Annotated in this window: 55 protein-coding genes and 1 tRNA gene (2 of these 56 only partly in view); 19 read left to right on the top strand and 37 right to left on the bottom strand. The window is 64.5% G+C overall.

Annotated elements, in window-relative coordinates:
* The 4 genes from DXY33_RS00890 to gcvT all read right to left on the bottom strand — a co-directional run.
* A protein-coding gene (locus tag DXY33_RS00890) for a CTP synthase (protein WP_115131355.1) crosses the window boundary here: on the bottom strand, positions 1–1,363 show its 5' portion. Its footprint begins 287 nt before the window's first position; 1,363 of the gene's 1,650 nt are visible here — the first part of the coding sequence; it begins with the start codon at positions 1,361–1,363; its stop codon lies beyond the left edge, outside the window.
* A 64-nt stretch (positions 1,364–1,427) separates the two neighbouring features.
* The gene (locus DXY33_RS00885; RefSeq protein WP_115131354.1) at positions 1,428–2,561 is read right to left on the bottom strand and encodes an RpoD/SigA family RNA polymerase sigma factor; all 1,134 of its coding nucleotides are present in this window, start codon (positions 2,559–2,561) and stop codon (positions 1,428–1,430) included.
* A 102-nt stretch (positions 2,562–2,663) separates the two neighbouring features.
* Entirely contained in the window at positions 2,664–4,493 is a 1,830-nt protein-coding gene (gene aspS / locus DXY33_RS00880; RefSeq protein WP_115131353.1) for an aspartate--tRNA ligase, read from the bottom strand.
* Between the two features lie 49 nt (positions 4,494–4,542).
* The gene (gene gcvT, locus DXY33_RS00875) at positions 4,543–5,646 is read right to left on the bottom strand and encodes a glycine cleavage system aminomethyltransferase GcvT (RefSeq protein ID WP_115131352.1); all 1,104 of its coding nucleotides are present in this window, start codon (positions 5,644–5,646) and stop codon (positions 4,543–4,545) included.
* A gap of 130 nt (positions 5,647–5,776) precedes the next feature.
* Here gcvT and DXY33_RS00870 point away from each other — a divergent pair, with 130 nt between their 5' ends.
* Positions 5,777–5,989, top strand: coding sequence for a hypothetical protein (locus DXY33_RS00870; protein WP_114988730.1), 213 nt, complete (start codon positions 5,777–5,779; stop codon positions 5,987–5,989).
* Between the two features lie 84 nt (positions 5,990–6,073).
* The gene (locus DXY33_RS00865) at positions 6,074–6,469 is read left to right on the top strand and encodes a cyclic nucleotide-binding domain-containing protein (protein WP_115131351.1); all 396 of its coding nucleotides are present in this window, start codon (positions 6,074–6,076) and stop codon (positions 6,467–6,469) included.
* On the opposite strand, the gene speB is transcribed toward DXY33_RS00865, so the two are convergent.
* Together speB and speE are read right to left on the bottom strand one after the other, a co-directional pair.
* Positions 6,463–7,353, bottom strand: coding sequence for an agmatinase (gene speB, locus DXY33_RS00860; protein WP_115131350.1), 891 nt, complete (start codon positions 7,351–7,353; stop codon positions 6,463–6,465). The two genes, DXY33_RS00865 and speB, sit on opposite strands and share 7 nt — an antisense overlap.
* Positions 7,350–8,192, bottom strand: coding sequence for a polyamine aminopropyltransferase (speE, locus tag DXY33_RS00855; RefSeq protein WP_115131349.1), 843 nt, complete (start codon positions 8,190–8,192; stop codon positions 7,350–7,352). Before speE ends, speB begins: the two co-directional genes overlap by 4 nt.
* Before the next feature lie 269 nt (positions 8,193–8,461).
* Here speE and arfB point away from each other — a divergent pair, with 269 nt between their 5' ends.
* A complete protein-coding gene (arfB, locus tag DXY33_RS00850) occupies positions 8,462–8,893 on the top strand; it encodes an alternative ribosome rescue aminoacyl-tRNA hydrolase ArfB (RefSeq protein WP_115131348.1) in 432 nt (143 codons plus the stop codon).
* Between the two features lie 14 nt (positions 8,894–8,907).
* Here the strand turns inward: arfB and mazG are convergent, their stop codons facing one another.
* Complete coding sequence (mazG, locus tag DXY33_RS00845; protein ID WP_115131347.1) at positions 8,908–9,723, bottom strand: nucleoside triphosphate pyrophosphohydrolase; 816 nt, start codon at positions 9,721–9,723, stop codon at positions 8,908–8,910.
* Positions 9,724–9,756: 33 nt separating this feature from the next.
* Complete coding sequence (locus DXY33_RS00840; RefSeq protein ID WP_115131346.1) at positions 9,757–10,239, bottom strand: metal-binding protein; 483 nt, start codon at positions 10,237–10,239, stop codon at positions 9,757–9,759.
* Positions 10,240–10,297: 58 nt separating this feature from the next.
* Here DXY33_RS00840 and DXY33_RS00835 point away from each other — a divergent pair.
* A tRNA-Val gene (locus DXY33_RS00835) sits at positions 10,298–10,369 on the top strand.
* Positions 10,370–11,377: 1,008 nt separating this feature from the next.
* Here DXY33_RS00835 and DXY33_RS00825 read toward each other — a convergent pair.
* The 6 genes from DXY33_RS00825 to DXY33_RS00800 are packed head-to-tail and all read right to left on the bottom strand — an operon-like array spanning position 11,378 to position 14,399.
* Positions 11,378–11,683: a TIGR03894 family protein gene (locus DXY33_RS00825; RefSeq protein ID WP_115131344.1), complete on the bottom strand. Its 306-nt coding sequence runs from the start codon at positions 11,681–11,683 to the stop codon at positions 11,378–11,380.
* Positions 11,684–11,742: 59 nt separating this feature from the next.
* The gene (locus tag DXY33_RS00820; RefSeq protein WP_115131343.1) at positions 11,743–11,979 is read right to left on the bottom strand and encodes a high light inducible protein; all 237 of its coding nucleotides are present in this window, start codon (positions 11,977–11,979) and stop codon (positions 11,743–11,745) included.
* A 38-nt stretch (positions 11,980–12,017) separates the two neighbouring features.
* The gene (locus tag DXY33_RS00815) at positions 12,018–12,755 is read right to left on the bottom strand and encodes an MBL fold metallo-hydrolase (RefSeq protein WP_115131342.1); all 738 of its coding nucleotides are present in this window, start codon (positions 12,753–12,755) and stop codon (positions 12,018–12,020) included.
* Positions 12,752–13,162 (bottom strand): transcriptional repressor, encoded by a 411-nt coding sequence (locus DXY33_RS00810; protein ID WP_115131341.1) that lies wholly within the window; start codon positions 13,160–13,162, stop codon positions 12,752–12,754. The genes DXY33_RS00815 and DXY33_RS00810 overlap by 4 nt, the downstream gene beginning before the upstream one ends.
* A 50-nt stretch (positions 13,163–13,212) precedes the next feature.
* Positions 13,213–14,121, bottom strand: coding sequence for an oxidoreductase (locus DXY33_RS00805; protein ID WP_115131340.1), 909 nt, complete (start codon positions 14,119–14,121; stop codon positions 13,213–13,215).
* A gap of 20 nt (positions 14,122–14,141) precedes the next feature.
* Complete coding sequence (locus DXY33_RS00800; protein ID WP_115131339.1) at positions 14,142–14,399, bottom strand: hypothetical protein; 258 nt, start codon at positions 14,397–14,399, stop codon at positions 14,142–14,144.
* A 54-nt stretch (positions 14,400–14,453) separates the two neighbouring features.
* Between DXY33_RS00800 and DXY33_RS00795 the strand changes: the two genes are divergently transcribed.
* Positions 14,454–14,903 carry a protein phosphatase gene (locus DXY33_RS00795; protein ID WP_115131640.1) on the top strand — a complete coding sequence of 150 codons (450 nt, stop codon included), beginning with the start codon at positions 14,454–14,456 and terminating at the stop codon, positions 14,901–14,903.
* Entirely contained in the window at positions 14,900–15,523 is a 624-nt protein-coding gene (locus DXY33_RS00790; RefSeq protein ID WP_115131338.1) for a 2OG-Fe(II) oxygenase, read from the top strand. Before DXY33_RS00795 ends, DXY33_RS00790 begins: the two co-directional genes overlap by 4 nt.
* Here the strand turns inward: DXY33_RS00790 and DXY33_RS12625 are convergent.
* Complete coding sequence (locus DXY33_RS12625; RefSeq protein ID WP_244275795.1) at positions 15,499–15,966, bottom strand: hypothetical protein; 468 nt, start codon at positions 15,964–15,966, stop codon at positions 15,499–15,501. The genes DXY33_RS00790 and DXY33_RS12625 overlap by 25 nt on opposite strands.
* Positions 15,967–15,991: 25 nt before the next feature.
* On the opposite strand from DXY33_RS12625, the gene DXY33_RS00775 reads away from it, so the two are divergent.
* From DXY33_RS00775 to DXY33_RS00755, 5 genes are read left to right on the top strand one after another with little or no spacing between them, the layout of a single operon-like run.
* The gene (locus tag DXY33_RS00775; protein ID WP_115131337.1) at positions 15,992–18,736 is read left to right on the top strand and encodes a valine--tRNA ligase; all 2,745 of its coding nucleotides are present in this window, start codon (positions 15,992–15,994) and stop codon (positions 18,734–18,736) included.
* A gap of 4 nt (positions 18,737–18,740) precedes the next feature.
* Positions 18,741–19,715 (top strand): ATP-binding cassette domain-containing protein, encoded by a 975-nt coding sequence (locus DXY33_RS00770; RefSeq protein WP_115131336.1) that lies wholly within the window; start codon positions 18,741–18,743, stop codon positions 19,713–19,715.
* Entirely contained in the window at positions 19,715–20,512 is a 798-nt protein-coding gene (locus DXY33_RS00765) for an ABC-2 family transporter protein (RefSeq protein WP_115131335.1), read from the top strand. Before DXY33_RS00770 ends, DXY33_RS00765 begins: the two co-directional genes overlap by 1 nt.
* Positions 20,512–21,300, top strand: coding sequence for an ABC transporter permease (locus tag DXY33_RS00760; protein WP_115131334.1), 789 nt, complete (start codon positions 20,512–20,514; stop codon positions 21,298–21,300). The genes DXY33_RS00765 and DXY33_RS00760 overlap by 1 nt, the downstream gene beginning before the upstream one ends.
* Positions 21,301–21,334: 34 nt before the next feature.
* Positions 21,335–21,958: a TVP38/TMEM64 family protein gene (locus tag DXY33_RS00755; RefSeq protein ID WP_115131333.1), complete on the top strand. Its 624-nt coding sequence runs from the start codon at positions 21,335–21,337 to the stop codon at positions 21,956–21,958.
* Here the strand turns inward: DXY33_RS00755 and DXY33_RS00750 are convergent.
* Genes DXY33_RS00750 through DXY33_RS00740 form a run of 3 tightly spaced genes read right to left on the bottom strand, consistent with a single transcriptional unit; the run spans position 21,934 to position 24,570 of the window.
* Positions 21,934–22,119: a hypothetical protein gene (locus DXY33_RS00750; protein ID WP_115131332.1), complete on the bottom strand. Its 186-nt coding sequence runs from the start codon at positions 22,117–22,119 to the stop codon at positions 21,934–21,936. The genes DXY33_RS00755 and DXY33_RS00750 overlap by 25 nt on opposite strands.
* Positions 22,116–24,158: an NAD-dependent DNA ligase LigA gene (ligA, locus tag DXY33_RS00745; RefSeq protein WP_115131331.1), complete on the bottom strand. Its 2,043-nt coding sequence runs from the start codon at positions 24,156–24,158 to the stop codon at positions 22,116–22,118. The genes DXY33_RS00750 and ligA overlap by 4 nt, the downstream gene beginning before the upstream one ends.
* Positions 24,151–24,570, bottom strand: coding sequence for a hypothetical protein (locus DXY33_RS00740; protein ID WP_114987734.1), 420 nt, complete (start codon positions 24,568–24,570; stop codon positions 24,151–24,153). Before DXY33_RS00740 ends, ligA begins: the two co-directional genes overlap by 8 nt.
* 79 nt (positions 24,571–24,649) lie before the next feature.
* Between DXY33_RS00740 and DXY33_RS00735 the strand changes: the two genes are divergently transcribed.
* A complete protein-coding gene (locus DXY33_RS00735; RefSeq protein ID WP_114987733.1) occupies positions 24,650–25,192 on the top strand; it encodes a SprT family zinc-dependent metalloprotease in 543 nt (180 codons plus the stop codon).
* A gap of 105 nt (positions 25,193–25,297) precedes the next feature.
* Entirely contained in the window at positions 25,298–25,834 is a 537-nt protein-coding gene (locus tag DXY33_RS00730) for a hypothetical protein (RefSeq protein ID WP_115131330.1), read from the top strand.
* Here DXY33_RS00730 and DXY33_RS00725 read toward each other — a convergent pair.
* The 7 genes from DXY33_RS00725 to DXY33_RS00695 all read right to left on the bottom strand — a co-directional run bounded on the left by DXY33_RS00725 (position 25,831) and on the right by DXY33_RS00695 (position 32,494).
* Entirely contained in the window at positions 25,831–26,268 is a 438-nt protein-coding gene (locus DXY33_RS00725; protein ID WP_115131639.1) for a hypothetical protein, read from the bottom strand. The genes DXY33_RS00730 and DXY33_RS00725 overlap by 4 nt on opposite strands.
* Positions 26,269–26,358: 90 nt before the next feature.
* Positions 26,359–26,958: a chorismate lyase gene (locus DXY33_RS00720; protein WP_170950910.1), complete on the bottom strand. Its 600-nt coding sequence runs from the start codon at positions 26,956–26,958 to the stop codon at positions 26,359–26,361.
* Positions 26,955–27,647, bottom strand: a complete 693-nt coding sequence (locus tag DXY33_RS00715; RefSeq protein ID WP_244275793.1) for a pilus assembly protein PilZ — start codon at positions 27,645–27,647, stop codon at positions 26,955–26,957. Before DXY33_RS00715 ends, DXY33_RS00720 begins: the two co-directional genes overlap by 4 nt.
* Before the next feature lie 24 nt (positions 27,648–27,671).
* Positions 27,672–29,603 (bottom strand): tRNA uridine-5-carboxymethylaminomethyl(34) synthesis enzyme MnmG, encoded by a 1,932-nt coding sequence (mnmG, locus tag DXY33_RS00710; RefSeq protein WP_115131328.1) that lies wholly within the window; start codon positions 29,601–29,603, stop codon positions 27,672–27,674.
* A 21-nt stretch (positions 29,604–29,624) separates the two neighbouring features.
* A complete protein-coding gene (dnaB, locus tag DXY33_RS00705; protein ID WP_115081281.1) occupies positions 29,625–31,028 on the bottom strand; it encodes a replicative DNA helicase in 1,404 nt (467 codons plus the stop codon).
* Between the two features lie 71 nt (positions 31,029–31,099).
* Positions 31,100–31,558, bottom strand: coding sequence for a 50S ribosomal protein L9 (gene rplI, locus DXY33_RS00700; RefSeq protein ID WP_115131327.1), 459 nt, complete (start codon positions 31,556–31,558; stop codon positions 31,100–31,102).
* 78 nt (positions 31,559–31,636) lie between these two features.
* Positions 31,637–32,494: a fatty acid desaturase gene (locus tag DXY33_RS00695; protein WP_244275790.1), complete on the bottom strand. Its 858-nt coding sequence runs from the start codon at positions 32,492–32,494 to the stop codon at positions 31,637–31,639.
* 222 nt (positions 32,495–32,716) lie between these two features.
* Here DXY33_RS00695 and DXY33_RS00690 point away from each other — a divergent pair, with 222 nt between their 5' ends.
* From DXY33_RS00690 to DXY33_RS00675, 4 genes are all read left to right on the top strand, one after another.
* Positions 32,717–33,988, top strand: a complete 1,272-nt coding sequence (locus DXY33_RS00690; protein ID WP_244275830.1) for a methionine gamma-lyase family protein — start codon at positions 32,717–32,719, stop codon at positions 33,986–33,988.
* Between the two features lie 10 nt (positions 33,989–33,998).
* Positions 33,999–34,388: a glycine cleavage system protein GcvH gene (gene gcvH, locus DXY33_RS00685; RefSeq protein WP_115081278.1), complete on the top strand. Its 390-nt coding sequence runs from the start codon at positions 33,999–34,001 to the stop codon at positions 34,386–34,388.
* A 70-nt stretch (positions 34,389–34,458) separates the two neighbouring features.
* Complete coding sequence (gene gcvP, locus DXY33_RS00680; protein WP_115131324.1) at positions 34,459–37,329, top strand: aminomethyl-transferring glycine dehydrogenase; 2,871 nt, start codon at positions 34,459–34,461, stop codon at positions 37,327–37,329.
* Between the two features lie 129 nt (positions 37,330–37,458).
* Positions 37,459–37,713 carry a hypothetical protein gene (locus DXY33_RS00675; protein ID WP_011365460.1) on the top strand — a complete coding sequence of 85 codons (255 nt, stop codon included), beginning with the start codon at positions 37,459–37,461 and terminating at the stop codon, positions 37,711–37,713.
* A gap of 2 nt (positions 37,714–37,715) precedes the next feature.
* On the opposite strand, the gene DXY33_RS00670 is transcribed toward DXY33_RS00675, so the two are convergent.
* The 6 genes from DXY33_RS00670 to DXY33_RS00645 form a co-directional block, all read right to left on the bottom strand.
* Positions 37,716–37,922: a hypothetical protein gene (locus DXY33_RS00670; protein WP_011365459.1), complete on the bottom strand. Its 207-nt coding sequence runs from the start codon at positions 37,920–37,922 to the stop codon at positions 37,716–37,718.
* A gap of 89 nt (positions 37,923–38,011) precedes the next feature.
* Positions 38,012–38,767, bottom strand: coding sequence for a pirin-like bicupin family protein (locus DXY33_RS00665; RefSeq protein ID WP_115131323.1), 756 nt, complete (start codon positions 38,765–38,767; stop codon positions 38,012–38,014).
* An 8-nt stretch (positions 38,768–38,775) separates the two neighbouring features.
* Complete coding sequence (locus tag DXY33_RS00660; RefSeq protein WP_115131322.1) at positions 38,776–39,291, bottom strand: NADPH-dependent FMN reductase; 516 nt, start codon at positions 39,289–39,291, stop codon at positions 38,776–38,778.
* 36 nt (positions 39,292–39,327) lie between these two features.
* Positions 39,328–40,041: a rubrerythrin family protein gene (locus DXY33_RS12895; protein ID WP_115131321.1), complete on the bottom strand. Its 714-nt coding sequence runs from the start codon at positions 40,039–40,041 to the stop codon at positions 39,328–39,330.
* Positions 40,042–40,134: 93 nt separating this feature from the next.
* Positions 40,135–41,937, bottom strand: coding sequence for a diflavin flavoprotein (locus tag DXY33_RS00650; protein ID WP_115131320.1), 1,803 nt, complete (start codon positions 41,935–41,937; stop codon positions 40,135–40,137).
* Positions 41,937–43,685 (bottom strand): diflavin flavoprotein, encoded by a 1,749-nt coding sequence (locus DXY33_RS00645; RefSeq protein WP_115131319.1) that lies wholly within the window; start codon positions 43,683–43,685, stop codon positions 41,937–41,939. The genes DXY33_RS00650 and DXY33_RS00645 overlap by 1 nt, the downstream gene beginning before the upstream one ends.
* Before the next feature lie 82 nt (positions 43,686–43,767).
* Here DXY33_RS00645 and DXY33_RS00640 point away from each other — a divergent pair, with 82 nt between their 5' ends.
* Positions 43,768–45,063 carry an NRAMP family divalent metal transporter gene (locus DXY33_RS00640; RefSeq protein WP_115131637.1) on the top strand — a complete coding sequence of 432 codons (1,296 nt, stop codon included), beginning with the start codon at positions 43,768–43,770 and terminating at the stop codon, positions 45,061–45,063.
* 125 nt (positions 45,064–45,188) lie between these two features.
* Here the strand turns inward: DXY33_RS00640 and DXY33_RS00635 are convergent, their stop codons facing one another.
* From DXY33_RS00635 to DXY33_RS00615, 5 genes are all read right to left on the bottom strand, one after another.
* Positions 45,189–45,581 carry an Hsp20/alpha crystallin family protein gene (locus tag DXY33_RS00635; protein ID WP_115131318.1) on the bottom strand — a complete coding sequence of 131 codons (393 nt, stop codon included), beginning with the start codon at positions 45,579–45,581 and terminating at the stop codon, positions 45,189–45,191.
* A 166-nt stretch (positions 45,582–45,747) separates the two neighbouring features.
* Entirely contained in the window at positions 45,748–46,227 is a 480-nt protein-coding gene (locus DXY33_RS00630; RefSeq protein ID WP_115131317.1) for an MEKHLA domain-containing protein, read from the bottom strand.
* Between the two features lie 14 nt (positions 46,228–46,241).
* Positions 46,242–47,129: an SWIM zinc finger family protein gene (locus DXY33_RS00625; RefSeq protein WP_115131316.1), complete on the bottom strand. Its 888-nt coding sequence runs from the start codon at positions 47,127–47,129 to the stop codon at positions 46,242–46,244.
* A 2-nt stretch (positions 47,130–47,131) separates the two neighbouring features.
* Positions 47,132–50,329 (bottom strand): DEAD/DEAH box helicase, encoded by a 3,198-nt coding sequence (locus tag DXY33_RS00620; RefSeq protein WP_115131315.1) that lies wholly within the window; start codon positions 50,327–50,329, stop codon positions 47,132–47,134.
* Entirely contained in the window at positions 50,326–50,742 is a 417-nt protein-coding gene (locus tag DXY33_RS00615) for a hypothetical protein (protein WP_114987758.1), read from the bottom strand. The genes DXY33_RS00620 and DXY33_RS00615 overlap by 4 nt, the downstream gene beginning before the upstream one ends.
* A 25-nt stretch (positions 50,743–50,767) precedes the next feature.
* Between DXY33_RS00615 and alaS the strand changes: the two genes are divergently transcribed.
* Positions 50,768–53,431 (top strand): alanine--tRNA ligase, encoded by a 2,664-nt coding sequence (alaS, locus tag DXY33_RS00610; protein ID WP_115131314.1) that lies wholly within the window; start codon positions 50,768–50,770, stop codon positions 53,429–53,431.
* Here the strand turns inward: alaS and speA are convergent.
* Positions 53,428–54,965 carry the 3' portion of a biosynthetic arginine decarboxylase gene (gene speA / locus DXY33_RS00605; RefSeq protein ID WP_115131313.1) on the bottom strand. Its footprint extends 391 nt past the window's final position, so the window shows 1,538 of its 1,929 coding nt (coding positions 392–1,929); its start codon lies beyond the right edge, outside the window; it ends in the stop codon at positions 53,428–53,430. The two genes, alaS and speA, sit on opposite strands and share 4 nt — an antisense overlap.

Here is a 54,965-nt window from a genome sequence, read left to right as displayed (position 1 = left end):
CCACCTCGTCTCCGTAGAGCCTCTGGGCGAGGGTTCCCGGCGCAATCCTGCAGGGGTAGACCCCCAGGCGCATCGTGCCGCCCAGGTCGACCACGTCCTGCTGTTCCGGCAGCAGGTGAATCACGGGATGGGGCGTGTTTTCGTTTAATTCAGCACTGGTGGCCTCGGTGAGGCCGGCCTGGTTGCGAGCCCACTCGATCACTGCGGTTTGCATCCCAAGACAGAGCCCAAGGAAGGGCACCCGTTGTTCCCGAGCCCAGCGAATCGCTGCAATTTTTCCATCGACGCCACGGTTGCCGAAGCCACCGGGAACGACGACGGCGTCCATTCCGCGCAGGAGTGCATCGGCGCCGTCCGCTTCAATCTGTTCGGCGCAGACCCAGTGCAGGTCGAGGGAGGCATCCTGGGCAATGCAGGCATGCTGCAGCGCTTCGACGACGGAAAGGTAGGCGTCGTTCAGCTGCACGTACTTGCCCACCAGGGCAACCTTCACCGACGGGCCGGGGTTACGCAGCTTGTTGACCAGTTGTTCCCATGCCGCCATGTCGCTGTCATGGTCGGTCAGTTTCAGCACGTCCAGCACTTCACGGCACAGACCCTCCTGCTCAAGGATCAGCGGCACGGCATAGATGCTGTCGGCATCCAGGGAGGGAATCACGGCGCGGGTGGGCACCCCGCAGAAGCCACCGATTTTCCGCTTGAGATCGTCGCTGATGTCGCGATCACTGCGGCAGACGAGCACATCCGGCTGGATGCCGATCGAACGCAGTTCCTTGACCGAGTGTTGTGTGGGCTTGGTTTTGAGTTCGCCGGAAGTGCCGATGAAGGGCAGCAGGGTGACGTGGATGTAGGCCAGGTCGTTGCGACCCACGTCCTCCCGGAATTCACGGATGGCTTCGAGGAAGGGCAGTGATTCGATATCACCCACGGTGCCGCCGATTTCCGTGATCACCACATCGGCATTGCTGTTGGAGGCAACCCGGTGGATGCGCTCGCGGATCTCGCCGGTGATGTGGGGAATCACCTGAACGGTGCCGCCGTTGTAGTCGCCGCGGCGCTCCTTGTTGATCACCGATTGGTAGATCGAGCCGGTGGTCACGCTGTTCAGGCGTGACATCGCCGTGTCGGTGAAGCGCTCGTAATGGCCCAGGTCGAGATCGGTTTCGGCGCCGTCTTCCGTGACGAAAACCTCACCATGCTGGAACGGGCTCATCGTCCCGGGATCCACATTCAGGTAGGGATCCAGCTTGAGAATCGAAACGTTGTAGCCCCGCGACTTCAGCAACCGGCCGAGGCTCGCCGCCACGATTCCCTTGCCAATGCTGGACACCACACCACCGGTGATGAAGACGAATTTGGCCATGACCTGCCGGGCGACTCTTCAAATTAGCTGGCGTCGGTCATGGGCTCCAGGGGGAACCGGTGTTTTAGGAATCCAGGCCCTGGATGTAATCCCGGACTTTGCTGCGTCGTTGGGGTTGTCGCAGTTTGAGCAGGGCGCGGGTTTCGATCTGACGAACGCGCTCCCTTGAGAGTTTCAGCTCTTCCCCGATCTGGGCCAGGGTCTGGGGCGTGTCGTCCTCCAATCCGAAGCGCCGGCGCAGGACAGCGGCCTCCCGACTGGTGAGTTCATCCAGGAGATCCTCCAGATCGTTGTGGAGTTCGTCGTGGGTGAGGGTCTGTTCCGGGGTGGCATGGCCGTCCTCGATCAGATCTCCGAGCTGGGTGTCCTGTTCGCGGCCGACACGGGTGTCCAGAGACACTGAGCGGGGCACCCGGGCCAGGGTCTGGCGCACGGTGTCTTCACTGATGCCCAATTCGCGCGCCAGATCCGCGATCGAGGCAATGCGTCCTTCGTTGCTTGCAATCTCCTGCTGGACCCGTTTGATCCGGTTCAGTTTTTCGGTGACGTGAACGGGCAAGCGGATCGTGCGGCTCTGGGTGGCGATGGCCCGGGTGATGCCCTGGCGGATCCACCAGTAGGCGTAGGTGCTGAAGCGGAAACCACGGGTGGGATCGAACTTTTCCACAGCCCGCTCCAGCCCGAGCGTTCCTTCCTGGACCAGGTCCAGGATTTCCATGCCCCGCTGCTGGTACTTCTTGGCCACCGCCACCACCAGGCGCAGGTTGGCCTGAATCATGTGGTCTTTGGCTCGCCGCCCGTTGCGGAGGGCCAGCTTCAGATCTTTGGCCTCAAGCTGTGCCTGCTGAGCCCAGGCCTGATAGCCCAGGTCAATCCGCTGCTGCAGCTTGGCCAAGGGCAGTCCTGCCGCCCGGGCCCATTCCTGCTTGGTTGGCCAGTGGCTGTGCTGGTTGGCTTCCCGGCGTTGCAGTTCTTCGAGACGGTGCAGTTCACCGATGGCGGCATCGCTCTCAGCCAGCTCCCGTTGCTGGAGCAGCAGTGCTTCGCGGCGCTGCACCAGACGGGCCAGGGTGACCTCCTCCTCATTGGTGAGCAGGTCGACCCGGCCGATGTCCTGGAGATAAAGCCGCAGCAGATCCGTTGTGCCGCTGCTGCGGCGCTCACGGGTCCCCCCGGTCCGTCGGGGCTTGCTGGGCAAAAGCTGGCCTTGTGAAGTCCAACTTCAGGGTTCCTCGCCGTTGGCCGCGGTGCGACAAATGCGCTGATTCCCTTTGGGATCTGCTCAGCCCAGTAGCCGCCTTCAGTCTTCCTGGTCGGGCTCAACCCAGGTGCTGGCCACGTGCAGTTCCTCCAGCTGCTTGTCGGCAACGCCCCCTGGGGCACTGGTCATCAGGCAGCGGGCCTGCTGGGTCTTGGGGAAGGCAATGGTGTCGCGGATCGACTCCTCTCCGGCCAGCAGCATCACCATCCGGTCCACACCGAAGGCCAGGCCCCCGTGGGGCGGTGCGCCCACATCAAGAGCGTCCATTAGGAAGCCGAACTGCTCCTGGGCCTCCTCGAGGGGCAATCCAACCGTCTGCAACACCTGGCGCTGCAGGGCGGAGTCATGGATGCGCAGGGAGCCGCCGCCGAGCTCAAGGCCATTGAGCACAAGGTCGTAGGCCTGGGCCCGGGCTCCGGGCAGGGTTTCGGCCCACTTCGATGCATCGCTCCCGAGATCCTCCGCATTGGGCGCGCAGAAGGGGTGGTGCAGGGCCTCGTAACGGTTCTCGTCGCTGTTGAACTCGAACATCGGGAAGTCCACCACCCAGAGGAAGTTCCACTGGTCGTTGTCCCGGTCGGCCTTCACCATGCCCAGCTCCTTGGCCAGGTACTGGCGCACCCTGTCGAGGGCCTTGTTCACCGTGGCGGTGTCGCCGGCACCGAACAGCAGCAGGGTGCCGGGTTCCGCGCCGGTGCGGCTGAGCAGCTCCTGCTTCTGCTCATCGCTGAGGTTGTCCTTGATGGCGCCGATCGTGTCGATCTCACCGCCGTCGCGCACCCGGATGAAGGCCAGGCCACCGGCACCAGCTTTCTGTGCCTCGCTGAACACATCACCACCCGGCTTGATCCGCACGTTGCTCACCGCATCGTTGCCGCCGGGCACCGCGATGCACTTCACAGCGCCGCCGGACTTCACAGCGCCACTGAACACCTTGAAGCCCATGTCCTTCACGATGTCACTCACTTTGGTGAGCTCCATGCCGTAGCGGGTGTCGGGCCGGTCGGTGCCGTAGCGCTCCATGGCGTCATGCCAGGTCATGCGTGGGAAGGGCCGCGGCAGTTCGATGCCCTTCACGGCCTTCCAGATGGCGCAGATCAGTGATTCGTTCAGCTCCAGGATCTGTTCCTGATCCATGAAGCTCATCTCGATGTCCAGCTGGGTGAATTCCGGCTGGCGGTCGGCCCGCAGGTCTTCGTCGCGGAAACAGCGGGCCACCTGGTAATACCGCTCGATGCCGCCCACCATCAGCAGCTGCTTGAACAACTGGGGGGACTGGGGCAGGGCGAACCATTCGCCGCCGCAGACCCGGCTGGGCAGCACGTAATCGCGGGCGCCTTCCGGCGTGGAGCGGGTCAGCACCGGGGTCTCCACCTCGATGAAGCCTGCGTCCTCCAAGAAGCGACGGGCGGCCTGGATGGTCTGAGCCCGCAGGCGCAGGTTGTCGTTCATGCGCTTGCGGCGCAGATCCAGATAGCGGTGGCGCAGCCGCAGCTCTTCGCGGGTGTTCTCTTCGTCGTGCACCGACACGGGGAAGGGCAGGTTGCCTTTCACGCTGTTCAGCACGGTGATGCCGCTGGCGAGCACTTCCACGGCCCCCGTCGCCAGCTTGTCGTTCAGGGAGTCGCCGGGCCGGGCCCGGACTTTCCCTTCAACCTGCAGCACGGTTTCGCTGCGCAGATGCTCGGCGACGGCGAAGGCGTCGGCGCCCAGATCCGGGTCCACCGTGATCTGAATCGTGCCGCTGCGGTCCCGCAGGTCGATGAAAATCACCCCGCCGTGATCACGGCGTCGATCCACCCAGCCGCACAGTTGCACCTGCTGATCAATGTTCTGTTCGCGCAGGTCGCCGCAACCGTTGCTGCGCATGGGATGTCTCAACTGGAGAAGAGCGAGTTTCCCACAGCAGCGGTGAGCTTCAGGCGCGTTTGTAGAAGGGCTTGCGAACGACCGTTGCCGGCTGGGCCTTGCCGCGGATCTCAACGCTCAGTTCGGTGCCGAGCTTGGCGAGGGACGGCGGCACGTAGGCCAGGGCGATCGCTTCTTCCAAGGTGGGTGACCAGGTGCCGCTGGTGACGATGCCCACCGTCTCTCCGTTGTGCATCACGGGGTAGTCGTGGCGGGCGATGGCACGACCCTGCAGCTTGAGCCCCACCAGGCGTTTGGCCGGGCCGGATTCCGCCGCCTGCTCCAGCGCCGGTCGGCCCACAAAATCCACGGGCATTTCCAGGTGCACGAGCCAACCCAACCCGGCCTCGAACGGATTGGTTTTGTCGTTCATGTCCTGGCCGTAAAGGTGCATGGCGGCCTCCAGCCGCAAGGTGTCCCGTGCCCCCAGGCCGCAGGGGGTGACACCGCGGTCGAGCAAAAGCTGCCAGAGCTTCTGTCCGTCGTCGGCGTTGAGCAGCAGCTCGGCACCGTCTTCGCCGGTGTAGCCCGTGCGAGCACTGAACACCGGTTGGCTCAGGCCCTTGAGGTTGAGCATCCGGTGGCCGAAGCGGGGCAAGCCGCTGAGGTCTTCGCCGCTCAGCTCCTGCAGCAATCCCATGGCCTCAGGGCCCTGCAGAGCAAGCAGGACTCCGTCCTTTTTGATGTCAGTCGCCGTCATGCCAGCGGGTTCCATCTGTTCACGGATCCAGGCGGTGTCGCTGTCGGCGCAGGCGGCATTGATCACCAGTACCAGCGCACCTCGATCGGCATCAATGGCACCGCAGTCGTAAACGATCAGGTCGTCGCGAATGCCGCCGCGTTCGTTCAGCAGAACCGAATAGCAGGCTTCGCCGGGACCGATGCGGTGCAGGTCGCTGGGGACCAGCCGTTGCAGCGCATCCTTGGGATTGGCGCCTTCGAGGCGCAACACTCCCATGTGGGAGATGTCGAACATGCCGACCCTTTCGCGAACGGCTTTGTGTTCCTGGATCAGGCCGCTGAACTGAACCGGCATCTCCCAGCCGGCAAACGGCACCATGCGGCCCCCGGCGCTGCGGCAGGCCTCGAACAGGGGAGTGCGCTGCAGGGACATGGGGGCGGCCGATGAGATGCGCATTCTTATGGAGGGCTTCACGATCCGGAAGGGAACCCGGAAATTTGTCCCTGTCGATGGTCCGTTTCGCAGACCGTCACTAGCTTGAGCGCGTTTCCGGGGCGCTTGTTTGGCCACCAGCTCCTGCTGTCGCAGTTGTCAGTACTGCACCCTGCCGGCAGGTGCGAAGGGGTGGTGCCGTCTGCGCCGGTTGGAGGTGCATGCGGAGATTGCGGATCTGATGGTCTGTCACCACTGGACCCCCCGTTCCCCCAAGCTTCCGGCGCTGCAGAGCAGCAGCGTTGGTGAGTGCCAGCTGGAATTGGATCGCACCTTGAGCTGAGGCCGGATTGGTCCTCGACGCTGATCTCCGTGATGGCCTCCACCGGATGAACGCGGGATACTGCAGCCAACCCCGGTTGTTGCCTTGTCCGCCTCAGCTCCGCTGACTCCTCTGGAACTGATCCAGGAACAGCCTGAGGTGGATCGCCTGACCCTTCCCACCGGCGCAAATGTTTTCAGTGCCGGTGAGCCTGTGCAGTTCATCCATGTGATTGAACGGGGATGGATGGAACTGAGCAGTGGTCCGTTGAACCGTATTCGCTTTGGTTCCGGTGAATTGTTTTTCTATGAGGATCTGGTGGATGGCGCCGAGTGTCACAGCCGTGATGCCACAGCGGTGACGCCTGTTTCGTTGTTCCGCCTGAGCCGCTCCAATTTTCTGGCGCTTATCCATCGGCATCCAACGCTGGTGCTGCAATTGCTCAGCAAGCAGCACAGCCGTTTGCGGCAGCAGCGGGCTGATGCCCGTCACTTCTATTGATCGCCACCCAGGAGCAGCAGCAGGCTGCGGGTCACCTTGGCGGCCAGCACGGAGCTGATGCCACTGGTGTCGAGTTGTGGGGCCAGTTCCACCACATCGGCCGCCACCAGGTGATGCTCTCGAAGCACCCCGATCAGGCTGGCGAAGTCAGACCAGTTGTAACCACCGGGTTCCGGTGTGCCGGTTCCAGGCAGAACGGCGGGGTCAAACCAGTCCAGATCGACGGTGAGATAGATGGGTTTCCCCTGCAAGGGAGCGAGGGCCTGTTGAAGGGCGTCGACGCTGGGCATCAGCCTGCCGCTCTCGTGCAGTTCGCTGAATTCCTCGCGCGTGCCACTCCGGATCGCGAGTTGAAACAGCGTCTGGCTGGGAAGGACTTCCAGACAGCGGCGCATGGCGCAGGCATGGCTGTGGCGGGCCCCCAGCCAGCTGTCCCTGAGGTCGGCATGGGCATCCAGCTGCACCAGCACCAGGTCGGGGTGGCGTTGTGCCACAGCCTCCACGGCGCCGGAGCTGATCGAATGCTCCCCGCCCAGCATCAGTGGCCTGAGGCCCAGGCCAAGCACGGCTTCGGTTGCCTGCTTCACCTTGGTGAGAACGGGCTCAGGGTTGCCGAAGGGAATCTCAACGGCACCGAGATCGGCAAAGTCGAGATCCTCCAGATCCAGGTTGAGTTGCGGGCAATAGGTCTCCAGGCCAGCGCTCACCTCTCGGATGGCGGCGGGGCCGAAGCGGGTGCCAGGCCGAAAGGAGGTGGTGCCGTCGTACGGCACACCAAACAGGCCAACGCGGCAGTCGGCAGGGTTGCGCCGGGATCCCATGAAAATGGTTCCGTCGCTGTCAAACAAACTGTCGAACAGCCCACTCGGCGGATGTGCGGTCATGGCTGCAGCTCCCGTTCGACGAAGGCGGGGATCGCGTCCATGGCCCCACGCTGCCAGCGCGGTGACCAGATCTCGCAACCTGCGGCGATGGCCTGGCTGCGCTCGGGCTCGGGAGTGCGGTAGCGGGGTGTTCCCATGGCGGCGAAGGTCCAGCTCCACCAGCCGCTGGGATACATCGGAACCCAGCCATAGAGCGGGTCGGCATGGTCAAACACCTCGCGTAACAGGCGCACCATGGCGATGTGAACATCGCGGAAGGCTTCCGGAGATTCGCTCTGCGTGCCGAACACGCCCCCGGGCTTGAGCAGCCGCCGGCAGTGTTCAAAGAAGGTCCGGTTGAACAGGCCTTCGGCGGGTCCGGCGGGATCCGAGCCATCCACCAAGACGACGTCATAGCTCTGGGCGTCAGCCTCCGCGGTCCAGGCGATGCCATCGCCAACCGTGAGCTGGAGCCGCGGATCAGACCAGGCGGATCCGCCGATGTCGGGGAGGTGTTCCCGGCTGAGTTCCACCACTCGCCCGTCAATCTCCACCATGTCCAGCCGCTGGACGCCTGGGTGCCGCAGGCATTCCCGCGCGGTGCCGCCGTCCCCGCCTCCGATCACCAGGATCCGCTCGATCGAGCTGGCACTGCACAGGGCTGGGTGCACCAAAGCCTCGTGGTAGTGGCGTTCCTGCCGCTCCGCTGTCATCCAACAGCCATCCAGGAGCAGCCCCCGCCCGTAGCGCTCACTGCGAATCACGCTGATCCGCTGGAACGGACTGGTCTCCTCGACCAGCACCTCTCCCTTCAATCCATAGCGGACGCCGCGGTGTTCTTCGTCAATCCAGCTGCTCATGGGCTGCGGTGGGCATCTCTCCAGCTAAGGACCCGGTGGGGCTGTTCCCAAACACCAGATGTAGTGCTCTTGGGATTGACGAACGCAAGATGTGGAGGTTTAATGTGCTTGGTTGGGGAGCTGCTGTGTAAGAGGGCAGCTCCAAAGCCTTTTTCGTCAGATCAAGGCTTTTGTTTTATCGATAGGGATCAAGGTTGGTGCAGGTGCTCTCTCTTCGAAGCATCAACCTGGTGGGAGCATCCTGTTGTTCTTGAGCCAGGAGATGGCTGGTGCAAGACCTGGTGGTGAACGAGCGGTTGACCATTCCGTCCAGGGAGCTGCGCTGGCGGTTCAGCCGCTCATCCGGCCCCGGCGGGCAGGGGGTCAACACCACCGATTCCCGTGTGGAATTGCTTTTGGATTTAGCGAACTGTTCCTGTCTGGGTCCATTTCGCCACGCCCGATTGCTGGAGCACTTCCAGACCCGTTTGGTGGAGGGCTGCCTACGGGTTGTGGTTGCAGAAGAACGCTCCCAATGGCAGAACCGTCAGAAGGCGCTGCATCGCATGGGGGAGCTGCTGCGGGAGGGCCTGCAGCCAGCACCGCGTGCCCGAAAGGCCACCCGGCCAGGCCGTGGTGCCGTGAAGCGGCGGTTGGACGCGAAGAAAAAGCGTGGTGATCTCAAGCGTCAACGGCGCAGTCGGCCCTCCCTGGACGATTAATTGGATCCAGATGATCAGGACTGTTCCGCTCGGATCGCCGCTTTGGCCTGTTTCCAGAGGGCTTCCAATTCGTTGATGCTGCGGCCCTGCAGATCTCCATCCAGGGCGGCTTCAACGCGGGAGAAGCGGTCGAGGAAGCGTTGATTCGTGCCGGCGAGGCCTTCTTCGGGTTCGATTTGGCACCAACGGGCCACATTCACCAGGGTGAACAGCAGATCGCCCAGTTCTTCCTGGGCATGGCCTTTGTTGCCGCTGGCCACCGCCTCCTTGAGTTCGTCCAGCTCCTCATGGACCTTCTCCCAGACGCCGGCCATGTCATCCCACTCGAAGCCGGCTTTGGCCGCTTTCTTGGAGATGGTCATGGCTCCAGCCAGGGCCGGCAGGCCCCGTACCTTGGCACTGAGCCGGTCGCTGAGGGGGCTGGAGGAGCCCGCCAGGGCCTCGGCCTGCTCCTCGAGCTTGATGGCCTCCCAACTGCGTCGCACTTCGTCACTGGTGCTGGCGTCGGCATCGCCGAATACATGGGGGTGACGGCGGATCAGTTTGTCGCTGATGCCATCGGCAATCGCCTCCAGATCAAAGCGCTGCTGCTCCCGCGCGATCTGGGCATGCAGCACCACCTGCAGCAGTAGATCCCCCAGCTCTTCCTTTATGTGGGCATCGCTGCCCTGGCGGATCGCATCGGCCACTTCGTGGGCCTCTTCCAGCACGTAGGGCACCAGCGAGGCATGGGTCTGCTCCAGATCCCAGGGACAGCCCGTTGTCGGATCCCTGAGTTGTGCCACAACATCGATCAGTCGCTGGATGGCGTCAGAAGGAGTGATGGCCATGCCGGGGCAACAACTGGGGCAACGCCCACCTTCTCATCGCTGTCGCTTCTTCGACCATTCCTGGGGCCAGGGGTCGCCATCGAGGATCAGGTGGATCCAGGCACTGCCCTCCAAGCCCACAAGCAGGGCGATGAACTCCCGTGGGTGCTGACGCATCAGTTGCTGGAGCGTTGTAAGCAGCATCGCTGGTGAGAGTGCTGGAACCGCCATGGTCACGATCAGGCACCAGGTGAGCAGCACCGCCAGGCGCGCGGTTGTTCCCAGCAGCGGGCCATGGGACCAGAGCGAGCGATGGGGAACCAGCAGGCGGTAGGGCCACCAGAGAAAGCCGAGGGCTCCCCACCGCCGCAGCGCATTGGAGCGGGTGTCCAGGTCAGGGGACAGCCACAAGCCACCGGCCCAACAGCTTGCTGATGCGATCAGTGCTGCCTTGATGCCCAGCACCAAGCCCACAGCGATCCCAAGCGGGAGGCTCAGAACCCAGATGCTCTGGTCGTGGCGGTGACCCGTTGCCAAGCCTTCGGAGCTGCTGTGCGTCCCCAAGCTGACGCGTTAGGGCAGAATCTGCCTGGTGGGGCGATTAGCTCAGCGGTAGAGCACCTCCCTTACAAGGAGATTGTCACTGGTTCGATCCCAGTATCGCCCATCTCAAAACGCAGTGCTGCACTGGGTTTAGTTGGTTTTTGCTTCAGCTCGCCAACGCTCGCTCTCCAGGGCCATCGCCTGTTGGCTGGGCGCTGAATTCACCGCGCAGGACGCATTCTGCCCTTCGCATCATTTTCAGGCAGGTCTCCTTGTCAGCAGCGGCGTAGGCAGCGTCCATGCATTGCACGTACTGCTCTTCAGGGGTCACAAGCCGTTTGCTGTTGGGCGGAGTATCGGTCCAATTCGAATGGCTCGCCGTAGCTGCAATTACTCATCCGTTCGATGCGTCGGATGGGTAGGTGTGCAAGGGTGGGGCGACGCCAAAGAGCCTGATTGAAGGCCCACTGCGCGAGAACCGATAACTCGATCCCATGAACCGAAGATCCAGCACTCCCCCGAGGGAGTGGCGAAAGGCTGGCAGCAATGTCAGCAGAATCGACCTCAGCGGCTATGCCTCATCTCAGCATCGCCGTTTCCTGAAGGCGGAAGCCGAGCAGGCCCCAGGGGAGCCCAGGCATTGCTGACGAGGTTCGTCCCTTCAGCGGAATGAAGACGCCTCAGCTATTGCTGCCGTCATCCATGCCACGTCTGATCAGGCTTTGCGTGAGCCAAAGCAGACCAATGAAACCGGCCGTGACGATCAACAGAGTCAAGATTCAGGCTGTGGTGCGGACGGAGAGACGTAGCTCGATTTGCCCCCACATCATCATTGGAAGGTAGGCCTCAAAGGCACTTTGTGATGCAGTTGGTCTTGGCGCTTGTGGTTCCCGTGGTTCTGCTAGTGGGGTTCACTGCGCTGTTGGCAACTGGCAGGTTGTCGATCTCTCGCAACGCTGCGTGGTTGTTGGAACGCCAAGGCACCATCTGGATGGCTGGAATCGTTGCCCTTGCTGCTGCTGCGGCTGTGGTTGCTCTGCAGCGTTAAGCCGTCTCGCCGAAGCGCTTTCAAAAGCTTGACCCATCCCCTGGGAGGGAGCGGGATGGGTGGCTTGTCATGTGGAAGTCTTGATCAGCGGCTGCTGGAGCGCTTGCGCACAACCCTGGGGGTCTCTCGCTCGGTCTTTGCATCAGTTTCAGACACCGTCTTGTCTTCGCCGGCCGCTTCTCCCTGCCCGGGCTCATCGTCGGGTTCCTGCGCCTCAATCACTCCAAGCACCATGGCGGCTTCCAGCTGATCGCTCATGTCACCGATTATGAGCAGGGCTTTTAAGACCAGCTGGGCGCGAGGCGCTTTGGGCAGGCCGGGACGAAGCTTTTTGGTGGTGTTCCACAGCTCCAGGGCCACTTCCTTCAGCAGTTCCTTGTCAGCAGCCATTCGATTCGAACGTGAATCGCACCATTCTCGTCATCGGGGGGGGTGGTCCCCCTTCCGAATCAGAAGCAGAAGGGCAGGAATTGGGTGCGACAGGCGGCATAGCCATCCACCAGGGGACCCAGCCCGATCTGGTGAACGATGCCGGCACCGGTGAGCCCTTCGGTGATGATTCCGATCACGATGCCGACCATGGCGGCACGGCCGTTGAAGCGTTCGGCCTTTTTGAGCTGCTCAATGTGGATGTCGCGGGCAGCGACGCCTTGGAACCAGGAATCGCTGGCTTGCGTGGATTTCATCGAACTCAAGCTGTTGTTACAAAGCTTAATCAGAAAAATCAGTTTTTCAGCAGCAGTCGTTCCCCCGGTGTTGGATCGGTCCAGGAGCTGCTGGCCGGCAGCTGGGCTCCAGTGCTGGCTACGGATCCTTTCATTTGCAGGGCCCGACTCAAGGCGCCGCCAAAGCGCACGTCGCCGCCGGAGGTGCTGGCGAGCACTGTGGTGGGTTGGAAGCGTTCCACCAGTTGCGGCACCACGGAGCAGCCTTTAACGAACGCTCCAAGCGCCGGCAGCCCCAGATCCACCATCGGCGTGATCACGGCATCCAGGGCCTGTGGCTCCAGGGCTGGATCGAGAAAACCGTGGGGTTCGAGATAGAGCGACCCGGCAGGATGTTCGAGCAGATAACCGTTTTCCACCATCGGCACCGGTGCACCGGCGCTGGCGCGCACCCGCAGGCCCTGGTGGTTGGTGCTCTCTCCGGGGGAGAGGGCTTTCACGCTGGTGAAGCCCAGGCGTTCCACCACCCGTGCAGCCGCCGCCGATCCAATGACGGGCAGGTCCTTGGGGAGAAGCGCCAAGGTGTCCGGATGGGCGTGGTCTGCAAGCCCCTGGGTGAGCAACAGCAGGTTTAGCTTCTCGGGCACCTTGCGCTCGCAGGGCAGTTCCCCTTTGAGCAGCCACTCCCCGGGGGGGAAGCTCAGGCTGCCGCGCAACCAGGGATCCACCAGAACGCGGAGATCATCGAATTCGAGCAACCAGCCATTGGCTCCGTAGTACGTGGCGGCCAGGGTCATGACGGGCTTTGCTGCCGCTCGCGGCAGTCGCTGCAGAGACCAAAGAATTCAAGCGTGTGAAACAGGAGATCGAAGCCTTTGCGACCGTCTTCGGGCACCTCCAGGTCGTGAATCGGGCAGTGGTCGAGCGCCTGGGTCTTACCGCAATCGACGCAGGTGAGGTGATGGCGATCCCGCTCCAGCGGCGCATAGAGCGCCTCGCCATTGGGCAGGTGGCGGCAGCGCACCAGGCCCCGTTGCTGCAGCTGGCGCAGATTCCGGTACACCGTGGCCAGGCCCATGGCCTGTTCGGGCTCCAGGCTGCGGTGCAGCTGCTGACCGCTCATCTCATCACCACAGGCCTGCAGTTTCGCCAGCAAGACCTTCTGGCGGGCATTGATCTGGGTGGCAGGGCGGCGAGTGGCCATGGTTTCAAAGGGCGACCAACCAGCGGCCACTCAACATCACAGCGTGCGATTCAGCCACCGATCAGCTGCTCGCTCAAGCTCCAGAGCCGCTGCCGTTCGGCAGGTTGGCTCGCTGCTGGCGCCACACGGCAGAGCGCCGGTGCACCCCGCAAGCCGCCGAACTGCTCAGGGCCGTAGTGCTCGCCACCCTGAGCAGTCGCCGCGGTGGCGGCATGCAGTTGCGGCAGGGCACCCATGCCGGCGCTTTGGAACAGGGGATCCATCAGCCGGTAGACGAGGGCCTCGAAGCGGTTGCCGACGCTGGCGATTGCGGTGGGCTGCAGTTCCGTGCGCGCGATGCCGGGATGGGCGGCCAAGGAGCGGATGTGGCTGCCCTGCTCGCGCAGGCGTGCATCCAGCTCAAGGGCAAACATCACGTTGGCGAGTTTGCTTTGGCCATAGGCCCCATAGCGGTCGTAGCTCTTGCTCCAGCTGGGGTCGTCCCAGCGGATCTTGCCGAAGTACTGCGCCCCGGAGGTCACCGTCACCACGCGGGGATCGGGCCGGTTCTGAAGCAGCGGCAGCAGGGCCTGGGTCAGGGCCATGTGCCCCAGGTGATTCACCCCGAACTGCAATTCATGCCCCTGGGCGGTGGTGCGGCGCGGCGGTGCCATCACGCCAGCGTTGTTGATCAGCAGATCAAGGCAGCCGTAGCGCTCCCCGACGGTGGCCGCCGCCTGTTGCACGCTGGTCAGGTCCGCCAGATCCAGGTCCACCAGATCCACCGCTCCCCCATCGCGCTCCTGCAGCAACTCTTGCTTGGCCCTCTCGGCTTTGCGGGGGCTGCGGCACGCCAACACCACGGTGGCCCCGCAGCGCTTCAAGGCGCGCGCGGTTTCCAGGCCCAGGCCGCTGTTGGCTCCAGTGATCAGGGCTATGCGGCCCTGCTGGTTCGGGATGTCAACCGCGGACCAACCCATCGCGTCCTCTGAGCCTGGGCTCAGTCCTCAGGGAAGAGCAGCTCGGCCAGTTCGTCGGCGTCCACGTCGTAGACGCGGGCCAGGCTGGTTTCGATGGCGTTGGTTACCTCGCCCGGTAGGAAGCGCATTGAGTTGAGGGCGTCCTCGGCGATGTCGTCAGTGAGCAGCTTGTCGTTGCTGTCCAGCTTTTCGTCATTGATCACCGCCATCACCCAGCTCTGGTAGGCGTAGACCAGATCGGAGAACTCGAGTTCGGGATCGTTCAGGTCCAGGGCCATGGTGCGAATAGCCAGTCGCCCCAGTCTGACCTTTCGCAGGAGAGGATGAACAGCATGGATTCCGCTGATGCCACTGGCCTGCAGGCCACGCTGTTTGATTTTTCAATCGCTGAGCTGGTGCGGCAGCACCGGGAGAGCTTCCAACCCCTGTGGACGGCGGAAAGTTGGGTGAAGCTGCTGATCTGGTTGTCGCTGAATTGCGGCAGCTCCGGGGATGAAGCCGGCATGGCCCGGTTCGTCGAGGCGCTTGGGCCAAGCCTCACCACCCGGATGCGGCGGGTGTTCTTTGAGCGGGAGCTGGAGGCCCTCGATCTTCAGGTGATGGCCGATCCGGCTGAGCAGCAGGTGCTGGTGCTGCCGATGGGCCCGGGTGTTCCCCTGGATCTTGAGCGCGCTGCCACGGTGATCGAACAGGTGCAGTTGCAGGGCCATGTGGCTGACCCGTCGCGCTGGCAGCAGCTCGATGCTGTGGTGGCGATACCTCGCTTGGAGGCCACGGCATGAACCTGATCGGGCGCTACAGCAATCCCGGTTACGCCTCGGTGGCCGATGCGGTGCATGAGTTCTTCGAGCGCCGGGTGGACTTACAGCGGCCTGGTGTGGCCTTCGGGCCCGAGGGTGAGGGGGAACCGGCGAAACAGAGCACCGACATCAGCCTGGTGGCGATTGATCGCTCGGAACCTGAATCCTTTGCCCTCTCGCAACTGATCCTGCGGGGGGTAACGGCCGGCCTGGAGCGCTATCTGCAGGAGCGGCCGCTGTTCCGGCAGTGCTGCCCGCAGCAGAGCCTGTTTGTGAATCCGATCTTCAACCTCCAGCACTACGCCCCGGGGGAAGGGTTCAAGCGTTGGCACTGCGATTGGACCATCAGCGATGAGGCCACCGAACCGGTGCACCGGGCGCTGGCCTGGATTCTCTATTGCAACGACGTGGATGAGGCTGGCACCGAGTTCCACTGGCAGGACCACCACGAACCGGCGGAGCGGGGCAAGTTGGTGATCTTTCCGGCTGGTCCGTCCCACATTCACCGCGGACGGGTGAATGAGAGCGCCAGCAAGTTGATCGCCACCGGTTGGATCAACGCCGGACGCCAGGAGGACTACCTACGGCGTCTCGCCAGCTGAGTCGTTGGCAGGATCACTGTCTGCTTCGGCCTGGAGCTGATTGGTGGGGCTGCCGATACGGTGGGTTTCCTCCTTGGAGGGGGGCCATTCCATCGGATACACCTGCCGCTGCGGGTTTGATCGGCGATTTCATCAACGAAGTTTTTCTGGCTGGACAGGGTGAGTTGCGGGCGGATGTGGGGATCCACGCCCTTGATGTGATCGATGGCTTCTTCGGTCACCTCCCGCAGCCGTTGGTAGTCCTTGCTGGAGATGGTTTCTGCGTTGTTGATTGTGCGCGCCACCTTCACCACCACCGGTGGCCTCCAGGAGCTGCAGCCTGCGCTGGTCACGGCGAGTGCGATGCCCAGGGCCAGATGCTGGATCCCGATCGCGGCCTTGCTATCGCTTCGATAGGCCGATGCTAGGGACGTTGGCCATGGCGGGCAGGGCTTTGCGAGCATGGCCGGCTGAACCGCTGAGCTTTCCGTGCCCGAACTGGCCAAGACCTACGACCCGGCTGGCACGGAGGCCCGCTGGCAGCAGGCCTGGGAGGACCAGGGAGCGTTCCATCCCGACCCGAAGGCCCCCGGTGAACCGTTCTCGGTGGTGATCCCGCCGCCGAACGTCACCGGCAGCCTGCACATGGGCCATGCCTTCAACACGGCCCTGATCGACACGATCGTGCGCTACCAGCGCCTGGCGGGAAAGAACGTTCTTTGCTTGCCCGGCACCGATCACGCCTCAATCGCGGTGCAAACGATCCTCGAGAAGCAGCTCAAAGAGGAGGGCAAGACCCGCCACGATCTCGGCCGTGAGGCGTTTCTGGAGCGGGCCTGGCAGTGGAAGGCCGAAAGTGGTGGCCGCATCGTGGGCCAGCTGCGGCGGTTGGGGTATTCCGTGGATTGGAAGCGCCAGCGCTTCACCCTGGATGAGGGCCTGAGTGAGGCGGTGAAGGAGGCCTTCGTGCGGCTGCACGAGCAGGGGCTGATTTACCGCGGTGAGTACCTGGTGAACTGGTGCCCCGCCTCCGGTTCGGCGGTGAGCGATCTGGAAGTGGAGATGAAGGAGGTGGACGGCCACCTCTGGCATTTCCGCTATCCGCTCAGCAGCGGCGACGGCCACCTGGAGGTGGCCACCACCCGGCCCGAAACGATGCTGGGCGACACGGCGGTGGCGGTGAACCCCACCGATGAGCGCTACGCCCACCTGGTGGGCCAGACCCTCACCCTGCCGTTCGTGGGACGGGAGATTCCGATCGTGGCCGACGACCACGTGGAGAAGGAGTTCGGCACCGGCTGCGTCAAGGTGACGCCGGCCCACGACCCCAATGATTTCGCCATCGGTCAGCGCCACGGTCTGCCCCAGATCACGGTGATGCGCAAGAACGGCACCATGAACAAGGAGGCCGGCCAGTTCGAGGGGCTGGATCGCTTCGAGGCCCGCAAGGCCGTGGTGGCTGGCCTGGAAGAGCTGGGGCTGCTGGTGAAGGTGGAGGACTACCGCCACAGCGTTCCCTACTCCGATCGCGGCAAGGTGCCGGTGGAGCCGCTGCTCTCCACCCAGTGGTTTGTCAAAACCGAACCCCTGGCGGCTCGCTGTCGTGAGGCCCTCGAGAAGCAGGACCCCCGCTTCATCCCCGAGCGCTGGGAGAAGGTGTATCGCGACTGGCTCACCGACATCCGCGACTGGTGCATCAGCCGCCAGCTCTGGTGGGGCCATCGCATCCCCGCCTGGTTCGTGATCAGCGAGACCAGCGGCAAGTACACCGACACCACGCCCTACGTGGTGGCCCGCAACGAAGCCGAAGCCCTGGAGAAGGCCAAGGCGGAGTACGGCGCGGCAGCGGAGATCGAGCAGGACGAAGACGTGCTCGACACCTGGTTCTCCAGTGGCCTCTGGCCCTTCTCCACCCTGGGTTGGCCCGATGCAGACAGCGCCGACCTGCAGCGCTGGTACCCCACCAGCACCCTGGTGACGGGCTTCGACATCATCTTTTTCTGGGTGGCTCGGATGACGATGATGGCCGGCGCCTTCACCGGTGAGATGCCCTTCCAGGACGTCTACATCCATGGCCTGGTGCGGGATGAGCAGAACCGCAAGATGAGCAAGAGCGCCGGCAACGGCATCGATCCGCTGCTGCTGATCGACCGCTACGGCACCGATGCCCTGCGTTTCGCCCTGGTGCGGGAGGTGGCCGGTGCAGGTCAGGACATCCGCCTGGACTATGACCGCAAGAAAGACACCTCCGCCACGGTGGAGGCCTCGCGCAATTTCGCCAACAAGCTCTGGAACGCCACCCGCTTCGCCCTGATGAACCTGGGCGGCGAAACACCGGCCCAACTCGGTGAACCCGACCCCGCGGCCCTGCAGCTGGCCGATCGCTGGATCCTCTCCCGCCTGGCTCGGGTGAACCGGGAGACGGCCGAGCGCTACAGCAGCTATGGCCTGGGTGAAGCCGCCAAGGGGCTTTACGAGTTCGCCTGGAACGACGTCTGCGATTGGTATCTGGAGCTGAGCAAGCGCCGGCTCAACCCCGGTGAGAACCCCTCGGCCGAGGCCCTTGCCGATCAGCGGGTGGCCAAGCAGGTGCTGGCCAAGGTGATCAGCCAGATGCACCTGATGCTGCATCCGCTGATGCCCCACCTCACCGAGGAGCTCTGGCACAGCGTCACCGGTGAGCCGGAGACCACCTTCCTGGCTCTGCAGCCCTGGCCGGTCCTGGATGAAAGTGCTCTGGATGATGCGTTGGAAGCCTCCTTCGCTGAGCTGATCGGCGCCATTCGTGTGGTGCGCAACCTGCGCGCAGTGGCGGGCCTCAAGCCCTCGCAATCTGTGCCGGTGCGCTTCGTCACAGGCCGCGGCGAGCTGGCGGATGTGCTCACCAAGGGCACGGCCGACATCACGGCGCTGACGCGGGCGGAGTCGGTGGCGGTGATGGCGCCGGCGGAGGCCGATGCGGCTCCGGTGGCCAAGGCCCTGGCGGGGGTGAGTGGAGAGCTGCAGGTGCTGCTGCCGATCGAAGGCCTTGTGGATCTCGATGCGCTGAAAGGGCGCCTGGAGAAAGACATCGCCAAGGCGGAGAAGGAGATCAAGGGCCTGGCGGGCCGGCTGGGCAACCCCAACTTCGCCGACAAGGCCCCGCCGGAGGTGGTGGCGGAATGCCAGGCCAACCTCGATGAGAAGCAGGCCCAGGCCGATCTGGCCCGCAAGCGCCTGGCGGATCTGAGCTGAGTCGGTGATTCAGGTTGAGGGGCTGAGCAAGATTTATCGGGTTGCCGAGAAGCAGCCCGGCTTGGCCGGCACCCTGCGCCATTTCATCCGCCGCCGCACCCGGGACGTCACCGCGGTGCAGGACGTTTCCTTCCGGATTGAACCTGGAGAGATGGTGGGCTTTCTCGGTGCCAACGGCGCCGGCAAAACCACCACCTTGAAGATGCTCTGCGGCTTGATCCACCCCAGCGCCGGCGAGGTGCAGGTGGCGGGGCACCGGCCCCAGCGGCGCCAGGCGGAGTTTCTGCGCCGGATCACCCTGGTGATGGGGCAGAAGCAGCAGCTGCTCTGGGACCTGCCGCCGATGGATTCACTGCGGGTGAATGCGGCGGTCTACGGCATTCCCGATGCTGTAGCCCGGCGGCGGATCAAGGAGCTGGCCGATCTGCTGGAGCTGGGGGAGGAACTCACCCGGCCGGTGCGCAAGCTTTCCCTGGGCCAGCGGATGAAGGCCGAACTGTTGGCGGCGCTGTTGCATGAGCCGGAAGTGTTGTTTCTCGATGAACCGACCCTGGGGCTGGATGTGAATGCCCAGGCCCGGGTGCGGCAGTTCCTGGCCGAGTACAACCGCCGCACGGGGGCAACGGTGCTGCTCACCAGCCACTACATGGCTGACATCACGGCGTTGTGTCCCCGGGTGTTGTTGATCCACCAGGGGCGCTTGTTCCACGACGGCCCTCTGGAAGCGCTGGCTGATCAATTGGCACCGGAGCGGGAGGTGCGGCTCGAGTTGGAGTCGCCCGTTTCGGCCGATGCCTTGACGGGGTTGGGGCGTCTGGAGCAGCTGGAGGGCTGTGATGTGCGGCTGCTGGTTCCCCGCGATCAGCTCACCGCCGTGGTGGCGCAACTGCTGGATCGCTTTCCCGTGCGTGATCTGGATGTGACCGATCCACCGATCGAAGAGCTGATCGGTGGGTTGTTCCGGCAGGGGCGTGTCTGATGCGGATCTTCGGGCTGAACCGGCGGATCATCCGGGTGCTGCTGGGCTCCCAGTACGCCCACATGCTCGAGTACCGCGCCGAGATCGCCCTCTGGGCCCTCTCCGGGGTGCTGCCGTTCATCATGCTCAGCGTCTGGAGCGGCAGCGACGCGCGCTCAGGGCTGGGACTGGATGGTGTGGCCCTGGATCGCTATTTCCTCAGCGCCTTTCTGGTGCGTCAGTTCTCGGTGGTGTGGGTGGTCTATGCCTTCGAGGAAGACGCCCTGCTGGGCCGGCTCTCTCCTTACCTGCTGCAGCCGCTGCATCCGCTCTGGCGTTATGTGGCGGCTCACCTCGGCGAGCAGCTCACCCGTCTGCCCTTCGCGGCCCTGATCGCAGCGGTGTTTTTTGCGGTGCGGCCCCAGGCCTTCTGGTTGCCGTCGTTGGGGGGCTTCCTACTGGCCTGGCTGGCCACCTGGATGGCCTTCGCCATCGCTTTTCTGTTCCAGAGCCTGATTGCGGCCCTCTGCTTCTGGAGTGAGAAGGCCAGTGCCCTGGAGCGGCTCCAGTTCATTCCCTTCCTGTTCCTGTCCGGTCTGCTGGCACCGCTCACGGCCTTTCCGCCGGCGGTGCGGGCCCTAGCCCAGTGGACGCCCTTTCCGTATTTGATCGACTTCCCGGCCCGGGTGCTGGCGGGCCAACCGGTGGATCTGTTGGCGGGCTTCGGGGCGCAACTGGCCTGGATCGCTCTGCTGTTGCCGCTGGTGCTGCTGCTCTGGCGGGCCGGCGTGCGGCGCTACAGCGCCATGGGGGCCTGATGGGACGCTATTGGCGAACCCTGCGTCGCTTCTGGGGCACGGCCGTGGCCGTGCAGCTGGAGTATCAGGCCGACGTGCTGATCGAGCTGCTGGCGGTGGCGATGAGCCTCAGCGGCAGCCTGTTCCTGCTCTCGCTGTTCTATGGCCCCGATCAGACGTTGGGGGGCTGGAGCTGGGCCCAGGCCCTGATGGTGCAGGGGCTTTACACGGTGTTCGATGGCATGGCCACCACGTGGTTGCGCCCGAACCTTGGGGCGATCGTCACCCATGTGCGCGAGGGCACCCTGGATTTCGTGCTGCTCAAACCGATCGACAGCCAGTTCTGGTTGTCGCTGCGCACGCTTTCGCCGGCGGGGCTGCCGGAGATCGGCTTGGGGCTTGGGCTTCTGGCCTGGGGCAGCCATCAGGCCGATGTGGTGTTCAGTCTGTCTTCTCTCTTCACCGTGCTGGTGATGCTGCTGGCCGGTGGCTTGATCCTGTACTCGCTCTGGTTTCTGATCGCCGCCACCAGCATCTGGTTCGTCAAAACCTGGAATGCCACTGAGGTGTTGCGGGCCCTGCTGGCCTCCGGCCGTTATCCCCTCAACGCCTATCCGCCTGCCCTGCGCCTGTTGTTCACCCTGGTGCTGCCGGTGGCCTTCCTCACCACAGTTCCCGCCCAGGTGCTGCTGGGTGAGGCCGCCGCACCGATGCTGCTGGCGGGCTTGGCTCTGGCGGTGCTGTTCTTTGCGGCGGCGCGGGCCTTCTGGCTCTTTGCCCTGCGCTTCTACACCTCAGCATCGAGTTAGTGCAATGCTCCACGCCATGCGTGGGTGATTCCGCTTGATCTCCTTGGTTCAGCACTGGCTGCCGGATGTGTTGGAGCTGCTGCGCTCCCCCGCTGGGGCGCTGCTGTTCATGCCGCTCTATGCCCTCTGGGTGACGCTGCTGCTGCCGGGGGTTTGGGCGTCGATGCTGGCCGGGGTGCTCTACGGCACCTGGCTTGGCAGTGGCTTGGTGTTTGTTGGGGCCTGTCTCGGGGCGGTGGTGGTGTTTCTGCTGGGGCGTTCGGTGCTGCGCGACTGGGCCCGCCGCCGGTTGGAGCAGCTCCCCAAGTTGCAGGCGGTGGAGCGGGCCGTGAGCAAGGAGGGCCTGAAGTTGGTGTTGCTGACGCGCCTCTCGCCCGCCTTTCCCTTCTCGCTGCTCAACCTGGCCTACGGCCTCAGTGAGGTGAGCCTGCGGGATTACAGCATCGGCTTGATCGGCATCCTCCCCGGCACGGTGCTGTTCTGCGGCTTGGGTGCCTTGGCCGGTGATGTGGCCCGGTTCGGTGAGGTGCTGGGGGGTGAGGCCGATGCGGGCACCTGGGCGCTGCGGGTGGTGGGGTTGCTCGCCACCTTGGCCGTGGTCTGGCTGGTGAGCCGAGCGGCTCGGCGGTCACTTCAGGATGTGGAGACGTCGCTCTGATCGGGGTTGGGCAGACGCCAGTCCCGCAGGGCAGCGATCAGGATGAACCAAGCCAGGCGTGCGCGGTTGGCTTGGCCGGTGCTCTGCTGCAGCTCAGCCAACTTGGCCCGTCCGCAGTCGGTCTTGATCCAGCGGTGCAGGGCAGGGGTGGATGGGCTCATGGCTGCAGCAGGGCGGTGAGGTCGGCTTCGCTGAGCACCGCCACCCCAAGGCTCTCGGCTTTGGTCAGTTTGCTGCCAGCGGCTTCGCCCGCCACCAGGTAGTCGGTCTTCTTGCTGACGCTGCCGCTCACTTTGCCGCCGGCCGCTTCGATCAGCGCTTTGGCCTCGCTGCGGCTGAGGTTGGGGAGCGTGCCCGTGAGCACCATGGTCTTGCCCTGCAGCACGCCGTCGGCGTCAGCTCCGGCTTGGCTGGCGGCCCGCTGTTCGGAGGCACTCGCCTCCAGGGAGAGCCCAATGCTGCGCAAGTCCTGCAGCAGTTGTTGGTTGGCGGGGGTGCGCAGCCATTGGCCCAGGCTGTCGCTGATTTCCGGGCCGATGCCATGCAGTTCGGCGATCTGCTCCGGGGCCTCCAGCGCTGCTGCCGCAAGGCTGTCGATGCTGAAGAAAGCGGCTGCGAGCGCTTTGGCGTTGACCTCGCCGATGTGGCGGATGCCTAGGCCATAAAGCTGACGGTGCCAGGGCTGCTGTTTGGAAGCCTCCAGCGCCTCCACCAGGTTGGTGGCCGACTTGTTGCCCATCCGATCCAGGCTGGCGAGCAGGGCCGCATCCATGCGGTAGAGATCCGCTAGCGAGCCCACAAGGCCGCGGTCCACCAGCTGTTCGATCAACTTGCTGCCGAGCCCATCCACATCCAGGGCGCCCTTGCTCACCCAGTGCCGCAGCCCACCCCGCAGGATCGCCGGGCAGCTGCTGTTCACGCAGCGGGTGGCGGCTTCATCGCCCTCCCGCACCAGGTTGGAGCCACATTCGGGGCAGTGCTGCGGCAGTTGCACCGGTGTGGCGTCGCTGGGCCTGAGCTCCGGCAGCACCCGCACCACTTCGGGAATGATCTCCCCGGCTTTGCGCACCACGATGGTGTCGCCCAGGTGCAGATCCAGTTCAGCGATCCGATCGGCGTTGTGGAGGGTGGCGCGGCTGACGCTCGTGCCGGCCAGGGCGACTGCTTCGAATTCAGCCACAGGGGTGATGGCACCGGTGCGGCCCACCTGAGCACCAACGCGGATCAGACGGGTGGGGGCTTCTTCGGCTGGGTATTTGAGGGCGATGGCCCAGCGCGGGGCCTTCTGGGTGAAGCCGGCTTCGTCCTGCAGCTGAAGGTCGTCCAGCTTCACCACCACGCCGTCGGTGGCATAGGCGAGGTCATGACGCCCCTGCTCCCAGTGGTCGCAGAAGCGCTGGATGGCGGCCAGGTCTTCGCAGCGCTCCCGGTTCGGGTTCACGCGGAAACCGGCCCTGTTCAGCCACTCCAGAGCCGCCCATTGGCCGGGGGGTTGGGCGTCACCCGGCAGGTGCAGGGTGTAGGCGAAAAAGTCGAGCCGGCGGGCGGCCACCACCTTCGGATCCAGTTGGCGCAGGGTTCCGGCGCAGGCGTTGCGGGGATTGGCGAACAGCGCTTCACCCCGTTGCTCCCGTTCGGCATTGATCGCCGCGAAGGTGGCATCAGGGATGAAGGCTTCTCCTCGCACTTCCACCCATTCCGGTGGGTTCTCGATCTGCAGCCGCAGCGGAATGGAACTGATCGTGCGCACGTTGGCGGTGATCTCTTCACCGCGGCTGCCATCGCCCCGGGTGGCGGCCCGCTCCAGCACCCCATTGCGGTAGCTCAGGGCTAGGGCGTTGCCGTCAATTTTCAGTTCCCCCACCAGGGGCAGGCGGGTGTCTTTGGGACGGTCCAGCACCTTGAGCAGCCGCTCGTGCCAGGCCTGCAGGTCGTCGCGGTTGAAGGCGTTGTCGAGGCTGAGCATGCCCACGCGGTGCTCAACGCTGGTGAACCCCTCCGCCGGAGCTCCGCCCACCCGCTGGGTGGGGCTGTCGGACCGTTGCAGGTCCGGATGGTTCTGTTCCAGCTCGAGCAACTCGCGATAGAGGCGGTCGTAGACCGCGTCCTCCATCACCGGAACATCAAGAACGTAATAGGCGTGGCCGGCACGGTTGAGCAGCTGCCGCAGTTCCGCGGCCCGCTCGTGCGGATCAGCCATTGACCTGGTTGATGCGGGCAATGCGCCAGTTGTCGTCCACCTTGGTGAAAGTGAAGTCGAGGGGGAGCTCTTCGTCGCCTTCGGACTTCAGCTTCACGGTGAGGATCAAGTTGCCTTCCTGCACGCGGGGGCGGCCGGACTTGAGATTGCGGAACTTGTTCAGCTTCAGGCCCGCCAGGAAGCGGATGAACTGCTGGCGGCTCACGTGCTGGCGGTAGGCCTTGGTGGTGAGTAGGTAGGCGGCATCGATGCGGCCGGCAGCCACCTGGGTGAAGAACTGCTTGATCAGCGGATTGATGCCGCGGGCGTCGAGCACCAGCTTCACGGCGTTGTAGATCCAGTACCCCAGCAGGGTGAGACCCCCGGCCAGCAGAGCTTTGCTGCCGATCTCCCGCACCAGTCCCAGTTCCATCACCAGCTGTCAAAGCAGGGCCGAGTCTGACTGACCACGGCAGGATGGCGCTGATTCGGATCTCCTCCCCCCCCGTTCTGTGCCTTTGCAGCCCCTGCTGCCGCTGTTTCACCGCCTTAACCGGGAGCATTTCGGCGGTGCTTTGGTGGATGGGGGCCAGCCGCTGACGGCGGTGCGCTGGAGCGATGGCCGGATGAGCCGCACGGCGGGGTTCTACCGCCGTGGCCCCGGTGTGGGTGAGGGCCGCGGCAGCGAGATCGTGCTGTCGCGGCCGGTGCTTGAGCCCTTGCCGCAGATCGCCACGGAAAGCACGCTCTGCCACGAGATGATCCACGCCTGGGTGGATCTGGTGCAGCGTCGCCGCGAAAGCCATGGGCCGTTGTTCCGGGCCCGGATGGCCGCCATCAATGCCGCCCAGAGCCGGTTTCAGGTGAGCATTCGCCACAGCTATCCCGTGCCGCCCCGGCCGCCCCGTTGGCTGGCGGTCTGTCCCCGTTGCGGCCGCCGCACCCCCTGCCGAAGGCGCACACGCAATGCTGCGTGCCGGGCCTGTTGCGTTGAGCATTTCCAGGGCCGCTGGGATGCCAGCTGCGTGCTCAGTTATGTGGAGGCGGAGGGCTAGATGGAGGTGTTCTGGCTCACCCTGGAGTGCGGCGGTGTGGTGATTGTGTTGCTGGGATTGCGGCGGGAACAGTGGTTGCGCCGCCGCCGTCGGTAACGTCAGGGGATGGAGGAGCGTTTCGATCGGTTGGACCGGTTCCGTGATCAGCGGGATCGCCGTCTCGACCAGTTCTTGGAAACCGGCCGTCAGCTCGTGGATGGGGTGTCCGGTCGGCGACCAGGACAACGGCCTGGAGGGCGGCGCTCCGGTTTGGATCTCGATTCGGTGGGCCGCTGGGTCGGCGAAAAGGTCGAGTGGCTGCTGGAAGAGGACGATGACTGGCAGGAGCCTTGGCAAGAGGCTGGCCGTGGTCGGCCAGAGCCTGCACGTTCGATGCGTTCCGCCCGTCGCCCCCTTGAGGCGATCTCCCGCCGGAGCCGCCGCGGAGCAGCAGCGCAGGCTCCAGCGCCCCCATCAACGTCACTCGTGGCTCAGGAGTTCAACGCAGCAGACCAGGGCGAGTGGCCGGAGGACGACAGCTTCCGGGTGCAGCGCTGGTCGCGCTCTGCCCAGCCGGCAGCCCGTCCAGAGCCCGAAGCCGCGCCCAATCCCGCCGGCTCCCGCCGGGCCTTGCCGCGCTCCAGCCGCCGCCGGATCGACTAACGGCTGGCGTGCAGTGAGCGTGGGCTGACCCGGTAGCGGCAGCCCCGTGCAGCGAGCTGATGGTTCACATCCTCGAGCAGCTCTCCAGGCATCTCTTCCGCCATCTGGTCGGCTGTGGCGGTGATCGATGGGGATCCCACCTGCAGCGCTTCCAGCAGTTGGGTCCACTGCTCCACTTGCAGGCTGCGGCTCATCGGCTCATAGCCCTTCTGTTCCAGCAGCTGACTGCAGACCGTGCGGTTCCAGAGCACCGTGCGTCCCTGGCCATGGGGGCCGGTCTGCATGGCGGCGTTGGCGTCAAGGGCGCTTTGGGTGGGGCGGCCCCGCCTGTCACGCCAGCCTTGATGTTCGAGGGTCTTGCCGCAGTGAATCGCCGAAATGCCGTAGATCCGACCGAGGTCGGTGAGGCTGAGCCAGGAGGTGGTGGCAGCCATGACACTGTGCACCGAATTGGCCACATCTTCCTGTGAGCACAACTAATGGCAAGTTGTCAAGAGCAAATCCCAACAAACCCGTAGGTTTGTTCATGAATTTTGTTGAAACTCCTGGCGCAGTGTGGGACCGAGCCAGGTTTCGAGTTGCGGGCTGAACACTTCGCGAATCACGGTGAGGGCTTTGCCCTGGCGGAAGAAGCGGTAATGGCGGCTCCAGTAGGGGCCGCGATGGCCAAAGGTCTGGTCGAGCCAGTCACCCTCCACCAGCGCTAAGCCATCCACCTCACGGAACAGCTCGGAACGCCCTTCGGTGAGGCTTTTCCAGATCGGCTGGTTGCGGTCCCGCAGGTGCCAATCCGCTTCGGCCTGGTTCCACCAGCTCTCAGCCCAGGCCAGCGGGGTGCCGCCGCAGGTGAGCCACACCTGGCGGCGCAGCAGTGGTGCCTTCAATTCCCTCACCTCTTCCGGTGCCCCGGGGTTGTCGGTCTGGTCGGCCTCCATGGCGATCAGATCCACGGCAACGGGTGAACCGGTGAGCAGGCGCAGGTGGCGGGTGGGGCTGCCATCGCCCAGCAGCATCAGCCGCCAGGGGCCGGGCAGTTGACGCGGACCCTCCGCTGAGAGCACGGCGTCGGTGGGTGCTTGCCAGAGCTGGTGCGGTGATGGATGAAGACGGGGAGTGGGGTTCAGAACAGTCCTCCCACCGAGAGGGTTTGGCGTTGGCCGTTGCGGCTGATCACGGCATCGCTGTCGGTGACCTCGCTGAGCACCCAGCCACTTCTGCCGATCGCTTCACCGATGCCGGCGGACACCGATCTCTGCCCCAGTTGAAATATGGCGGAACTGCTGCCACCAGGGCCCTTCACCACACCGGTGAGTTGCGGGATTGGCCCCATCGGTGCCAACGCCTGATCGCTGCCCAGCGGCTCAACCGTCAAGGGTTGTTGGATCGGTGGCTGTTGGATCGGCAAGGTCAGCGGTTCGAGGCTTTGGATGGCAAGGGAGGCCTCCTCGGGCGTTGCCGTCTCTTCGGTGCGGCTTTCTTGGGCTGCCACTTGCTCGCGCAGCTGCTCGATCAGGGCGGCGTTTTGCTTCCGTTCCAGCTCCAGGCGGGAGCGTTGCAGGCTGCTCACCAGCCAGGCGCTGCAGATCACCCCGGCAACGGCGATGCCACTGATCAGCGGCAGCAGCCAGGTGGAGGGGGAGCGGCGTTCGCTGGATTCGCTTGGTTTGGTTGTGGGTTCGTGCACATCCACATCCACCGGCACCAGGTGCGGCTGGCTTGGGGCGGTGACCGTCTCGCGGTCGAACACGTTGTCCATCACCTGCTCAGCCCGCAGGTTCCAGTAGGCACGTGAGGTGGGAACCCGGGCTGGCACTGCAGAGGTTTCAGGAGTCCAACGCTATCGAGCTTCTGCGGTGGGGGCGAGGGGTTGGCGTTCCCTTTGCTGCAGTTCCAGCCACATCAGCAGGGCGGTGATGTCGGCTTTGCTGACGCCGGGGATGCGGCTGGCCTGCCCCAGGGTGCTGGGTTGAATCGCCGTGAGCTTTTCGCGTGCTTCATTCGAGAGGGTGCCGATGCCGGCGTAGTTGAGATCGGCCGGAAGCTTGCGCTGGCTCTGGCGTTTCACCTGATCGATCTGCTGCTGCTGGCGTTGCAGGTAGCCGCTGTATTTGATGTCGATCTCAGCCCCCTCGCGCACGGGCAGGGGTAGATCGGCATCGGCCAGGCCATGGCGCACCAGATCGGCGGCGTGCATGCCGGGGCGGCGCAGCAGGTCGGCCAGGGTGATCGAGCCTTTGATCGCTGCACCGGTTTCCTCTTCCACCGCCGGCGCTACTGGATCGCTCACCTTGAGCCGCACGCTTTCCAGCCGCTGCTTTTCGCTCTCCATCGCCTGGAGTTTGTCTTCGAACAGCTGCCAGCGCCGGTCGTCGATCAGGCCGAGCTCACGGCCCAATGGTGTGAGACGGCGGTCGGCGTTGTCACCCCGCAGGATCAGGCGGTATTCGCTGCGGCTGGTGAGCACCCGGTAGGGCTCGCGCAGGTCTTTGCTCACCAGATCGTCGATCATCGTGCCGATGTAGCTGCCCTCACGGGGGAAGTGCACCGGCTCCTGGCCGCCGATCAGCCGGGCGGCGTTGACGCCGGCCACCAGGCCTTGGGCGGCGGCTTCCTCATAGCCCGTGGTGCCATTGAGCTGGCCGGCACTGAACAGGCCGCGCACCCGCTTGGTTTCCAGGGAGGGTTTGAGCTGGGTGGCGGGCAGATAGTCGTAATCCACCGAGTAAGCCGGCCGCAGCATCACGGCCTGCTCCAGCCCCGGCAGGCTGCGCAGCAGTTGCAGCTGGATCGGTTCCGGCAGGCCGGTGGAAAAGCCCTGCACATAGATCTCCGGGGTGTCGCGCCCCTCCGGCTCGAGGAAGATCTGGTGGCTGTCCTTGTCCGCAAAGCGAACGATCTTGTCTTCGATGGAGGGGCAATAGCGCGGGCCCTTGCTGTCGATCACACCGCCGTAGATGGCGGTGAGGTGCAGGTTGTCGCGGATCAGCTGATGGGTTTCGGCGGTGGTGCGGGTGATGTGGCAGCTCATCTGCTCACCGCTCACCCAGGCGGCCGGGTCAAAGGAGAAGAAGCGATCGGCCGCATCGCTCGGCTGCTCCTCCAGTTGATCGAGGGCGATGCTGCGCCGGTCCACCCGGGCGGGGGTGCCGGTTTTGAGCCGGTCGGTCTGGAAGCCGAGCTGCTGCAGTGCTTCGGTGAGCCCTTCGGCGGCCTGCTCTCCGGCGCGGCCGGCGGCCATCGATTGATGCCCAACCCAGATGCGGCCCCCGAGGAAGGTGCCGGCGGTGAGGATCACCGCGTCAGCGCCGTAGACGCTGCCGAAATAGGTGCAGATGCCGCTGATGCGTTGCTGGTCGCCTTCACCGCTGGTTTCCAGGCCGGTCACCATCGCTTCGCGCAGGGCGAGGTTGGGGGTGTGCTGCAGCAGCTGCAGCATCTGGCGTGAATAGAGGCGCTTGTCGGTTTGAGCGCGCAGGGCCCACACCGCCGGGCCGCGGCTGGCGTTGAGGATGCGCTTCTGGATGGCGGTGGCATCGGCCAGGCGCCCGATTACTCCGCCAAGGGCATCCACTTCATGGACGAGCTGGCTTTTGGCGGGGCCGCCGACGGCCGGGTTGCAGGGCTGCCAAGCGATGCGATCGAGATTGAGGCTGAACAGAGCGGTGTTCAGGCCCAGCCGGGCAGCGGTGATCGCTGCTTCACAGCCGGCATGGCCGCCGCCGACCACGATCACGTCGAAGGATTCGGTGGGGGCGGCGCTGAAGCTCATGCCTCCATTATCTGAGTTGGCTCAGGCCGCCAGGTTGCGGAAGCGGGTGAACTGCGGCTCGAACAGCAGCTTCACCGTGCCCACCGGACCGTTGCGGTGCTTGGTCACGATCACTTCGGTGATGCCGCGGTCGGGGGTTTCCGGGTTGTAGTACTCGTCGCGGTAGATCATCAGCACCAGATCGGCGTCCTGCTCGATTGAGCCCGATTCCCGCAGGTCGCTCAGCATCGGTCGCTTGTTGGTGCGTGCCTCCACACCCCGGCTCAGTTGGGAGAGGGCAATCACCGGCACGTTCAGTTCCCGGGCCATCTGCTTCAGGCCCCGGGTGATGCGCGAGAGCTCCTGCACCCGGTTGTCCGAGCCCGAGCCTTCCATCAGCTGCAGATAGTCGATCATCACCAGCCCCAGCTCCTTGCCCTGTTCGGCCATCAGCCGCCGGCAGAGCGAGCGCATCTCCAGCACGCCGGAGTTGGGTTTGTCATCGATAAAGATCGGCAGTTGCCCCAGGCTGTTGATGCCCTGGCCCAGCAGCGGCCATTCCTCCTGCTGCAGGCGGCCGGTGCGCAGCCGGCCCGCTTCGATGCCCACCTCCATCGAGAGCAGGCGGTAGGTGAGTTGCTCCTTGCTCATCTCCAGGGAGAACAGGCACACCGGCAGGTCGTGCAGCTGGGCCACGTTCTTGGCCAGGTTCAGCACGATCGAGGTTTTGCCCATGGCCGGCCGGCCCGCCACGATGATCAGGTCACTGCGCTGCAGGCCCTGGGTCATCGCATCCAGGTCGTAGAAGTTCACCGGGATGCCGGCCACCGACGTGCCCAGCGAGCGGCTTTCGATCTCCTCAAAGGTCTGGGTGAGGATTTCGGCGGTGGGGGTGAGCCCCTTGGAGGGTTTCTCCTGGCTGATGGCGAAGATCTTTTGTTCTGCCTGGTCCAGCACCTGCTCCATCGGCAGGCTCTGATCAAAGCCCAGCTGGATCACTTCGTTGCCGGAGCGGATCAGCTGGCGGCGCAGGAACTTGTCCATCACCAGCCGGGCCACCTGCTCGATCGAGGCGGTGGACGGCACCCGCTCCACCAGCTCCACCAGTCGGTTGTTGCCGCCTACCTTCTCGAGGGCGCCGGTGTCGGCCAGCCAGGCGCTCATGGCGGTGAGATCCGTCGGCTTGCCCTGGCCGTGCAGCATCAGGGCGGTGCGGAAGATCTCTCGGTGGGCGTTCAGATAAAACGCTTCCGGCTGCAGCACATCGGCCACACGCCCGATTGCATCGGGATCCAGCAGGATGCCGCCCAGCACCGCTTCCTCCGCCTCCAGGTTCTGGGGCGGAAGCGAATCGGGCAGAGCCTCGAAATTGGGCTCATCGTCGCGGCCTTTGCCAAAACCACGGCGTCCCCCATCGTTGTTCTCTGGCAGGGGGACGCTCACCATGGCGGCAGGGCGTGAAGCGAAGGGATCACACTCTGGCTCGAATGAGCCGTTTGAGTGTCAATTGACAGCGATCAGTAGCCGACCACTTCCAGGTTGATCTCAGCGGTGACTTCGCTGTGCAGCTTCACCGTCACGGTGTACTTGCCGGTGCGGTGGATCTCAGGCACCACGATGTCGCGGCGGTCGATCTCCTTCTTGGTGGCGGTTTCGATGGCTTCTGCCACGTCACCGTTGGTGACGGTGCCGAACAGCACGTTGTCTTCACCGGTCTGCTTCTTCACGGTGAAGCGACCAATGGTGGAGAGGGCGGTCTTGAAGTCGAGAGCTTCCTGCTTCAGAGCGGCCTGACGCTCAGCTTCCTTGGCACGGCGGTGCTCCACCTGCTTCATCACAGCAGGGGTGAGGGGCACAGCTTTGCCGAAGGGCAGCAGGAAGTTGCGGGCATAACCCGGAGCCACTTCCACCAGGTCTCCGTCCTTGCCGAGGCTGAGGACGTCCTCATTCAGAACGACTTGTACACGCTTAGGCATGGGACCGGTATGAAGGATGGAGACGGGTGCGATCGACCACGTTACGACGTGGCCGGTTGTTGAAAGTTGCTTTGAGCCTCAGGAGGCTCCGGGGACGTAGCGGGCCGTGCGGATCCGGCTGGCCAGTCCGAGGCGTTTGAGCAGGCGCACGTGCTGCCAGGTCAGATCGAACTCGAACCAGCGCAAACCGTGGCGAGCACTCGCCGGATGGGCGTGGTGGTTGTTGTGCCAACCCTCACCGAAGGAGAGCAGTGCCACCCACCAGCAGTTGCGGGAGAGGTCAGGGCAATCGAAATTGCGGTAGCCGAAGGCGTGGGTGGCGGAGTTCACCAGCCAAGTCACGTGGTACACGACCACGAGGCGCAGAGGAATGGCCCACAGAACCAGGCCAAGGCCACCGCCGTGAACCTGGGCGGCTTCACCGAACCAGTAGAGCCCAAGGCCCAGGGGGATCTGCAGCAGCAGGAACCAGCGGTCGAGCCAGCGGTAGAAGGGGTCGCACTGCAGGTCGCCGGCGTAGCGGTCGAGTTCCTTCAGGGCCGGGATGTCGTGCAGCATCCATTCGCTGTGGGCCCACCACAGGCCACGGCCAGCGTCGTGGTGATCCGTGGGCTGATCCGAAAAACGGTGGTGATGGCGGTGCAGACCCACCCATTCGATCGGGCCGCTCTGGCAGGCCAGGGTGCCCATCAGCACCAGGATGCGCTCAACCCACACCGGCACCACAAGGCTGCGGTGCGCCACCAGACGGTGCAGGCCCAGAGTGACGCCCAACACCGTCATCCAATAGAGAACGCCGAAGGCCACAACGCCCTGCCAGCTCCAGAAGCGCGGCAGCAGCGCAACGGTGGCGAGCACGTGCATCACCAGCATGAAGCTGGTGGTTCCCATCTTGAATTTGCGCTGACGTGCGGGCAAGGGGTCGCGCGGTGCCATCACCGCGGCCCGCTGCCGAAGCTCGCGGGTGTCAGCTGTTTGCGAGGAAACCAAGCGGATTCTCCTTGGATTGACAAAGCCGCTCAGACAGGAAAACCAGGGAGCGGATGGTGCCGTTAGTGACAGAAATCTAAAGGAGTTGCCGCATCGCAGCGGCCTCCCCGGGTGTGAAGTCTCGCGTTGGCCAGGGTTTAGGAAGGCATTACATCCGTCAGGCAAGTGGTGATCAGTGCGTTTGCGGAGGATCTGATCAACGCGGTGGCGCGGGAGCAGGCCGACCTGGCTGCAGCGAGGACGGCGGCGGTGGAGCAACGCCTGCAGCGCGTGTTGGAGGCCCTGGCGGCGGAGCGCGTTGGAACCCAGCACTTTGCGTCGCTCACCGGTTACGGCCACGGGGATCAGGGCCGTGAGGTGGTGGATCGGGTCTTTGCCCGGGTGCTGGGGGCCGAAGCCGCCGCGGTGCGCCTGCAATTCGTCAGCGGCACCCACGCCATCGCCGCTGCACTGTTTGGCGTGTTGCGGCCCGGGGATCGTCTGCTTTCGATCACGGGTCGTCCCTACGACACCCTTGAGGAGGTGATCGGTCTGCGCGGCAAGGGCCAGGGTTCCCTGGCGGAATTCGGGGTTGCCTACGACGAAATCGAGCTGCAGCCGGATGGGGCGGTGGATGAGGCGGCCTTGAACCAGGCCCTGGAGCAGCCCTGCCGGATGGTGCTGATCCAGCGCAGCTGCGGCTACAGCTGGCGTCCGTCGGTCACGGTTGAGCAGATCGCCGGGCTGTGTGAGCGCATCCATGCCCGCCAGCCCGACTGCGTTGTCTTCGTCGACAACTGTTACGGCGAGTTGGTGCAGGAGCAGGAACCGACGGCGGTTGGGGCGGATCTGATCGCTGGATCGTTGATCAAGAACCTTGGCGGCACCATCGCCCCCACCGGCGGCTACATCGCTGGACGGGCCGATCTGGTGGAGCAGGCCTGCTGCCGGCTCACGGCGCCGGGCATCGGCAGTGAGGGCGGCACGGGATTTGACCTGCAGCGGCTGGTGCTGCAGGGGCTGTTCCTGGCACCGCAGATGGTGTCGGAGGCCTTGATTGGTGCCGATCTGGTGGCGGGGGTGTTTGAGCGGCTGGGCTTCCCCGTCAATCCAGCGCCCGGGGCCGTGCGCAGCGATTTGATTCAGGCGGTGCGGCTGGGCAGTCCCGATGCCCTCAAGGTGGTGTGCCGTGCCTTCCAGGCGATGTCGCCGATCGGGGCCTACCTCGATCCAGTGCCGGCCTCGATGCCGGGCTATGCCTCGGATCTGGTGATGGCTGGTGGAACCTTCATCGACGGCTCCACCAGTGAATTTTCGGCCGATGCGCCGCTGCGGGAACCGTTCAACCTTTATGTGCAGGGCGGCACCCATCGCGCACACATTCGCCTGGCCCTCTCCCGTGCGTTGTGTGACCTCAATGCGGCAGGACTGATCAATCTCCCGCAGACTGGGATCACCTGAAACTGCCTCGATGGCGTTCGCGTTCCCCGACTCTTTTCGCTTCGCCGACAGCCACGAGTACGCCAATGCCGATGGCGAGCTGGTGCGGGTGGGCATCAGTGCCTTCGCTGTGGATCAGCTGGGCGACATCGTGTTCGTGGATCTGCCGGATGTGGGCGCCAGCCTGGCGAAGGGCACCAGCTTCGGCTCGGTGGAGTCGGTGAAGGCCGTGGAAGACATGTATGCACCGATTGCCGGTGAGGTGGTGCAACGCAATGAAGCGGTGCTGGCCAGTCCGGAGGAACTGCAGAACGACCCCCACGGTGAGGGCTGGCTGCTGGTGCTGCGTCCGTCGGACCCCTCCGAGCTCGACAGCCTGATGACCGCCGAGGCCTACGGCGCCAAGGTCAACGCCGGCTGACATCAACGCCGGCTGTCATCAGCGCCGGAGCTGCGCTCTTACGATCGACCGGCGGGCTGTGCATTCGACGTTGACTTCTCCTTTTGCGCAGCGGCACATCGGCCCGAGTGAGGCGGAACAGCTCCGCATGCTCAATGCCTTGGGCTACAGCGATCTGCAGGAGTTCATCGCTGATGTCGTGCCCGCCGACATCCTTGATCCCAAGCCGCCGGTTGAGGCCTTGCCCGAGGGGTGCGGGGAGGCCGAGGCGCTCCAGCATCTGAAGCAGTTGAGTGAAACCAACACGCTGCATCGCTCCCTGATCGGGCTGGGTTACTACGGCACGGCAACCCCGGCCCTGATCCAGCGCCACGTTTTTGAGAATCCGGCCTGGTACACCGCCTATACCCCCTACCAGGCGGAAATCGCCCAGGGTCGTCTGGAGGCCCTGCTCAATTTCCAAACCCTGATCAGTGAGCTCACGGGCTTGCCGATCGCCAACGCGTCGCTGCTCGATGAAGCCACCGCCGCCGCCGAGGCGATGAGCCTCAGCTTCGGGGTGTGCCGTCGCCCTGAGGCGACACGGTTCCTGGTGGACGCCAATGTGCTGCCTCAGACCTGGGCGGTGCTGCAGACCCGTGCCGAACCCCTCGGCATCAGCCTTGAGCGGGTCAACCCGGCCACGGCGCCGATCGATGCGTCGGTGTTTGGTGTTCTGCTGCAGTTGCCCGGTGCCGATGGATGCCTCTGGGATCCAACCGCCGTGATCGAAGCGGCCCATGCCGCCGGTGCCTTGGTCACCGTGGCCATCGATCCCCTGGCGCAGACCCTGATGGCGCCCGTGGGATCCCTCGGGGCCGACATTGCTGTGGGCAGCGCCCAACGCCTGGGGGTGCCGATGGGATTCGGTGGTCCTCACGCCGCCTTCTTCGCCACCGTTGAGGCCTACAAGCGCCAGATCCCGGGCCGTCTTGTGGGGCAGTCCAAGGATGCGGAAGGCCGTTCGGCCCTGCGCTTGGCGCTGCAAACCCGTGAGCAGCACATCCGTCGCGACAAGGCCACCAGCAACATCTGCACGGCCCAGGTGCTGCTGGCCGTGATGGCCTCCTTTTATGCGGTGCACCATGGCCCTGATGGTCTGCAGGCCATCGCCCTTCGCATTGCTGGCCTGCGCAGCCAGTTGGAGCGGGGCCTGCGGGTCCTTGGATATCCGCTGGAGCTGGCCGACCGCTTCGACACCGTCACCGTGCACTGTGCGTCGGCACCGGCTGTGCACCGCGCTGCAGCAGCGGCTGGTTTCAACCTGCGGGTGCTGCCGGATGGTGCAGCGCCGGCGGACGCCACAGGATTCGGCATCAGTCTTGATGAGCTCTCGGATCAACAGGAGCTGCAAGCCCTGTTCGCTCTGTTGGCCGAGGCCTGCGGTCAGGCCACCCCGCAGCTTGAGGCTGAACAGCCCCCGTCCCTTTCCCTGCCGCAGCGCGGCCAGGCCTGGCTGCGCCAGCCGGTTTTTCACAAGTACCGCAGCGAATCGGAGTTGCTGCGCTACATCCAGCGGTTGGTGAGCCGTGATCTCTCGCTGGTGCACGGGATGATCCCGTTGGGCAGCTGCACCATGAAGCTCAACGCCGCCGCTGAGCTGCAGCCGGTGAGCTGGCCTGCGTTTGCGGCCTTGCATCCCTTTGCCCCAGCCGATCAGTCCCAGGGCTATCGCCATTTGGCCGACGATCTGGAGCAATGGCTTGCCGCCCTGACGGGCTTTGCCGCAGTGTCGTTGCAGCCCAATGCCGGTTCCCAGGGGGAATACGCCGGGCTGCTGGTGATTCGCGCCTGGCACCGCTCCCGCGGTGAAGCCCATCGCGACATCTGTCTGATCCCCACCAGCGCCCATGGCACCAACCCCGCCAGTGCCGTGATGGCCGGCCTCAAGGTGGTGGCTGTCGCCTGTGATGACGAGGGCAACATCGATCAGCAGGATCTGGCGGCGAAGGCGGCCGAGCACGCCGACCGGCTGGCGGCGCTGATGGTCACATACCCCTCCACCCACGGCGTGTTTGAAACCGGTATCCGTGAGATTTGCTCGGTGGTGCATCGGAACGGCGGGCAGGTGTACCTCGATGGGGCCAACCTCAATGCCCAGGTGGGGCTGTGCCGTCCTGGTGCTTTCGGTGCCGATGTCTGTCACCTCAACTTGCACAAGACCTTCTGCATCCCCCATGGGGGCGGTGGCCCAGGCGTGGGGCCCATTGGTGTGGCGGCGCATCTGGCGCCCTTCCTGCCGGGGCACCCTTTGCAGGCTGGCGCTGCATCGGCCATCGGTCCGGTGTCCGCAGCTGCGCTCGGCAGCGCCAGCATCCTGCCGATCAGCTGGATGTACCTGCGGATGATGGGGGCGGAGGCCCTACGCCAGGCCAGTGCTGTGGCGCTGTTGTCGGCCAACTACCTCGCCCATCGGCTTGATGCCTCGTACCCCGTGCTGTTTCGCGGCAGCACCGGCCGGGTGGCCCATGAATGCATCCTTGACCTGCGTCCGCTCAAACGTGATGCGGGGATCGATGTGGATGACATCGCCAAGCGTTTGATGGACTACGGCTTCCATGCGCCCACCGTCAGCTGGCCGGTGGCTGGCACGGTGATGGTGGAGCCCACCGAAAGCGAAAGCCTGGCGGAGTTGGATCGTTTTGCCGATGCCCTGGTGGCGATCCGCGAGGAGATTCGCGCCATTGAAACCGGCACCAGCGACCCTCAGAACAACCCGCTCAAGCGTGCTCCCCACACCCTGGCGGCCGTCACAGCGGATGACTGGGATCGTCCCTACAGCCGTCAGCAGGCCGCCTTCCCGATGGAGGGGCAGCAGGAGAGCAAGGTTTGGCCCGCTGTGGCACGGATTGATAACGCCTTTGGTGATCGCAACCTGGTGTGCACCTGTCCTTCGGTGGAAGCGGTGGCTGTGGCGGCTTGAAGCCCTGGTGCAAGGGGTTCAGAGCGTGTAAATTTTCACTGAAAGTGGAAAAATTGGTTTGATTCCGTTCATCGCCCTTGCGAGTTCGGTCAAACTGTTCGACAACTGATTCGTCTGTCGGGGGACACCATGGATCGGGACAACAACAAGAAATCTGCGCTCAGCAGCGTTGAAGGGCCTGCCCTTCCTCAACTTCCTGAGGGTCTGGAATCAGCCTTCAATCGTGGCCATACCTTGTCAATTGAAGGAACCAATGTGATTCGGGTTCCCTTTGGTACGCGCCGTTCCCGTCGCAGCCGCCCCGAGCGGCCCGATCACTGGGCCACCCTGGTGATTCCTTTTCAACCGGTGGGCGATCCCACTCCACCGCCGGCAGCGGCCTGAGTTCAGGCCACGCCGATCTCTGATTCTTCCTGGGCCAGACGCCAGTCCAGCAGGGCTTTGACGTCGGCCAATGAGCAGGTTGGTGTGCGGAAGGGCAGCAAACGCATCGGGCTGCGTTCCGGCCTCACCAGCCAGCTCCGGTTGGTTTGAGGCATCAAAAGAAAGCCGCGGTACCGAACCGAGGCCTCCTGGCCGTTCATGAATCCCATCGCTCTAGGGATTGTTTGGAAGTGACCCCGTCATTTCAGGGCACAAGATCTGGTGTCGCGCACTTGCACCAGATCTTTTCCGGATTGCTTCACGCCAGGGCAAACAGCAGCACATCGGCACGTTCACCGAGGCCGATCAGCTCGCTTTGTGTCGCTGCGTCTTGGATCAGGCCCACCCCATCGCCCCGCCGCAGCGCCTGCTTGGGGGAGCCTTCACGGTTGAGCGTCAGCTCCCCATCAATCACCTGAAGCCAGAGCCATCGCTCCTTGGCGGCGGGCAATGGCAATTGCTGTTGGCATAGCGGTTGGGCACGCCAGAGGCGCACGGGACGTTCGATGGCCATCGCATCGCCGGTGGCGTTGGGCTCAATCAGGGGCGTCCAGCCCTCGCCGATGGCGAAGGGTTTCTGCTCGTAGGCGGGCTGGATGCCCAGCTGTGCTGGCTCAATCCAGATCTGTAGCAGCCTGCAGGGCGCGCCGGTCTGGTTGATTTCGCTGTGAACGATGCCGCTGCCGGCACTCATCCGTTGCACCTCGCCGGCATGCAGCACCGCGCTGTTGCCCATCGAGTCGGCATGGCTCAGGGCCCCCTCCACCATCACCGTGATGATTTCCATGTCCCGGTGGGGGTGCATGCCGAACCCCTGGCCTGCCGCAATGGTGTCGTCGTTGATCACCCGCAGGGGGCCGAAGCCCATCCAGTTCGGATCCTGATGGCTGCCGAAGCTGAAGCTGTGCCAGGAATCGAGCCAGTCCAGCTGGCTGTGGAAGCGCTGGTCTGCGGGTCGCAGGATCACGGTTGACGTGGTGGCGTGTTGACCTGTTGGCGGTGCCATCCGGGACATCGAGGTGTTCAGAGTTGCAGGGGTTGCATCTGCAGAAGCCGCTGCACCAGGTCGTTGATGCTGTCGTCCTGGGCTGGTTTGGCGTGGTTGCTCAGCAGCTGACGCCCCACCACCTGGGCCCCGAGGTGGGTGAGCTGGATGCGCAGGGATACCAGCAGTTCCATGCCGCCACCGCCGGAGAAGGTGGCCATGGCGATTGGCCGCCCGTTGAACAGGGATCGGAAGTCGTCGTCGGTCACCGAGAGCCAGGCAATGGCATTGGTGAGCGACGGCGGAATCGAGCCGTTGTATTCCGGGGCGCAGATCACCCAGCGTGGGGTTGCGTGCAGCTGGTCGTGCAGGGTCGCCAGGTCAGGGCCCGCCCCTGCTGCCTGGACCCGTGGCGTGAACAGGGGCAGGTTGAGCTGCGTGAGATCGATCAGTTCGGCGCTGGCGTTCTGAGCTGCGGCGGCCTGCACGAAGCGTTCCGCCAGCTTGCGGTTCTCGCCATTGCTCGCCGTCAGAACGATGAGATCAGAGGGCATGGCGACGAAGGCTCTTGATGGAATCGTGCAAGGGCATCAGGCCGTTTTCAATTCGGCTTCGCGGTAAGGAACAAAGCTGGCTTTGCGGGCGCCGCAGATCGGGCAGTGCCAATCGTCGGGAATCGCCTCGAACGGGGTGCCTGGGGCGATGCCGGAATCAGGATCCCCTTCGGCGGGGTCGTAGATCATCGAGCACACCTTGCAGATCCACTGGCCCGGGATCGGTTGATCGGCCTGGCCTGCGGTGCCCTTGCCTTGCAGGGCCTCGAGGGCAACGCCATAGGTTTCGGCGTGATGCTGCTCGATCGGGGTCAGCAGGCCGAAGTTCTTGGCGGCGGTGCGGAACAGGCCCGCATGCTCCTTGGATTCGCTGCTTTGCTCGGCGAATTCCGCTGCGGCTCCGCTGTCCCGGTCCTGCCGGGCCTGGGCGGCGAACTCCGGATACATCGTTGTGTACTCGTAGGTTTCGCCTTCAATCGCCAGCTCCAGGCAGCGGCTCAGGATGGCCTGCTTCTCCTCGTTGCTGAGCTGCTCGGGATCGTTCACCACCAACTCAGGGAGCAGCAGGCGGAAGTGGGCGAAGGCGTGTTCCGTTTCCTGTGCTGCGGTATCTCGAAACAACTTGGCCAGGTCCTTGTGGCCCAGCTGTTTGGCCACCTCTGAAAAGAACAGGTATTTGCGGTTGGCCATGCTCTCGCCACCGAAAGCAGCCTCGAGATTGGCGTGGGTGGAAGGCTTGGAAAGGTCCATCGATGGCGCCGGGGATCGTTCCATCAGCCTAGCCCTAACTCATAGTGAGTATGAGTTAGCAGGAAGTTCGGTTTGCCGGCTCAGGCTGTTCGCTCAGTAGTTGGCGCCGCTGCGGCGTTGGTGCACCGCGGTGCTGCCCTCCGCATCCAGCACCCCGCCGTGATCCACTTCGGCATAGATCAGCCAGTGGTCGCCGCATTCCATCCGCTGGCTCACCTTGCCGTCCAGCCAGGCCAGAGCATCCGGCAACAAGGGCTGTTCGGCGGGGCTGGTGTCCAGCTCGAGGCCTGCAAAGCGATCGGCACCGGGTTCGAACGGTTGCAGGAACTGCTTCATCAGGGCGGTTTCGCGGCCTTCGGCCAGCACGTTCAAGGCGAAGCGATCGCCCTTGTGCAGCAGCGCTTCCACGGCACGGTCCTTGGCCACGGCCACGGTGATGCCGGGGGGATTGAAGCTGGCCTGGCTCACCCAGCTGGCCACCATGGCGCCGCTCAGCTCCGCTTTGCGGGTGGTGAGCACACAGAGGGAGCCGATCACACGGCCCAGGGCCAGCACCGCTGGATCGCTGCGGCTTTCGCTCAAGCCCCCCGCACTGCGCCGTTGCGCCCGTTTCTGGCTTTGCAGCAGCTGGCGGGCGAAACGGGTGCCGGTTTCCTCCAGCTCCTTCACCCGGGCGGCATCCGGACTGAACTTCACCCGGATCGGCTCGAAGCCAAAGCTGAAGCCGCCATCCCGCAGCTTCGTTTCCAGCAGGTCCACCGCCTCGCCGCTCCAGCCGAAGCTGCCGAACACCCCCACGGGCTTGCTGCGATCCCCCTCCGCCAAAAGGGTTCCCAGGGCCGAGACGATCGGTGTGGGGGCATGGCCCCCCAGGGTGGGTGAGCCGATCAACACGGCGTCGGCCTGCTTGATCGTGCTCACCAGTTCATCGGCGGGAGTGAATTCGCAGTTCAAGCTGTTCACCCGGATGCCGGTGCGGCTGACCCCGCGGGCCAGGGCATCGGCAATGGCTGCGGTGTTGCCGTAGGCGCTGGCAAACAGCAACGCCACCGTCAGGCTGGCGTTCTGCTGGCCTTCGCCCCAGCGGCGGTAGTCATTCAGCAGGCTGCGCCAACTGGCTTCGATGGCCGGGCCATGGCCCGGCGCAATGGTGCGGATGTCGAGTTCTTCGAGCCGTTCCACCAGGGCATCCACCTGACGGGCCATGGGGGCCATCAGGCAGTCGTAGAAGTGCCGGCGTTCTTCTTCGGTGCTGCTGCGGTTGCTTTCGGCCCAGCTGTCCGTGCAGAGGTGGGCACTGAAGAACTTGTCGCTCATCAGCAGGCCCAGGCTTTCCTCGAAGGCCAGCAATCCGCCGGGCCAGCGGGGGGTTGGGGCCGGCAGCAGCATCAAGCTGCGCTGATGGCTGAGCAGAAGCGTCTGCTCCTGGCGGATCACCCGTAGGGGCGGCAGATCGGGCAGTGGCGGTTGCTCGCTTGTCTCACCGGGAGGAGCCGGCTTGCGCTGGCTCCACAGCTCTTCGATCAGTTTGGCGCCGGGGTTGGAGACGATCAGTTCCAGGCCGGCATAGGCCTCCGCCAGATCCCGCAGCAGGGCAACGCGGTTGGGGTTGACGTGGCCCACCACCACCAGCAGTGGTGCGTCGCTGCTGGGCAGGGCTTCGGCAAGCACCGGTAAAAAGGCCGCGCTGTAGGCCACCCCCGGGGGATGGACCAGCACAGCAGGGGCACCATCACCGGCCTCGAACAAAACACTGTTGGCGGTGCTGCCCCGCTCCAGGGCGTATTCCAGTTCGAAACGGTGCCGTTGAGGACTCAGACCGCGCAGACCAACGACCCCATCGTCGATCGGCAGCTGGATCGTGCGACGCGTGGTTGCGGTGCTGGTCACGCTCATCAGTAGTGGTTCCCCACTTTGCGGTGGTGCACCGCCGTGCTGGCCTCGGCATCGGCCACATTGCCCTGCTCCACCACGGCATAGATGATCCAGTGATCGGGGCCCTCCATCCGTTGCTCCACTCGGCAGCCCAGAAATGCCAGGGCATCGGCGAGCACCGGGCCGCCATCAGCGGTTCCCTCCAGCACGTTCACCCCAGCGAAACGATCGGCACCAGGGGGGAAGCGCTTGAGGAAATGGCGCATCAGTTGTTGATGATTGTCCTGCCGTAGAACGTTCAGCACGAAGCGGTCGCCGACCTGCATCAGGGCTTCGATCGCACGGTCTTTGGCGACGGCGATGGTGAGGCCCGGTGGGGTGAAGCTGGCCTGGCTCACCCAGCTGGCCACCATGGCGCTGCGGCGTTGCGATTCGCCCTCTCCCTGGCTGGCGGTCACCACATAAAGGCCACCGCTGATGCGACCCAGGGCCTTGTCGAGGTCGCCATCCAGGCTTTTCATCGCCGCGATCGTCTTTTCTTTGGTCAGCAGCTGGCCGAGGTCGGTGCCCGACTCCTCACAGCGTTGGTAGTCGCTGCCCTGGGGCAGCTGTTTGATCCGCAATGGGCTGAAGGCTGGCTTCTGCCCCTGGCTGCGTAGTTGATCGGCGACGGCGTCGATGGGTTCATCGTTGCCGCCGAAGGCGTCGTAAACCCCCACCAGTTGTTTGGGATGCAGGGCCGCCAGCAGGGTTCCGATCGAGGCCTGGAGATCCGGTTCCGGTTCCGCGGGCCAGGTCGGCACTACAACAGCCTTGGCATCCCCCACCAGGGCGGTGAGTTCCTGGGGATCGGTGGCCCGCAGGTCCACCAGCTGCACCTGAGCATCCGCCTTGCCGATGCCGTGGGCAATGGCCTGGCTGATCCGATCGGAGAAGCCGTACTGGCTCAGGTAACAAACGGCGGCATAGCTCTCGCCTTTGCTGCGCTGGCCGCTCCACTCGCGGTAGTCGCTGATCCAGTGGCTGAGGTGATGCCGCAACAGCGGTCCGTGGCCCACCGCGATGGTGTTGATCTCCGGCAGGCCATCCATGCGCTTGAGGGCCTGCAGCACGCTGCGGGCATTCGGGCCCATCAGGCAGTCGTAATAGAAGCGGAAATCAGGGGCGATGGCGCCGGGGTCGGCGTCGAAGACGTCGTCAGAGCAGTAATGCAGACCAAAGGCATCGCAGGTGTAGAGGATGCCGGTGCCGTGATCGAAGGAAAAGATCGTGTCCGGCCAGTGCAGGTTCGGAGCACTGAGGAATTCGAAGCGGTGCTGGATGCCGCTCTCGGGGTTGGTGCCGAGATCCAATTCCTCGCCCGACTTCACAGCACGAGATTTGAACGGCCTGTGCACCTGGTCCTTGAGGAACTGCAGGGCCACCTTCGATCCCACGATTTCGATCTCAGGATTGAGATCGATCAGGTCACCGATCAATCCGGAGTGGTCGGGTTCGGTGTGGCTCACTATCAACACATCGATCGCAGTTGGATCGATCTGCTGCTTGAGCAGGGGGATCCAGGTGTCGCGGAACTTGGCGTGGCTGGTGTCGATCAGGGCGGTGCGTTCCCCCCGCACCAGGAAGGCGTTGTAGGTGGTGCCGTTGCGCAGGCCGAATTCAATGTCGAAGCGGCTGCGGTCCCAGTCGAGGGAGCGGATCGTGGTGGTGTCGGCGGCGATGGCCTCGCACTGCAGCGACAGCTTCGGAGCAGCGGGAGCAACGACCATGAAACCGACCGTGACGGTACTCGACTCTACGGAGATTCAGCGGAGCAAAGCGGCGGAGACTGGTATCAACTGCACCCTTGTGATGGCGTCATCGACGCTGCGACGCAGCATTGGACCCGGGATCCTCTTGGCCGGTGCTTGCATTGGTGGATCCCACTTGATGTCGTCCACCACGGCGGGAGCCCGATTCGGCTTTGCGCTGGTGGGCCTGATCTTGCTCACCAATCTGATCAAGTACCCGTTCCTGCGCGTGGGCACCCGCTTCACAGCGGCCACCGGACTGTCGCTGCTGGAGGGTTTCCAGAAATGCAATCCCCTCTACCTGCCGCTGTACCTGGTGGTGAGCCTGGTCACCGGCACCTTTACCATCGCGGCGGTGAGTTTTGTGGCGGGGCTGCTGCTCACCAATATCCCTCTGCTGGCGGGGCTCGACCCCTACGGACTGTCCATTGCCGTGCTGGTGGTGAGTGGCTTGGTGTTGCTGCTGGGGCATTACCGGGCGCTCGACCGTCTCTCCAAGCTGTTGGTGGTGCTGCTCACCCTGCTCACGGGGGTGGCGGCTGCATCACTGCTGATCCGCGGCCCCGTCGGTGATGTGGCAGCCAGTTGGGTCAGCACGGATCCCAGCCCCTGGACCCTGGCCAACCTGGCCTTCCTGATTCCCCTGATGGGCTGGATGCCCGGACCGGTGGAGATGTGCGTGTGGCCATCGTTGTGGATGTTCTCCCGGGCGCGCGACACCGAGCACACCGCGACGCCGAAGGAGGCCGAGTTCGATTTCAACCTCGGCTATGGCGTCACCGTGGTGACGGCGATGTTCTTCGTGATCCTGGGCGCCTACACGATGTACGGCAGCGGTGACGGAATGCTCGCCGGCAGTGGCGTGTCCTTCGCCCAGAAGCTGATCAAGCTCTACACCGCCGCCATGGGTGGTTGGGCGGCCTGGGTGATCATCCCGGCGGCCTTTTCCGCCATGTTCAGCACCACCCTCACCTGCCTTGATGCCTACCCCCGCAGCATTGCGGCGATCCAGGGGTTGCTGCGTCATCACGACAGCGGGGATTCAGCGCCGGGGCCCATGCAGCGTCGCTTCGACATCTGGGTGATCGTGCATTTCCTGGCCGCTGTGCTGGCGCTAGTGGTGGCCAAGAGCGGCGGAATCGGCGTGAAGGATTTCGTCTTCGGGGCGATGACCGGCAGCTTCCTCACCGCTCCTCTGTTCGCCTGGATGGCGATGGACACGATCAACAGCAGCCTGGTGCCGGCTGAGCACCGCTATGGCCGCTTGACCCGGGCTTTCTGCTGGTTCGGTCTGCTGTTTTTCAGTGGCTTCAGCCTGCTGTTCATCGGTCGCTTCTTCCTTGGCCTCGGTGGCTGATTTCGCCCTTGCTTCAACAAAAAACCCCTGCCGTGGGCAGGGGCTGGGCTTCCGTTCTTCTTGTCTTGGTGTGTTGGGCTTGTCCAGCACAAGGCTTAGTGCTCAGGTTCTGATTCAGGACTTGATCAGCTCTCCACCTTCACCGAAACGCTGGTGTGTTCCACCGCTTTGCCGGCGTTGATTTCAAGAATGCCGTCCCGATAGCTGGCCATGAGCTGGTCGCGATCGAGGCTCTGGGGGAAACGGAAGCTGCGGCTCCAGGTGCCGCTGCGGAATTCGCTCAGCAGCGGTGCGTTGCTGTCGTCGCTGCCTGTGGCTGGGCGTTCAGCGCTGATCACCAGGTTGCGATCGGTGGCCTTGACGTCGATGGAGTCGCGGTCCACCCCGGGTAGTTCCAGTTGCACGGTGTAGCTGGTCTCGGTTTCGCGGATTTCGGCGTTGGGAACGCGCTCAGCGGTGGCCAGTTGCTGCTCGAGACGCTCGAACAGATCAAAGGGGGATTGGCGCAGGGTCAGCATGATGGTGGCTCCGAAGAATGAACATCTGCGGACTGGGTTGATCGCCCGCCATCACAATCTGCGCCGCTTGGATGAGAACCAGAAGCGTGAGAACCGTCCTTTTTGATTCGGTCTGTACCACCAGGTTCGGCTGGCACCACAGGGATGGTGTTGAAACCGAATCTCCTTAAAGCCACCACCAGTCGCTGAAGCAGGCCGCCTGGCCGCAGATCCGCTCTTCTGCATCCCAGAGGGTCCAGATCCGGGCCTTGTTGATCATGAATCGCCGCCCTTTGCGGCTGATGCGAATGCCGCGATAGTTCTGAACGGCATCGAGGCGTTTGGCCTGGCCCAGGGCGCTGCTGCGTTCCGCCCGTTCGCTGTCCGGGGCGGTGAGCCGTGAGGGCATGCCAATCAGCCCATCCCAGTGGCTGTCCCACAGCTGCAGGGCCGCAGCGTTGGCGTAACTGAGTGAGGGATCCTGCTCAGTGCCGTGAGCCAGCACCGGAAAGCCGCAGGCAAACAGGTTCTGGCAAAGCAGCCGCTTCGGCTGGCCCGGTTGTGCGGAGGCGATCAGCGGCCTGCTGAAGGCCCTTTGATGCGATTGCAGCAGCACTGCGGCGAGCCTTTGTTTGTCGGCGGTGAGCCAGGCGGCTTCACGGGCCATGGCTCTGCTCCGCGTCAGCTGCCGGCTGCCATGGCCTGCAGCATCGCCTTCTGGGCACTGGCCTGGCCATGGGCCTTGAGGTTGTTCAGGAAGGTGCTGCGCGCATCGGCGAAGCGTGGGTCTTCGGCCAGCGGCAGCTCTCCGGCGGCATCGAGGCCCGTGTCGCCCTCCATGGCTGGGGTGATCACCACCAGGTCGCCATCGAGGCTGCGGTTGTAGCGCCACCACAGGGCCGGGTCCTGCACCGCCGCATGGGGCGGCAGCGGTGTTGCTTCTTCAGATGTGCTGGCTTTGTTCTCCTCCTTGGCTGCCGCCGCCCGCTCGGCCAGGGCCTTGCGCCGGTGTTCCGCCAGGTCCTCAAGCAGCCGAGCCCGGTTGCGGCCCCGCAGTTGGAACAGCACGAAGGGGTCTTCACTGAAGCGATCCCCCATCAGGAAATACACCGCGCTGATGTGTTTGCAGGGGTTGGCTTTGTCGGGGCAGCTGCACTCGCTGCGCACCTCCTGCAACTTGAACGGGAACAGGCGTTTGCCGCTGGCGGCAAACGCCCGTTCGATGTCGGAGGGCATGATTCCCGCCAGCAGCTGGGCCGACCAGCGGGCTTTCTGGGTCAGCGCTTCCAGCACATAGCCCCAGTCCTCATCGTTGAGCACATCCAGCCAGAGCTTCACCTTGTAGGGCGCTTCATCGGTGCCCTGGACGCGGGCATGCACGCGGCGGCCTTCGAAGCGGATCGAGGTCACATGGCCTTCGCGGGCGTAGCCCCAGGCCCGCTCCAACCGTTTCTTGAAGCGGTAGCCGTTGATCAGCTCCATCCACTGCTCGACCCACCAGGGCTGTTGGCCCAGGCCGTCGTCGCCGATGGCGGTGATGCCGTTGTTGCTGCCGTTGCTGAGGGTCATGGTCAGGTGTCCTCCAAGGCGACGAGATCGCGCAATTGATCGCCACCGAGGCTTCCCAGCCAATCCTCGCCGGAGCCGATCACATCCTCAGCCAGGCGTGATTTCTCACGGATCATGCGATCGATCTTTTCCTCCACCGAGCCGCTGGTGATGAATTTGTGCACCATCACCCGGTTGGTCTGGCCGATCCGATAGGCCCGGTCGGTGGCCTGGTTCTCCACAGCCGGGTTCCACCAGCGGTCGATGTGGAACACGTGGCTGGCCCGGGTGAGGTTGAGGCCTACACCACCAGCTTTCAACGAGAGCAGGAACAGCTGCGGACCGCGGGGATCCTCCTGGAAGCGATCCACCATTGCCTGGCGCTCGCTCTTGCGGGTGCCGCCGTGCAGGAAGGGAACTTCCGATTTCCAGCGCTGCTGCATCCAGGCCTGCAGCAGATGCCCCCATTCGGCGAACTGCGTGAACAGCAGGGCCCGATCGCCCGCTTCGATCACCTCATCGAGGATTTCCTCAAGCCGCTGCAGCTTGGCCGAACGGCCCAGGAAGCCATCGTCCACGGCCCCTTCGCTCAGGGCCAGGGCGGGATGGTTGCAGATCTGTTTAAGCCGGGTGAGCAGGGCCAGCACCTGCCCGTGGCGCTGCCCGCGCGGTGCCCGTGCAATGGCATCGAGGGTGTCTTCCACGGTCTTGCTGTACAGGGATTTCTGCTCCTTGCTCAGCCCCACCCATTCGCTCAGCTCCACTTTCTCCGGCAGGTCGGAAATGATCGTTTTGTCGGTTTTCAGCCGGCGCAGGATGAACGGACCCACGCGGCCTTTGAGGTCCCGCAGGGACGACATGTCCCCATACCGTTCGATCGGCATCCGGTAGCGCTGGCGGAAGAAGTCCTCTTCCCCCAGCACCTTGGGGTTGAGGAAGTCCATCAAGGCCCACAGTTCGCTCACCCGGTTCTCCACGGGGGTGCCGGTGAGGGCAATGCGGAAGCGGTTGCTCTTGCTGCGGCCGGGTCGGGCCAGATCCCGGGCGGCCTGGCTCTGTTTGGCGCCGGGGTTCTTGATCGCCTGGGCTTCGTCAATCACCACCCCCTGCCAGTCCTGGGTTTCCAGCAGTTCGCTGTCCCGCTGCAGCAGTCCGTAGCTGGTCAGCACCAGATCCACCTCCTTCAACGCTTTTTTGAGTTCTGCGGGTGTGGAGGGGCGGCGGGGGCCGTAGTGCTCGGTGACCTTCAACTCCGGAGTGAACGATTCCGCCTCCCGTCGCCAGTTGGTAAGAACCGAGGTGGGGGCCACCAGCAGCACTGGGCGCTTCAGTTCCTGCTCCGCTTTGAGGTGCTGCAGAAACGCCAGCAGCTGAATGGTTTTGCCCAGGCCCATGTCGTCAGCTAGGCAGGCCCCCTGGTCGAAGCGGTGCAGGAAGGCGAGCCAGCCGAGGCCCCGCTCCTGATAGGGCCGCAGCTGCCCGCTGAATCCCTCGGGAGCCGGCAGGGGGTCGGGCGCCTTCTGCTGGTGGTATTGCTCCAGCACCGATTGGAGCCTTGGGCCGGCGTCGAAGCGGTGCACCGGCATCCGCATCAGCAGTTCCCCTTCCGTTCCCGTCAGCCGCAGCGCGTCGTCGAGGCTCAGTTCCGGTTTCGCGCCACAGAAGCGTTCGGCGTTCTTGAGGTCGTTGGGCCGCAGTTCGATCCAGGCCCCCTTGTGGCGCACCAGGGGGCTGCGCTTGCCGCTCAGACGCTCCAGTTCCCGCAGGGTGAGCGTCACCCCGCCGATCATCAGATCCCACTCCCAGTCAAGACATTCGCCCAGGGTGAAGCCGCGGGACCGCTCTGGAAGTTCGGCCTTGATCGACAGGCCTAGCCGGCTGGCCAGGCCGCCGGAGAGGCTGGGCGGCAGCTCCACCCCCACACCTGCATCCCGCAGCTGGCGGGCAGCCGTGCGAACCAGCACGAAGGCTTCGGCCGGGGTCAGCTGCATCGTGTCCGGCGTCGCGCTCTCCAGCCCCCGTTCGATCGGTGGGAACACCGTCAGGGCGCGTCCGAGGCCTTCCAGCAGCACTTCGCCCGGTTGATCCACCTGGATCTCCCCCAGTTGCAGCATCTCAGCGCCGGAGGCCCAGGCTGCGGCGGCCGGGAGCTTCAGGCTGGGGTCGGCTTCCGCCTGCAGCCCGAAGCGCAGCTCCCAGAGATCCTCCCCATCCGTTGGGGTGTGCAGTTCAAGGCAGGTGCGGGCCGCAGCAAAACCGCCGGCGATGCCTTCCCTCCAGTGATGGCTGGCGGTGGCCAGGCGTTCAGCCTCTTCATCACCGATCTCGATCACCCCGGTCTCCGACCCCAGGGCCTCCTGCCAGAGGGTCAGCAGGGGATCGAGTCCATCAGTGGATGGTTCAAAGTCCTTGCGCAGCTGCGCGTCCACCAGGTCTTCCAGCAGCGTCGCCACCCGCAGGCGTCCGCTGCGGGGCCGGCAGCTGGCCACAGGGTTGGCGGCACGCATGGCCTCCGGTCGCAACCGGGTGGTGCGGTTGCTGCGGCGCCCCAGGGGTTCACGCCAGGGCAAGGCGCAGGTGGCCACCAGGGGCAGGCTGGCCGCTAGATCCTCCAGTCGGCGCCGGTCTTCTTCCCGGTTGAGCAGCGGCACCCAGCGGGCCCGATGCGGATAGCCCTCGCCTTTGCTGAGCTCCATCTGGGGAATCCAGCGGCCCCGGGCCACCAGGCTCAGGGCCCAGCGCTGCAGATGGCTCCACCAGCGCAGTTCGTCAGCCAGGTCTGGATTGGTGCCGGAGAGGGGCAATCGGGACAGCCACTCCGTGGCCGCTGATGGTTCCACCGCGAGCCCTTGCACCTGCCAGGGCCACCATTCGGTTTGCTTGGGGATTGGTTCGCCGGCCTGCATTGGTAGCCCGGTCCAGCCCGGTGGTTCCGGTGTTGGCTCCTCTTTTTTGCTGCGGCTTTTGCGCGGCTTCACCGTGCGGCTCGGCAGGGTGAGACAGGCCGTGGCATCAATGCAGCCGCCCGGCAAAAGGTCGCGTTCGCTCAGCCAGGCCCTGAGGTTGTCGTGGCTGAGGGTGAAGGGGTGCAGCGCGGGGGTGAGGCCGGGGCCTTCCGGTGTGGCCACCCGCCAGGTGTCAGCCCAAACGAGCAGTGCCGGTTGACCGGAACTGCTTGAGGTGCGGATGGCGGGAAGCCAGGTGGCGTGCAGCAGGCTCATGGCCGCGACGCGGGCAGGAAGCGGAGGGTGCCGTGGAGCAGGAGAGCACTGCCGATCAACGGCAGCCAGGCCTGAAGTAGCTCCAGTAGTAATGATGCCAGGCCATCGACCTGCCAGTTGTCAAGGGGTAGGGGCATGCCGAGGCTGCGCAACCCGCAGACCGCCCCCACCAGACCCGCCTGCAAATGCCCGTCATCAGGGTCCACCCGTTGCAGGTGGAAGGCCAGCAGGCCGTAAAAGAGGCCACAACCGCCCGAACGCACCGCAGCTTCCAGACCCCAGGGCAAGCTCAGCAGCCCGGCGCTGATCCCGGCAGCCAGCGCCCAACCGATCGACTGCAGCCGCAGTCGCTGGCGAATCTCGGGATCACTGGGTGGAACGGCCACGGGCGCCGGCGGTTCAAAGGCGATCATGACGGCAGGATCCCCCTTTCCTGTCATGGTTGCCGCCGCATCGTCGTCTTCTGCAGCGTCTGCACCGCGCAGTGGGGAGGAGATCCGTGAGGCCTTTCTCAACTTCTATGCCGAGCGCGGCCACAAGCGGATGGCCAGCGCCTCATTGATTCCCGAAGACCCAACGGTGCTGCTCACCATTGCGGGAATGCTGCCGTTCAAGCCGGTTTTTCTGGGCCAGCAGGAGCGACCCGCGCCCCGGGCCACCAGTTCGCAGAAGTGCATCCGCACCAACGACATCGAGAACGTGGGGCGCACGGCCCGGCATCACACCTTTTTCGAGATGCTCGGCAACTTCTCGTTTGGGGATTACTTCAAGCAGCAGGCGATTGAGTGGGCCTGGGAGCTCAGCACCGGCGTTTACGGCATCGACCCCAAGAACCTGGTGGTGAGCGTCTTCCGGGAAGACGACGAAGCCGAGCAGATCTGGCGCGATGTGGTGGGGGTGAACCCCAAGCGGATCATCCGCATGGATGAGGCCGACAACTTCTGGGCCTCCGGCCCCACCGGCCCCTGTGGCCCCTGCTCGGAGATCTATTACGACTTCAAACCCGAGCTCGGGGATGAGGGCATCGATCTCGAGGACGACGACCGTTTCATCGAGTTCTACAACTTGGTGTTCATGCAGTACAACCGCGACGCGGAGGGCACCCTCACGCCGTTGGCCAACCGCAACATCGACACCGGCATGGGCCTTGAGCGGATGGCTCAGATCCTGCAGAAGGTTCCCAACAACTACGAAACCGATCTGATCTTTCCGCTGATCCAAGCGGCCGCGGATCTGGCGGGGGTCGACTACCACCAGCTCAACGACAAGGGCAAGACGTCCTTGAAGGTGATCGGCGACCACAGCCGTGCGGTGACACAGCTGATCTGCGATGGCGTCACCGCCAGCAACCTGGGCCGCGGCTACATCCTGCGGCGTCTGCTGCGCCGGGTGGTGCGCCATGGCCGCCTGCTTGGCATCGACAAACCCTTCCTCGTCACCATGGGAGAGGCGGCGATTGCCCTGCTGAAGGGGGCCCACCCCAGCGTGATCGAGCGCCAGGAGGTGATCCTGGCCGAGCTCCAGCGGGAGGAAGCCCGCTTCCTTGAGACTCTTGAGCGCGGCGAGAAGTTGCTGGCGGAGGTGCTGGCCTCCAAGCCCACCCAGATCAGCGGTGCCCAGGCCTTTGAGCTGTACGACACCTATGGCTTCCCGCTGGAGCTCACCCAGGAGATCGCTGAGGAGCAGGGCCTGGCAGTTGACCTCGATGGCTTCGAGGCGGCGATGGAGGAACAGCGCCAGCGGGCCAAGGCGGCCGCGGTGAGCATCGATCTCACTCTGCAGGATGCGATCGACCAGGTGGTGGCGGATCAGGCGGCCACCTGTTTCGAGGGCTATGAAGCCCTCGATCACGCCTCCTGTGTGCAGGCGTTGGTGGTGAACGGTGAACCAGCCAGCACCGCCAAGGCGGGCGATGAGGTTCAGGTGGTGCTCGACACCACGCCGTTCTATGGAGAAGGCGGCGGTCAGGTGGGTGATCGCGGCGTGCTTGCGGGCAGCGATCTGATTGTTCGGATTGACTCGGTGAGCCGCAGCCGCGATGTCTTCGTCCATGCAGGGCGGGTGGAACGCGGCGAGCTCGCCTTGGGCGACACCGTGAAGGCCCAGGTGGACCGTGCTTGCCGGCGTCGGGCCCAGGCGAATCACACCGCCACCCACCTGCTGCAGGCAGCGCTTAAGCAGGTGGTGGATCCAGGCATCGGCCAGGCCGGATCACTGGTGGATTTCGATCGCCTGCGTTTCGACTTCCACTGCCCTGCGGCGGTGACGGCGGATCAGTTGCAGCAGGTTGAAACCCTGATCAACGGTTGGATCAACGAGGCCCATGCGCTGCAGGTGCAGGAGATGGCGATCGATCAGGCCAAGGCGGCCGGTGCCGTGGCGATGTTCGGTGAGAAGTACGCCGATGTGGTGCGGGTGGTCGACGTCCCCGGTGTGTCGATGGAGCTCTGCGGCGGCACCCACGTGGCCAACACCGCTGAGATCGGCCTGTTCAAGATCGTGGCGGAAAGTGGCGTCGCCGCCGGTATCCGCCGGATTGAAGCCGTCGCTGGTCCCGCTGTGCTCGCGTATCTGAACGAGCGCGATGCAGTGGTGAAGCAGCTGGGGGATCGCTTCAAGGCGCAGCCGGCCGAGATCGTGGATCGTGTGGCGGCCCTTCAGGAAGAGCTCAAGGCCACCGGCAAGGCGCTGGCCGCGGCTCAGGCGGAACTGGCGGTGGCGAAAGCCGGCGCTCTGGCCGCTAAGGCCGAGGCCGTGGGCGACTTCCAACTGCTGGTGGAACGCCTCGACGGCGTGGATGGCGCTGGTTTGCAGGGTGCAGCCCAGAGCCTGGCGGATCAGCTGGGGGATGGTGCGGCCGTGGTGATCGGCGGTCTGCCGGATCCTGGCGACATGGGCAAGGTGATCCTGGTGGCGGCCTTCGGCAAGCAGGTGATCGCAGCCAAGCTCCAGGCCGGCAAGTTCATCGGCGGCATTGCCAAACAGTGCGGCGGTGGCGGCGGTGGACGCCCGAACCTGGCCCAGGCCGGGGGACGCGATGGTGCTGCCCTCCCTGCTGCTCTTGAGTTCGCTCGCTCCGAGCTGGCGGCAGCGTTGGCTTAGTCCTGAAGGTAGGTGGTCTGTCGCAGGCTGCTTTCGAGGTGATCCAGCAGCCGGCGTGACTCGTCGATGCGCAGCTGGCCGTTGTTGATGGCCGCTTCCGCCGCCACCCGCAACCGCTCCAGCAAGGCACGGGGGTCGTGCTCCATGGCCTCCAGCACATCGGCATTGGTGTCACCCCGCACGACGTGGTCAATGCGATAGCTACCGCCTGGGCTCAGACGGATGTGAACGGCGTTGGTGGTGCCAAACAGGTTGTGCAGATTGCCCATCACCTCCTGATATGCACCGCTTAGGAACAGTCCGATCAGATAGGGGTTGTTGCTGTCGAGTTCGTGAAGCTCCAGCAGCTGTTTGGGTTGTCCATCTCCGATGAAGCGATCCAGACGACCATCGGAATCACAGGTGAGATCGGCGAGGTTGGCCAGTCGCGTCGGCCGTTGATCCAGTTGCTGGATGGGCACCACTGGAAACAGCTGGTCGATGGCCCAGGTGTCGGGTGCTGAGCGGAAGATCGACAGGTTGGCGTAATACGTTCTCGCCAAAGCCTTGTTCAGAGCTGCGAGCTCTTCTGGGATGGCTTGATCCTTGGGCAGTCGCTGCGCAATCGCATCAGCACAGGCCCACGTCAGTTGTTCAGCGGTGGAGCGGTCGGGCAGCCCCATGTACCCGAGCCGGAATGCGGCCAGCGCATCCTGCTTGAACTTCAAGGCGTCGTTCCAGGCTTCCTGCAGACGCACCAATTGCGCATCCGCCGTCGCCGACAACTCCTGAATCGTGGCGAGGGTGTCCCGCAGGTTGCGAACGGTGAGTGGTTCATCTCCGCTGGCCTTGGGAACCGATGCCGGCAGTGCGCTGCTGCCCAGCACGTCGAACACCAGCAGGGAGAAATGACTGGCAATGGCGCGGCCGCTTTCGCTCACCAGCGTGGGTACGGCCACACCATTGGGTTCGCAGCATTCCCGCACCGTGGCCACAACGTCGTTGGCGTAGTTCTGCAGCGAGTAGTTCGTGGATGCTGCTGATGCGGTGCGGCTGCCGTCGTAGTCGATTCCGAGTCCACCACCCACATCCAGGAACCCCATCGGAGCCCCCAGTCGGGTGAGCTCCACATAGATCTGCCCCGCCTCCTGGAGGGCGTCTTTGAGCACGGCGATGTCGTTGATCTGGCTGCCGATGTGGAAGTGCAGCAGGCGCAGATCGGGGAGCAGGTTGTTCTCCCGTAGCCGCTCCACTGTGGCCAGCAACTCGGGAATCGAAAGGCCGAATTTGGCCTTGTCGCCGACGGAGCTGCCCCAACGCCCCGTGCTGCGGCTGGAGAGCTTGGCCCTCACACCGATGTAGGGCGCTGCTCCCAGGCTTTTGCTGGCTTCGATAATCCGGTCGACTTCGTCCGGCTGTTCAATCACCACCACCGGTTGCCGTCCAAGACGTCGCGCCAGGATCGCTGTCTCGATGTAGAGCCGATCCTTGTAGCCGTTGCAGATCAACAACGCCTCGGGGTCGTCCAGCAGCGAGAGGGCGATCAGCAGTTCCG

The organism is Synechococcus sp. N26 (genome assembly GCF_900473975.1).
Lineage (GTDB): Bacteria > Cyanobacteriota > Cyanobacteriia > PCC-6307 > Cyanobiaceae > Parasynechococcus.
Note: the sequence above shows the minus strand (reverse complement) of the source record. Positions and strands in the feature narration are given on the sequence as shown.

Excerpts from the sequence above, each read along its gene's own strand:
- DXY33_RS00820 (WP_115131343.1), bottom strand. The coding sequence starts at position 11,979 with ATGAAATCCACGCAAGCCAGCGATTCCTGGTTCCAAGGCGTCGCTGCC.
- DXY33_RS00760 (WP_115131334.1), top strand. The coding sequence starts at position 20,512 with ATGGGACGCTATTGGCGAACCCTGCGTCGCTTCTGGGGCACGGCCGTG.
- DXY33_RS00620 (WP_115131315.1), bottom strand. The coding sequence starts at position 50,329 with ATGAGCCTGCTGCACGCCACCTGGCTTCCCGCCATCCGCACCTCAAGC.
- DXY33_RS00670 (WP_011365459.1), bottom strand. The coding sequence starts at position 37,922 with ATGGGATTCATGAACGGCCAGGAGGCCTCGGTTCGGTACCGCGGCTTT.
- DXY33_RS00790 (WP_115131338.1), top strand. The coding sequence starts at position 14,900 with ATGAACCTGATCGGGCGCTACAGCAATCCCGGTTACGCCTCGGTGGCC.
- DXY33_RS12625 (WP_244275795.1), bottom strand. The coding sequence starts at position 15,966 with ATGCTCGCAAAGCCCTGCCCGCCATGGCCAACGTCCCTAGCATCGGCC.
- DXY33_RS00805 (WP_115131340.1), bottom strand. The coding sequence starts at position 14,121 with ATGGGTTGGTCCGCGGTTGACATCCCGAACCAGCAGGGCCGCATAGCC.
- DXY33_RS00765 (WP_115131335.1), top strand. The coding sequence starts at position 19,715 with ATGCGGATCTTCGGGCTGAACCGGCGGATCATCCGGGTGCTGCTGGGC.
- DXY33_RS00800 (WP_115131339.1), bottom strand. The coding sequence starts at position 14,399 with ATGGCCCTGGACCTGAACGATCCCGAACTCGAGTTCTCCGATCTGGTC.
- DXY33_RS00640 (WP_115131637.1), top strand. The coding sequence starts at position 43,768 with ATGGCGTCATCGACGCTGCGACGCAGCATTGGACCCGGGATCCTCTTG.
- DXY33_RS00630 (WP_115131317.1), bottom strand. The coding sequence starts at position 46,227 with ATGGCCCGTGAAGCCGCCTGGCTCACCGCCGACAAACAAAGGCTCGCC.
- DXY33_RS00795 (WP_115131640.1), top strand. The coding sequence starts at position 14,454 with ATGGATTCCGCTGATGCCACTGGCCTGCAGGCCACGCTGTTTGATTTT.
- DXY33_RS12895 (WP_115131321.1), bottom strand. The coding sequence starts at position 40,041 with ATGGACCTTTCCAAGCCTTCCACCCACGCCAATCTCGAGGCTGCTTTC.
- DXY33_RS00740 (WP_114987734.1), bottom strand. The coding sequence starts at position 24,570 with ATGGAACTGGGACTGGTGCGGGAGATCGGCAGCAAAGCTCTGCTGGCC.
- alaS (WP_115131314.1), top strand. The coding sequence starts at position 50,768 with ATGGTTGCCGCCGCATCGTCGTCTTCTGCAGCGTCTGCACCGCGCAGT.
- DXY33_RS00725 (WP_115131639.1), bottom strand. The coding sequence starts at position 26,268 with ATGGCTGCCACCACCTCCTGGCTCAGCCTCACCGACCTCGGTCGGATC.
- gcvH (WP_115081278.1), top strand. The coding sequence starts at position 33,999 with ATGGCGTTCGCGTTCCCCGACTCTTTTCGCTTCGCCGACAGCCACGAG.
- DXY33_RS00750 (WP_115131332.1), bottom strand. The coding sequence starts at position 22,119 with ATGAGCCCATCCACCCCTGCCCTGCACCGCTGGATCAAGACCGACTGC.
- DXY33_RS00810 (WP_115131341.1), bottom strand. The coding sequence starts at position 13,162 with ATGGCCACTCGCCGCCCTGCCACCCAGATCAATGCCCGCCAGAAGGTC.
- DXY33_RS00625 (WP_115131316.1), bottom strand. The coding sequence starts at position 47,129 with ATGACCCTCAGCAACGGCAGCAACAACGGCATCACCGCCATCGGCGAC.
- DXY33_RS00635 (WP_115131318.1), bottom strand. The coding sequence starts at position 45,581 with ATGCTGACCCTGCGCCAATCCCCCTTTGATCTGTTCGAGCGTCTCGAG.
- aspS (WP_115131353.1), bottom strand. The coding sequence starts at position 4,493 with ATGCGCAGCAACGGTTGCGGCGACCTGCGCGAACAGAACATTGATCAG.
- DXY33_RS00645 (WP_115131319.1), bottom strand. The coding sequence starts at position 43,685 with ATGGTCGTTGCTCCCGCTGCTCCGAAGCTGTCGCTGCAGTGCGAGGCC.
- DXY33_RS00615 (WP_114987758.1), bottom strand. The coding sequence starts at position 50,742 with ATGATCGCCTTTGAACCGCCGGCGCCCGTGGCCGTTCCACCCAGTGAT.
- DXY33_RS00675 (WP_011365460.1), top strand. The coding sequence starts at position 37,459 with ATGGATCGGGACAACAACAAGAAATCTGCGCTCAGCAGCGTTGAAGGG.
- gcvT (WP_115131352.1), bottom strand. The coding sequence starts at position 5,646 with ATGTCCCTGCAGCGCACTCCCCTGTTCGAGGCCTGCCGCAGCGCCGGG.
- speB (WP_115131350.1), bottom strand. The coding sequence starts at position 7,353 with ATGACCGCACATCCGCCGAGTGGGCTGTTCGACAGTTTGTTTGACAGC.
- DXY33_RS00660 (WP_115131322.1), bottom strand. The coding sequence starts at position 39,291 with ATGCCCTCTGATCTCATCGTTCTGACGGCGAGCAATGGCGAGAACCGC.
- mazG (WP_115131347.1), bottom strand. The coding sequence starts at position 9,723 with ATGGCCATCACTCCTTCTGACGCCATCCAGCGACTGATCGATGTTGTG.
- dnaB (WP_115081281.1), bottom strand. The coding sequence starts at position 31,028 with ATGGTGAGCGTCCCCCTGCCAGAGAACAACGATGGGGGACGCCGTGGT.
- DXY33_RS00665 (WP_115131323.1), bottom strand. The coding sequence starts at position 38,767 with ATGTCCCGGATGGCACCGCCAACAGGTCAACACGCCACCACGTCAACC.
- DXY33_RS00815 (WP_115131342.1), bottom strand. The coding sequence starts at position 12,755 with ATGACCCTGGCCGCCACGTACTACGGAGCCAATGGCTGGTTGCTCGAA.
- ligA (WP_115131331.1), bottom strand. The coding sequence starts at position 24,158 with ATGGCTGATCCGCACGAGCGGGCCGCGGAACTGCGGCAGCTGCTCAAC.
- DXY33_RS00825 (WP_115131344.1), bottom strand. The coding sequence starts at position 11,683 with ATGGCTGCTGACAAGGAACTGCTGAAGGAAGTGGCCCTGGAGCTGTGG.
- DXY33_RS00650 (WP_115131320.1), bottom strand. The coding sequence starts at position 41,937 with ATGAGCGTGACCAGCACCGCAACCACGCGTCGCACGATCCAGCTGCCG.
- DXY33_RS00695 (WP_244275790.1), bottom strand. The coding sequence starts at position 32,494 with ATGGCACCGCGCGACCCCTTGCCCGCACGTCAGCGCAAATTCAAGATG.
- mnmG (WP_115131328.1), bottom strand. The coding sequence starts at position 29,603 with ATGAGCTTCAGCGCCGCCCCCACCGAATCCTTCGACGTGATCGTGGTC.
- DXY33_RS00730 (WP_115131330.1), top strand. The coding sequence starts at position 25,298 with ATGGAGGAGCGTTTCGATCGGTTGGACCGGTTCCGTGATCAGCGGGAT.
- speE (WP_115131349.1), bottom strand. The coding sequence starts at position 8,192 with ATGAGCAGCTGGATTGACGAAGAACACCGCGGCGTCCGCTATGGATTG.
- rplI (WP_115131327.1), bottom strand. The coding sequence starts at position 31,558 with ATGCCTAAGCGTGTACAAGTCGTTCTGAATGAGGACGTCCTCAGCCTC.